Here is a 51,781-nt window from a genome sequence, read left to right as displayed (position 1 = left end):
GACAAATACATTGTGATCATATTTTTAAATTATAATTTCTGAGCTTAAATTAATTATATTAATTACGCTGAGCTGATTTAATTGCCATTCCCAAATTGATAACATGAAAATTCCATCTATTAAATCCTGGAAGATGCGCTCTCGATTTGGCCTCGACAAAATTTTTCGAAGCGATCGACTGAGGCGATCTTTGTCGATACACCGAAGATCTCAGTCCAGCCGGCACGCGAGCATTCCAGCCCCACGGGCTGATCCCGCCGGCGTCGGACACGCCCAGGATCGCATCGCGTACCAGTCGGGGGATCTGTCGAGACTGTCAGCCCGTGTTAGCGCCCGTGGTCGGGTCGCGCGGCTCGTGTCGCTCGTCCGGTAGAACCGACGGCATTTCAAACGGCCCGGGGGCCGATGAGAGTCCCTGATCGCTGTCCGGACGCCCCTGTTCGTCCCCTATTCGGTTCACCAAACGGCGGCTCGACGTGATCCGCAAGCATCGGCTGAACCAGAGGAATTTGTCGCGTCCGCCCGCCGAGGGACGACAGGGCGCCTGTAAAATCCAATTAACAGGTTCGCGGCGCTAGCGCCAAATCCGCGGCGTCAGCGGCTCAGGCGGCCTGCTCGCTCCGGCCGTCCCGACCGTGCGCCTGATCCATGATCTCGCCGATCCGCTCGCCGACGGCGACGGCGATCTCGACCGAGGCGGCCCCCTCGGACCCCTGGCGGCAGATCCGGGTGAGGACGTCGGTCACCCGCTGCTCCATGACGCCGAGGATCGCAGCCGCCGCCTGCGGCTGCGCGCCGCGCAGCACCGCGGCGAGGTCGCAATAGGCATCATGAAGGAGCTGAAGCGTCAGGCGCTCGACAGCCTGCTCATCCTCCGCCGACAGGGCTCGCATAACGCCTCTCGCAAGATCGCCACGCGCAACGTTGCCCGGATCCGTTAACAAGACATGAACGGGCCGGCAGATGCGCAGGATCCCGCTAACCAGTCCGCGCGACACGTGGACCGCCGACCGCGCCAGCGATGCGACACCGACAGGCGGGAACCCGGCAGCCCCGCGACAGGTCGACCCGACACGACCCTTCAGCGCGAGAGCATCCCCATGCGCCACCTCGTCCTCTCCGGCCTCTGCCTGGCCGCATTCGCCGCGACTCCCGCCCGGGCTCAGGTGCAGCAGACCAACCCCAACGCCGCCAACCGGTCCATGGAAACCAACGGCCAGATGCGCGCCCTGCGTCAGGAGCAGACGACCCGGAGCGATACGCTCCGGATGGACATCCAGCGCAATCAGGCTGCGACGCCCGCCCCGAACACCGGACCGAACGCAATCGGCCCGACCGGCGGCACCGGCGTCATCGGCCGCTGAGGGACGGTAGCGCCGGCCCTACACGTCCGGCAGGGGGCGTCCCTTCACGACCACCCGCGGCCACCGGTCCAGGCCGATCGGCATCAGGACGGCGATCTGGGGCGGCACCGCGGCGTCGCCGAGAAGACTCTCGAGGGAGATCCGGCAGGCTTCCTCGAGTTCGGCCCGCGTGCGCGCGCCGGACGTCTTGATGTCGGCGATCAGGAGCGCCGCGATCTCATGGGCAAAGGCTTCGCCGTCCAGCATGCCGGACTCCTGTTCCGATCGGGATCACCATAGTCTTTTTCGATGCTTGTGAGCAGCGGGCCAGAATTGCGTATCCCCATACCGATTGTGGATACGATTCCGGCGCAGCAGATGGCGGGGCCACGCGCTCACGCATCGGTCGTCGCCCGTCGCCGTGCCCCGGCCGGGCGCGGGGTCGCGGGCACGGGCCTCCCGCGGAAGGGCAGGCGCAGGCCCGCGACCACGGGATAGACGGCCGGCAGCACCACCAGGGTGAGCAGCGTCGCGGAGATCAGGCCGCCGATCACCACGGTGGCTAGCGGCCGCTGCACCTCCGCGCCGGCGCTCGTCGAGAGCGCCATCGGCAGGAAGCCCAACGCCGCCACCAGGGCGGTCATCATCACCGGGCGCAGTCGCATCTCGGCCGCCTGCGTCGCCGCCTCCCGGGGGTCCAGGCCGGTCGCCTCCAGGTCGCGGATGTAGCTCGTCAGCACCACGCCGTTCAAGATCGCGATGCCGAAGGTCGCGATGAAGCCGATCGCCGCCGAGATCGAGAACGGCATCCCGCGAAGCGTCAGCGCCAGGATGCCGCCGGTGGCGGCCACCGGCACGTTGAGGAAGATCAGCCCGGCGAGGCGGATGTCGCCGAACATCACCACCAGCAGGACCAGGATCGCCGCGAGGGCCGCGGGCACCACGACGGTGAGCCGGGCGGTCGCCTCCTGGAGGTTCTGGAACTGCCCGCTCCAGACCAGCGCGTAGCGTGGCGGCAGCGTCACCTGCTGGGCGACGGCGGCCTTGGCGGCGTCCACGAAGCTCTGGACGTCGCGACCGCGGACATTCGCCTGCACGGAGATCCGACGCTGCAGGCGCTCGCGGCTGATCTGCGCCGGGCCGGAGGCGACGTCCACGCTGGCGACCATCGCCAGCGGCACCATCATCCGGCTGCCCGCCTCCCGGCCGGGATCGCCGGTGCCGGGACGGCTGACCGGCAGGGCGCGGATCCGCTCGATGTCGCTGCGGTCGGCCGGGTCCAGTCGGACAACGATCTCGGTGATCGAATTGTCGTCGCCGTAGACGACGCCGCTGGTGCGGCCGCCGATGCTCTCGACCATGTCGAGCACGTCCGAGACGTTGATGCCGTAGCGGGCCGCCTTGGCGCGGTCGACCTGGATCGTGAGCGCCGGCATGCCGGCCTGCGCCTCGGCCTTCACATCCGCCGCCCCGTCGATCCCGGAGACCGTGCGCACGAGGGCGTCGGCCGTGTCCTTGAGGACCTTCAGGTCGTCGCCGTAGAGGCTGATCGCCACGTCGCCGCGCACGCCCTCCAGCAGGTCGTCCATGCGCATCTGGATCGGCTGGGAGAAGGTATAGGCCACCCCCGGCACCTCCTCCTTGAGGCGCTTGTCGAAGGCCGCCACGAGGCCCTCCTGCGTGTCGGCGGTCTTCCAGGTGGCGGGGTCGGTGAGGGTGATGAAGCTGTCGGTCGATTCGACGCCCATCGGATCGGTCGGGATCTCGGCGCTGCCGGTGAGCGAGACCACGCGCTTCACCTCCGGGAACGACTTCAGCACCCGCTCGATGCGGGTCACCGTGGCGAGCGAGGCGGAGAGATCGATGCCGGGCAGCTTCTCGGAGGTGATGACGATCGAGCCCTCCGACAGCTTCGGCAGGAACTCGCCGCCGAGCCTCGTCGCCAGGACGCAGGAGGCCGCGAAGAGGGCAAGCGTCGCCAGCACGGTCATGAGGGCGTGGCGCTCGGCGGCCCGCAGCATCGGCGTGTAGGCGGCCCGCATCCAGTGGACGAGGCGCGTCTCGCGCTCGCCGACGCCGCGTCCGGCGAGGAAGATCGCGGCGAGCGCCGGCATCAGCGTCATGGTGACGACGAGCGAGCCCGACAGGGCCAGGATGACCGTCAGCGCCATCGGCACGAACATCTTGCCGGCCACGCCCTCCAGCGCGAGGATCGGCACGTAGACCAGGATGATGATCGCCACCGCGAACATCACGGGCTTGGCCACCTCGGCGGCGGCGGCGCGGATCAGGTCCGCGGGCGGCCGGTCCGGATGCTCGCCGCGGGCGCGCAGGACGTTCTCGACCATCACCACCGCGCCGTCGACGATCAGGCCGAAATCGATGGCGCCGAGGCTCATCAGGTTGCCCGACAGACCGAGCAGCCGCATGCCCGCGAAGGCCATCAGCATCGCGAGCGGGATCGCGGCCGCCACGATCAGCCCGGCGCGGAGGTTGCCGAGGAGCAGCAGCAGGACGACGATGACGAGGACCGCGCCCTCGAGGAGGTTGTGCTCCACGGTGTGGATCGTGCGCTCCACCAGGGCGCTGCGGTCGTAATAGGGCACGATCTCCATGCCCGGCGGCAGTTGCGGGCGCAGGTCGTCGATGGTCTTCTTGACCTTCTCGACCACCGCGCTGGCATTCTCCCCGAGCTGCATCATCGCGATACCCACGACCGTCTCGCCCTGCGCGTCGTGCGTCACGGCCCCGAGCCGGACCTTCGGCGCCTCGACCACTTGGCCGAGCGTCCCGAGCGTCACCGGCACGCCGCCCGGCCCGGTGGCGACCACGATGTTGGCGATGTCCTCCGGCCCCTTGGCGAGGCCGAGGCCGCGGATCGTCTCCTGCTGGTCGTTGTGCTCGATATAGGCGCCCCCGCGGGCGGCGTTGTTGTCGGGCAGCGCCGTGAAGACCTGGGCGAGGCCGACGCCGTAGCGGCGGAGGGCATCGGCCGAGACCCGGACCTCGTAGGTCGGCATCTGGCCGCCGTAGATGTTCACGTCGGCGATGCCGGGGGTGAGCTTCAGCTTCGGCGCGATCGTCCATTGCAGGGTGCGGCGGAGCTGCATCGGCGTGTAGGCCGGCCCGCGCAGCTCGAATTGGTAGATCTCGCCGAGACCCGTCGCCATGGGACCCATCTGCGGGTCCCCGACGCCCGCCGGCATCATGCCCTTGGCCGCCGGCAGGCGCTGGAAGACCTGACTGCGCGCCTCGGTGATCGGCACGCCGTCCGCGAAGGTGACGTAGACCGCCGACACCCCGGCCCGCGAGGTCGAGCGGATCCCGGTGAGGCTCGGCGCCCCCGCCATGGCGTTCTCGACTGGGAAGGTGACGAGCCGCTCGACCTCGAGCGCCCCGAGCCCCGGCGACAGGGTTAGGATCATCACCTGCTTGGGCGAGATGTCCGGCACCGCGTCGATCGACAGGCCTTCGAGGTTGGCCACGCCCCCCGCCGCCGCCGCGAGCGCGATCATCAGGACCAGGAACCGGCGGCGGACCAGGAGGGCGAACCACGACCGCATCGGGGGCCTCAATCCGTCGAGCCGAGCAGGCTGCGCAGCAGGATCGCCTTGAGCCCGAAGCTGCCCTTCGTCGCCACGGTGTCGCCGGCCGCGACACCGCTCTTCACCTCGACCCAGTCGGAGCGCTGGATCCCGAGCGTCAGGGCGCGCCGCTCGAACCGGTCCTCGGCCACGCGCACGAAGGCGATCGGCCCCTGCTCGGTCTGCTGGATCGCGGCCGCCGGGACCGTGACGCCGTCGCGGCCGAGATCCGCCGCGATCGTCACGGAGACGAACATGTTGGCGCGCAGAAGATCGCCGGGGTTGTCGAGCTCGATCCGGGCGGGGGCCGTGTTGGTGGCCGGATCCAGGGCGGCGTTCACCGTGCGGACGCGTCCCTCGAAGGGATCGTGACCCGGAACCGGGCTCTCCACGGAGGCGCTGTCGCCCCCCTTCACCCGGGCGGTATCCGGTCCGTAGAGATTGGCCAGCACGAGGATGCGGGTCGGATCGGCGACCGTGAAGGCGTCGCGGGTGGTGTCGACGACCTCGCCCAGGGTCACGCCGACGCTGGTCACGACCCCGGCGATCGGGGTCACGATGGCGCTGGTCCCCGGGGCGGCCCCCTCGGTCGGGGCGAGGCGCTGGTACTGCGCCCGGTACATCTCGGTATTGGCCTGGGCCGACTTCACCGCCGCCTGCGCCTTGGCGAGATCGACCTGCCGCCGCTCCACCTCGGCCTGGGCGACGCCGCCGAACTTGAGCTGCTCCTGGCCGCGCTTGAGCTGCAGCGCCGCCACCGCCTCGGAGGCCTGCGCCTCGCCGAGGGAGGCCTGTGCGGCGAGGTAGCCGTTACGCGCGTCGAGGAGGCCGGCGGCGTCGAGGGTCGCCAGGGTCTCGCCCGCCTGGACCCGGTCGCCGGGCTGGACCGCGAGGCTCAGCACCCGTCCTTGCGTGCGCGGCTTGAGGTGCGTCACCCGCCGCTCGTCGAAGGCGACCGTGCCGGGGACGCGCACCGGCAGCACGATCCGGCGCGTCTCCGCCGTCCCGACCGCGAGGCCGATCCGCTTCTGGCCGGCTTCGTCGAGGGTGACGAGGTCGGACTGAGCCGGCGCGTCCGCGGCCTTCGTTTCGGGCGTGCCCGATTCGGGTGCGGCCGGTGCCAGACCCAGCCGCGCGAGAAGCGGATCCCGGTAATACCAACCGGCTGCCGCGAGAACGGCGAGGATCACCACGAGCCACACGCGCCAGCCGCGCCGGGCCGGCTCTGTGCTCGCCTCGGCCCGCGCCGTCCCGCGCTCAGGCTTCGCCGCCGGCTCGTCGGACGGGAACCGGTCGTCGGCCCGGATCTGGTCGTCGGCCTCGGCGTGACGGGCGGCGGCCGATGTCTCGGCGGTCAGCGCCATGAGGGGCACCGTCGGGCTGAAGGGCACCGGCAGAGGTTCGGCCGGCCGCGACCGGCCGCCGCGGCCCGCAGATCGCGGATCCTCATGCGTCGAGGCCTGGCCGGAGCACGTCTTCCGTCACGAAACGCCCCGTCTCGACCTCACGGACCACGACCTCGAAACCCTCGCCGCGCAGGTCCTTGAGCCGGTCGAGGGTCACATAGGTCCCGGTCTCGACATCGTACAGGCGACACTTCGCGTAGCGGTTGATCAGGCGCCGCGGGCGCCGCTTCCTAGGCATGACCCACCATCCTCCGGCCGCGCGGGACGGCCCGGAACGGGCAGGGGAGGCGAGACCAAGTCCGCATCGGTGGAATCCGGAAGGCGCACCAGCCGGCGCGCACGGGCTGCGGCGGAACGTGCTAGAGTCATTCCAATAAGGGGGCCAACCCGATGCCGTGCCATTAAATTCGGGTTCACAGTGGCGCCCCCGGGGCGATTTGCGTGGCGAAGTCCGGCACAAGGGATGCGGGCCGGGAATGCGCCGGGGCGTGCGAACCGGAGCGGGGGCAGACGTGGCGAAGCTTCTGCTGATCGAGGATGACGCGGAGACCGCGGGGGACGTGCTCGACGACCTACGCGGTCGCGGCCACGAGGTCGCCTGGGCCGCGACTGGCCCGGACGGAGCCGAGGCCGCCCGGGACGGCGTCTGGGGCGCGATCATCCTCGACCGGATGCTCCCCGGCCGGGACGGCCTGAGCGTCCTCCAGGATCTCCGCCGCGAAGGGGACCGGACGCCGGCCCTGGTCCTCAGCGCCCTGGGCGATGTCGACGAGCGGATCCGGGGCCTGCGCGCCGGCGGCGACGACTACCTCGCCAAGCCGTTCGCGCTGGGCGAACTCGCGGCGCGCATCGAGGCGCTGCTGCGCCGACCGGTCGACAGCCGCGAGACCGTCCTGCACGTGGGCAGCCTCGCGGTCGACCTGATCGCCGGCACGGGCCGGCGCGGCACCCGCGAGCTGGATCTGCTGCCGCGGGAACTCAAGCTCCTCGAATACCTGATGCGCCGCCCTGGGCAGATCGTGACCCGGGCGATGCTGTTCGAGGAGGTCTGGAACTACCGGTTCACGCCCAAATCCAACCTGATCGACGTCCATGTCGGGCGCCTGCGCCGGAAACTGGAGGCGGGCGGCGAGCCCCCCCTGATCCACAGCGTGCGCGGCACCGGGTTCACGCTGGCGCCCGATGGTTGATCTGCTCCGCCCGGCCGACCTGTTCCGGTCCACCGCGATCCGCTGGGCGCTCGGCATCGCCCTGTGGTCGGCCCTGCTCGCCCTGGCGATGTTCGCCTTCGTCTACTGGCAGACCGCCGACTACCTGCGCGAGGAACTCGCCGAGACGCTCCGGCTGGAGGTCCGGACCGCCGCCGCCGACGCGGCCGACGCGGCGGCCCGCGTCGACACCTGGATCGCCATGGATGTCCACGCCACCCATTACGGCGGCCTGTTCGCGCCGGACGGGACGCGCCGGGCGGGCAATCTCGGTGCGCTGCCGGCGCGTCTGCCGCGGGACGGCGATGCGTACCGGGTGAGCGCGACGGTCGACCTCGCCGGGCGCAGCCTGCAGGACGAGACCTGGGCGGCCGCGCTGGCCCTCGCCGACGGCAGCACCGTGGTGATGGCGCACGACACCGACGAGATCGACCGCGTGAAGGCCACGACCCTGCGCGCCCTCGGGCTCGGGCTGGTGCCGACGCTGGCGCTCTCGGCCCTGGGCGGGCTTCTGCTCACGAGCCGGGCGCGCCGCCGCCTCGCCGCCACGGAGGCCGCCGTGGCCGAGGTGATGCGCGGCGACCTGGGCAAGCGCCTGCCGGTCGGTCCCCACGACGACGAGTTCGACCGGCTGACCCGGACCGTGAACCGGATGCTCGACGAGATCGAGCGGCTGCTCGGCGAGGTGCGCAGCGTCGGCGACGCCGTCGCCCACGATCTGCGCACGCCGCTCACCCGCCTGCGCGCCCGGCTGGAGCGCAGCCGGTCCCAGGCCCGGACCGTCGGGGAGTTCCGCGAGGCGATCGACCAGGGGCTCGTGTGGATCGACCAGACACTCGCCATGGTCACCGCCGTGCTGCGGATCGGCGAGATGGAGGACGGGCGGCGCCGCGGCGCGTTCACGCAGGTCGATCTCGGCGAGGTGGCCGCCGTCGCGGTGGAGTTCCACGCCCCCCTGGCCGAGGAGAAGGACATCCACCTCACGCTCTCGGTGCCCGCCGGGCCTTACCGCGTCCACGGTGACCGCGACCTGTGCTTCGAGGCCGTCTCGAACCTGCTCGACAACGCCCTGAAGTTCACGCCGCCCGGCGGCCGCGTGCGCGCCGCCCTGCAGCGCGCCGACGACGGGATCGCGGTGACGATCGCCGACTCGGGACCCGGCCTGCCGCCCGGGGAGCGCACCCAGGTGTTCCACCGCTTCTACCGCGCCGAGGCAGCCCGCCAGACGCCCGGCCACGGCCTGGGCCTGAGCCTCGTGGCGGCGATCGCAGAGCTGCACGGCGCCTCCGTGGCGATCCGCGACGCGGCGGGCGGCGGCTGCCATGTCGAGCTGCGCTTCCCGCACGGGGAGCCGGACGCGGCCCGTCAGGCGGCCCGGTGAGCGACATCCCTCACCCGTGGCCCCTCATCCCCGGAATTCACCCGCGACAATCTCGGCCGGGCCGGCGCGAAAGCCGCGGTTAATGCGTGGCATGCCAATGCCCCGCCACGAAACGACGCCTGTGTGGGGCCGATGAACCTGTTGCGGCGCGCCGGTTCCTTTCTCCGTTCGGCCCGTACCTGGATCGCGCTCGGCGTCCTGGCCCCGTTGGGCATGGTCCTGACGTCCGGCCTGATGCTGTCCGACCTGCGCCGGGACGCCTGGGACAGGGCCGGACAGACATCCCGGAACCTCCTGCAGGTCCTCGAACGCGATATCGCGCGCAACGTCGAGATGTACGATCTCTCGATCCAGGGCGCCGTCGACAATCTGAAGGCCCCTGGCCTCGCGGACGCCGATCCGCGCCTGCGCCAGCTGATCCTGTTCGACCGCGCCGCGACCGCCCGCGACATGGGCGTGATGCTGGTCATCGATGAGCACGGCGACGTCGTCGACGACATCGGCGCCGTGCCGCCGCGCAAGGGCAACTACGCGGATCGCGAGTATTTTCAGATCCATCGGGCGAACGGCCGACTGGGCCTTCATGTCGGTCGCCCGATCGTGTCGCGGCTGGACGGCGAGCGGATGCTCCCGTTCAGCCGCCGCATCGACAAGTCCGACGGCAGCTTCGGCGGCGTGGTCCTGGGCACCGTCAAGCTGTCCTACTTCACGCATCTGTTCAGCGAGATCGACCTCGGTCCGGACGGCGCCATCAACCTGTACCTGACCGACGGCACCCGCCTGATGCGCTACCCCTACGCGGAGGCCGATCTCGGGGCGAACATCGCGCAGGCTCCGATCTTCAAGCGGTTCCTGCGCGAGGGGCGCGGCAGCTTCGTCAGCACCTCCGTGCGCGACGGCGTCGAGCGGAACTACACCTTCTCGCGGGTCGCCGGCCTGCCGCTGATCCTGAACGTCGCCCTGTCCACCCAGGACGTGGAGGCGGACTGGTGGGGTCGGGCGACCGTCATCGGGAGCATCGTGCTCGTGCTGTGCGGTCTCACGATCGCCCTGTCGCTCCTGTTCGGGCGGGAGTTGCGCCGCCGGGAGGCGCTGCGGGCCGAGATGGCGGCTCTGTCGCGCACCGACGCCCTGACCGGCCTGCCGAACCGCCGCTGCTTCGAGGACCTGTACCGGCAGGCCCTGGATGCGGCCCGGCGCGACGGCCAGCCCGTGTCGCTGCTCATCGTGGATGCGGACCATTTCAAGCGCTACAACGACCGGTACGGCCATCCGGTGGGCGACGCGATCCTGCAGGCCCTGGCGCGCTGTCTGTCGGCGAGCGTGCACCGCCCGCAGGATCTCGTCAGCCGCATCGGCGGAGAGGAATTCGCCCTGCTGCTGCCGGAGACGGACGCGGCCGGCGCCCTGCGCGTCGCCGACAAGGTCCATGCCGAGGTCGCGACGCTGGCGGTCCCGTCGGCCGGGATCGGCGCGGGCGCCGTGACCGTGAGCATCGGGCTCGCCGCCGCGGTGCCGGGCGGCGAACGGCACGCGCCCCTGCCGGACCTGTACCGCTTGGCGGACGGCGCCCTGTACGAGGCCAAGAATGGCGGTCGCAATCAGACCCGCAGCGCGACCGCGCCGGCGCCACCGCTCCAGCGGGGCGGCCTGCAACTGGTGAAAACGTCCTGACGGCGCCCGGCGGCGATCGGCGTCCGATGTCTTGACGGAATCGACACCAACTCCGTGATCTGATCGCGCCCCGACGACGGGTGGACACCGCGACCCGTCCGTCGGTTCAGCGACGCGCGTGTGGATTTCGCGTGGACTCCGGCCCCGCAAGCCAAGGGTAACGAGGATGGACGACAGACGTGCGGCGCCCCGCAGACGAACGCTGCTCGAGGGGCACATCGAGCTCGCCGGCGGCGGTGCGATCGACTGCACGGTCCGCAACGTCTCGGAGGGCGGCGCCCGCCTGCGCGTGGTCAGCGTGATCGGCGTTCCGGACGCCTTCGTGTTGACCTACGGCATCGCCAGTCAGCGGCGGCCGGTACGGGTCACGTGGCGCAGCGAGACCGAACTCGGCGTGGCGTTCGGCGACCCCTGACGGGGGCCATGGGCCGAGCCCCGGGAGCAGAGCCGCGGGGCCGAGCCCGGGGCTTCCACGCCCACCCGTGTTGAGGGGCGGATCGGATGGGCGTGGAAGGCCAGCGTCCGGCTGGTGTCGCACCGTTGACGCGACAGGGTTAACGCTTCCTTACCGGCGACCAGAGGTGGGGACCGGCGCTGCCCGGTCAGGCGATGCCGGAAGCGGGCTCGGCGCGCCGAGCCCGCAGCGTCTCGGCGATGACCACGCCGGTCCGCAACACGTGGCGATGGGCGATGGCCCCGGCCGCGGCGGCGTCCCGCGCGTCGAGGGCCGCGAACAGGTCGCGGTGCTCCCGGGCGGATTCCTCCCAGCGGCTGCCGCTGGAGAGCGCGCGCAGACGTGCCCATTGAGCGCGCGCCTGGAGGGGCGCGTGCACCTCCGCCAGGGGACGGTTGTGGGCGGCGGTGACGATCGTCCGGTGGATCTCCTGGTTGAGGGCGAAATAGGCGTCGAGGACCTTGTCCCGATGCATGCGGTCGAGCTGGGCCTGCTTCCCACGCAAATCGTCCATCAGGGCGTCGGAGATCCGCGGGGCCGCGAGTTCCGCGGTCAGCCGCTCGATGCCGGCCAGGGCCTCGAACAGCTCCAGGATCTCCTCGGGCGTCCAGTCCGGGACGCGCGCGCTGCGGTTCGGGTGCAGTTCGACCAGCCCTTCGGCGGCCAGCAGCTTGAGGGCCTCCCGCAGGGGAGTCCGCGAGACCCCGAGCGCGGCCGACAGGTCGGTCTCGACGAGGGTCGCGCCCGCCGGCAGCACGCCGCGGACGATCATGTCCTTGAGCCGGGCCGCAGCCTGCTCGTGCAGGCCGGCCCGCGGCAGCTGCGTGGTCGGGACGACCAGGGCCTTGCGGGGCCGACCCCGGCCACGTGCGACGACGTCCATCGATCCTCCCGCTCCCCGCGCCAGCCTAGCGCGTCCGACACGCCGGCCGGTGACCTATTTCTCGCCCTCTTACGCTGACTTATCATGCAGTTGCGCAAATTGCATGCACCATGCAGAAAATACCTTGTTCCCCGTCCGGACCTGTCGGATGCTCCGGCCGTCGGGGATGGATCTGATGCAGCGATCGAACGGCACGACGCGTCTGGGCATGCTGACGCCCTCGTCGAACAGCGTCCTTGAGCCGGCCACCGCCCATCTGCTCGCCGGGTGCGCCGGCGTGAGCGCGCATTTCGCCCGCTTCCGCGTGACGGAGATCGGCCTGTCGGCGGCGGCGCTGGACCAGTTCGACCCCGAGCCGATCCTGATCGCGGCCGAGCTGCTCGCCGACGCCCGGGTCGCCGCGATCCTGTGGAACGGCACCTCCGGCGCGTGGCTCGGCTTCGACGCCGACGAGCGCCTCAGCGCCGCGATCACGGACCGGACGGGCTGCCCCGCCTCCACCTCGGCCCTCGCCTTCCGCGACCTGTTCCGCGCCCGGGGCTACCGGCGGATCGGTCTGGTCACGCCCTATACCGGCGACGTCCAGCGCCGGATCCAGGCCAACTGGGGCGCGGCCGGCTTCGACTGCACCGCCGAGCGCCATCTCGGCCTGTCGGAGAACTTTGCCTTCGCGGAGGTCGGTCCGGAGGCCATCGCCGGCATGGTCCGGGCGGTGGCGGCCGCGGGCGTCGATGCGGTGGCGATCGTCTGCACCAACCTCGCGGGCGCCGCGCTCGCCCCGGCCCTGGAGGCCGAACTCGGCGTACCGGTGCTCGATTCGGTGGCGGTCACCCTGTGGAAGGGCCTCGAGCTCGCCGGTCGCCCGGCGGCGGACCTCGCCGCGCACGGCAGCGTGTTCGCGGCGGACGGGGAGGGGCGGCCGTGAGCGCCGGAGCCGGCACCGCCCTGATCCTCGACGGGATCACCCAGCGCTACGGGGCGGCGCTCGCCGTCGACACCGTGACCCTCGACATCAAGGGCGGCGAGCTCGTCGCGCTCCTCGGGCCTTCGGGCTGCGGCAAGACCACCCTGCTGCGGGCGGTGGCGGGCTTCCTGAAGCCGACGGAGGGGCGCGTGATCATCGGCGGCCACGGGGTCGACCACCTGCCGCCGAACCGCCGCACCGTCGGCATCGTGTTCCAGAACTACGCCCTGTTCCCCCACATGAGCGTCGCCGACAACGTCGCCTACGGCCTCGCTGCCCGGGGCGTCGGGCGGGCCGAGCAGAAGGCCCGGGTGGCCGAGATGCTGGCGCTGGTGCGCCTGGAGCACCTCGCCGGGCGCTTCCCGCGGGAGATGTCGGGCGGCCAGCAGCAGCGCGTGGCCCTCGCCCGGGCGCTCGCCGTGCGGCCCTCGATCCTGCTCCTCGACGAGCCCTTCGCGGCCCTCGACAAGAACCTGCGCCTCGACATGCAGATCGAGATCAAGCGCATCCAGCGCAGCGCCGGCACCACCACGCTGATCGTCACCCACGACCAGGAGGAGGCCCTGTCGATGGCCGACCGGGTCGCGGTGCTCAATGCCGGCCGCCTGGAGCAGTTCGCGGCCCCGACCGAGGTCTACGACCGCCCCGGGACGCTGTTCGTCAACACCTTCGTGGGCACGGCCAACGTCCTGCACGGGCGGCTCGCCACGGAGCCGGGGGGCGACCGCGTGGTCGCGCTCGAGGCGGGGGGCCTGCTCCCCGCGCGCACCGCGCTGCCGGACGGGACCCGGGTGGCCGCCTGCCTGCGGCCCGAGCACGTCGTCTTCGCGACGGACGGGGAGGGGCTCGGCGGCACCGTCGAGATCGGCCTGCCGCTCGGCTCCACGCTGGTCCACGAGATCCGCCTGGACGGCGGCGCCCGCCTGAAGACCGCCGAGGCCCGGGCCGCGGGCGCCGGACCCCGGCCGCCCGGTACCCGCGTCTCCCTACGGCCGACCGCGCCCGAGCGGGTCGGCGTCTTCCCCGATCCCCGCTCCTGAAGCCGAGCCGCCCGGAGACCCGACCATGCCCCTGCACCGCCGCAGCCTCCTCGCCGGCGCCCTGACCCTCGGCGCCGCGCAGGCCTTCCCCGGCCTGTCCCGCGCCCAGGCGCGCAAGCTCGTCTTCGCGACCTTCACGGGCAGCTGGGAGGAGGCCCACCGGGCCGTGCTGGTGCCGGCCTTCCGCAAGAGTTCGGGCGGGGACGTGATCCTCGATCCGATGCTCTCGGTCGACCAGATCGCCAAGGTCCAGGCGGCCCGCGCCAACCCGCCGATCGACGTGATGCTGCACGATCCGGGTCCCGCCCTCACGGCGATCGCCCAGGACCTCGTCGAGCCCTATCCGGTGGCGCAATCCGCGCATTACGGCGACCTGATCGCGGACGCGCAGGAGCCGATGGGTCCGGCGCCGTTCTTCCAGATCGTCGGGCTGACCTACAACCCCGAGAAGGTGAAGACGCCGCCGACCTCCTGGGCAGACCTGTGGAAGCCCGAATTCAAGGGCCGGGTCGGCATCACCAACCTCAACTCGACGCTGGGCACCGGCTTCCTCGTGGAGATCGCTCGGATGCACGGCGGATCGGAGACGAATGTCGAGCCCGGCTTCAAGGCTCTGGAGGCGCTCAAACCGAACCTCGCCGCGGTCGCGGCCAATCCGGGGGCGCTCGCGGCCCTCTACCAGCAAGAGCAGGTCGACATCGGGCCGGGCAATTTCAACGCGATCCAGATCCTCAAGGCCCGGGGCGTCCCGGTGGAGTTCGCAGCGCCCAAGGAGGGCATCATCGCCTTCAAGACGACGATCCACATCGTCAAGAACACGCCGGTGAAGGAGCTGGCCTTCAAGCTGATCGAGGCCGCCCTCTCGCCGGAGGTGCAGGCCAAGCTGATGCAGAGCCCCTACCTGATCGTGCCGACCAACCGGAAGGTGGCGATGGACGGTGAGGTCGCGAAGGTCCTGGCCAAGGACGCCGACGAGCTGAAGCGCAAGTCGGTGTTCCAGGACTGGGCCGCGATCAACCGCAGCCGGTCGGCCTGGATCGAGCGCTTCAACCGGGAGATCCGGGTGTGACCGCCGACCCGGCCCTGGCGGCGACCGGCTCGGTCGCGGCGACCGGCCCGGTCGCGGCGCCCCTCCGTCCGGGCCGCGCCTGGACGGCGGCCTACGACATCCGACTCGCGCTGCCGCTCGGGGCGTTCTTCCTCGTCTTCTTCCTGGCGCCGCTGGCGCTCCTCGTGCTGGTGAGCTTCTACGCCGATCCGGGCATGTCCCGGTTCGGCCTCGACCAGTACGCCCGGTTCCTGCTCGACCCGTTCTCCTTGAGGGTGCTCGGGGCGACCCTGTGGCTCGGCGTCGAGGTCACGGCGCTCACGCTCCTCCTCGGCCTGCCGCTGGCGCTGCTCCTGACCTGGGCGCCCGGCAGGCTGCGCGGCCTGCTGACCCTGATCGTGCTGCTGCCGCTGCTCACGAGCGTCGTGGTGCGGACCTTCGCGTGGATCGTGATCCTCGGGCGCCAGGGCATCGTCAACGCCGGACTGCTGGCGCTCGGCCTCACCGACACGCCGCTGAAGCTGCTCTACACCGAGGGCGGCCTCGTCCTGGCGCTGGCGCAGGTGCAGATGCCGCTGATGGTGCTGCCGCTGGTCACCGCCCTGGCGCGGATCGACCCGAACCTGGCCGATGCCTCGGCGGCGTTGGGGGCGGGGGCGTGGCGCACGTTCGTCCGGGTGACGCTGCCGCTCTGCCTGCCCGGCATCGTCGCGGGCTGCCTGCTCACCTTCGCGGCCGCGATCACCGCCTTCATCACCCAGTCGCTGATCGGCGGCGGGCAGATGCTGTTCATGCCCATGTACCTGTACCAGCAGGCCTCCTCGCTCAACAACTGGCCCTTCGCGGCGGCGATCGCGATCGTCTTCCTCGTGGCGGTGCTCGCCTGCGTGACCGTCTTCAACCTCGTGGGCCGCCTGTCGCGCGGCTACGCACAAGCCTGAGGGGCGCCGATGAGGACCAGCCTGCGTCGCGACCTCGACTGGTTCAGCTTCCATGGCGCCGTGCTGCTGCTCGCCGGGCTGTGCCTCGTCCTGCTGGCGGCCCCGACCGTGATCGTCGTGGTAGTCTCGTTCACCAGCGGCTTCTCCCTGCGCTTCCCCCCGCCGGGCTATTCCCTGCGCTGGTACGCGGCCCTGGCGGACGCCGAGCAGCTCCGGGCCGCCGCCTGGAACAGCCTCGTGGTGGCGGGCTGGACAACCCTCCTGTCGGTGGTGCTCGGCACCGCCGCCGCGCTCGCCATCGCCCGGTCGCCGCGCCTGTCCGCGCGGCTCCTCGACAGCCTGTTCCTGTCGCCCCTCGTCCTGCCGGCCCTGGCCTTCGGGCTCGCCGCCCTGATGCTGTTCAGCCTCGCCGGCATCCCGGTCTCGCCGCTGACCCTGATCCTCGGCCATACCGTGGTCTGCGTGCCCTTCGTGGTCCGCACCACCGTGGCGTCCCTGTCGCAGATGGATCCGGTGCTGCTGGAGAGTTCGACCTCGCTCGGCGCCTCGCGCCTCTACACGTTCCGCAGGGTGACCCTGCCGCTGATCCGGCCCGGCATCCTGGCCGGCGGCTTCATCGCCTTCATGGCGAGCTTCGACAACGTTCCGGTCTCGCTGTTCCTGCGCGACGCCGCCACCGACATGCTGCCGATCCGGATGTGGCAGGACCTGGAGGTCCGCCTCGACGTCACGGTGGCGGCGGCCTCCAGCTTGCTGATCCTGGTGACCGTGGTGCTGGCGGTAGTGATGGAGCGGGCCGCCGGGCTGTCCCGCCGGCTCGCCGGCTGAGACCTCCGATGCGGATCCTGCTCCTCAACCCCAACACCTCCGCGGCGATGACGGCACGCATGGCGCGGGCGGCCGAGGCGGCGCTGGCCCCCGATGCGAAGATCACCGCGCTCACGGCGGCGACCGGCCTGCCCTACATCGCGAGCCGGGCCGAGGCGCAGCTCGCCGGCGCGGCCGTGCTGGAGACGCTGGCCGCGCACCAGGCCGGACACGACGCCGCGGTCATCGCGGCCTACGGCGATCCCGGGCTGATCGCGGCGCGCGAACTGTTCGACCTGCCGGTGGTCGGCATGGCCGAGGCCGCGATGCTGAGTGCCTGCCAGCTCGGGGCGCGGTTCGCGGTCGTCACCTTCGCGCCCGCGCTGCTGCCCTGGTACGAGGATGCGGTCGCCCTGGCCGGCCTGTCGGGGCGCTGCGCCGGCCTCTACGCGGTGCGCCGGCCGTTCCAGGCGGTGAGCGAGGTGCAGGACGAGTTGCGGCCAGAGATCCTGGCCCTGGCCGAGAGGGCGGTCGGGGAGGGGGCCGACGCGGTGATCCTGGCGGGCGCGCCGCTCGCCGGCCTCGCCACTAGCCTGCGGGACGCGGTGCCGGTGCCGCTGGTCGACCCCCTGGCGGCGGCCCTCGGCCAAGCGCAGGCTCTGGTGCGGCTCGGGACGCGGCCGCCGCGCGCCGGACGCTTCGCCCGGCCGCCCGCGAAGCCGGCTACGGGCCTGAGCGGGCCGCTCGCCCGCTGGATCGCGCATCGCGCGGAGGAATCATGACGCGGACCGACCGAACCGACGCGGCAGACCCGCTCTGGACCCTCTCGGCCGCCACCCTGGGACGCCGCTACGCGGCCGGGACGGCGAGCCCGGTGGCGGCCGCCCGCGCCTGCCTGGACCGGGCGGAGGCCGTGAACCCCGTGCTCAACGCCCTGGTCGCGATCGATCCCGAGGGCGCGGAGCGTGCCGCCGCGGCGAGCGCGGAGCGCTGGCGGGCCGGCCGCCCGCTCGGGCCGCTGGACGGCGTGCCGGTGACCATCAAGGACAGCCTCAACGTCGCCGGGTTCGCGACCGCCTGGGGGAGCCGGCTCTATGCGGGGCGGGGGGCGGACCGGGACGAGACGCCCGTGGCCCGCCTGCGCGCGGCCGGCGCGGTGATCCTGGGCAAGACCAACGTCCCGGAACTGACCGTCCAGGGCTATACCGGCAACCCGGTCCACGGCGTCACCCGCAACCCGTGGGATCCGGCGCTGACGCCGGGAGGCTCCAGCGGCGGCGCGGTGGCGGCGGTGGCCTCCGGGATCGCGCCCCTGGCGCTCGGCACCGACGCGGGCGGCTCGATCCGCCGCCCCGCCTCTCATACCGGCCTCGTCGGCCTGAAACCCACAGCCGGCCGGGTGCCGCGGCGTGGCGGGCTGCCCCCGATGATGCTCGACCTGGAGGTGGTCGGGCCGATGGCGCGCACGGTCGACGATCTCGCGGCGGCGATGCGGATCCTCGGGGCGGCCGATCCGGATTCCGTCGCGCCGCACGGCTTCGGCCCGTTCGGGACGGCGTCGGTGCCGGACCGGCCGCTGCGCATCCTCGCCGTCCCGGCCTTCGGGTCGGCCCCGGTCGATCCTGAGATCGCCGCCAGCGTCGCCGAGGCGGCCGGCCGCCTCGAAGGCCTCGGCAACCGGGTCGAGACCGGCCGCTTCGACGCGGCGACCGCCCTCACGGAGGCGTGGCCGGTCCTCGGCCAGGCCGGCATCGCCTGGCTGATGCGGGCGCATCCGGGCCGGCTCGACGCCCTCGGCCCCGACATCCGCGCCCTGGCGGAGGCCGGGGCGGCCCTCTCGGCGGCCGACCTGTTCGACGTGCAGCGGATGGCGCTGGCCCTGCGCGAGGACCTCGCCGCCCTGTTCGCCGGTCACGACCTCCTGATGACCCCGACCGCGGCGGCGCTGCCCTGGCGGGCGGAGGACACCCATCCGGAGCGCATCGCCGGGGTGCCGGTGGGTCCCCGCGGCTCGGCGACCTTCACGGGCTTCGTCAACGCCGCGGGCTGCCCGGGAATCTCGATCCCCTGCCGCCCGTCGGGCGCGGGTCTGCCGATCGGGTTCCAGCTCGTGGCGCCCTGGGGCCGCGACGAGACCCTGGTGGCGGTGGCGGGGGCCTACGAGGCCGCCCATCCCTGGCGAATGGCCTGGGAGGGCCGGGCGCCGTGACCGGCCTGTCGATCCACGCCGTCGACGCCGCCACGGGCCGGCCGGCCGCGGGAATGCGCGTGCGGGTCCTGTCCGTGGGAGCCGCGCCGCGGTTGATCGCGGAGGGCGCCCTCGGCGCCGACGGGACGCTCGCCCATCCGATCGTGCGGACGCGGCTCGCCCCCGGCCTCTACGAGGTCGCCTTCGCGATCGGGGATTTCGTCGGGGCGGCCGGGACGGGGTTCCTGGAGGAAGCCTCGATCCGCTTCCGGATCGGCGATCCCGACGAGCACTGCCATCTGCCGCTGAAATTCACGGCCTTCGGCGTCGCGCTGTTCCGCGGCTGCTGAGCCGGGCGGGCAAGCGTCTCCGGGCACGGGCCGGCCGCCGCGGCCGCGACGTCGCGGTCCGGCCGCTCCCGCACCGGGCGGGGTGACCGGCGCCACCGGGACGCCTAGACTCGCCGCCGATCGGCGAGGCGAAGGCGGGAGGACACCGATGCGGATCCAGGCGATGACGGCCCCGGCGGCGGTGATCGGACGCCCGGCGCGCGGCGCGAATCCGGCCCGGCGGCTCCTGGCCGTGCTGACCGTCCTCGCCCTTCCGGTGGCCTGGGTCGCGGCCGGGCGGCAACCGGCAGCGGGCATCGACCCCGATCTCGTACGGGTGATCCGCTTCATGGCGGTGATCAAGGGCGGCTTCGCCCTGGCGGCTGTCGCGGGCTGCTACTGGCGCCTCGGGCACCCGGCGGCCGCGTGGCGGATCCCGGTCTACGTGATCGGGCCGCCGCTCATGGCGATCGGCGCGGCCGGCCTGTGGTCCCTGCGCGATCCCGGCCTCGCCGCGCTCGGCGTGCATCTCGGCCTGTTCGCGATCCTCGCGGCGGCGCTCACCGACCGCGATGCCCTGCCCGACCTGCCGGTCCGCCGGCGGCGCTGACCGCCGAGACGCCGTGCCGGGATGCGCCGGTCAGATCGTCTCGTAGGCGAACAGGACCGCGATCATCGTCAGGCCGGTCAGCCCGATGACGAAGCAGATGTCGGCGCAGCGCTCCAGGCGCACCGCGAGGTCGCTCGCCTCCCCCAGGCGGATCGACAGGTAGGACGCGACCGCGCTGACCAGGAACAGGATCGCCGTGAGGGCCGCGGCCTCGTCGACATGGCTCGGGCCGATCCAGTCCTCGGCGATCTTCACGAGGCCGATCAGAGTGGTGCAGACGCCGACCATCGTCCCGGCCGTGGGGAGGATATGGCGCGACAGGCCGTCTTCGCCGGATCCGCTGGCCCTCCGCCTTTCGGCCATGCGCTACTCCTACAGCTCTGCGGCGGCTGATCGGCCCCCGCCATACCGCGCCCGTGGAGGTTCGTCATGAAGCGACCGCTGACCACCAACTTCTCCGCACCGCCGCCGACCGAGGTCCAGCCGCCCGAGCCGGAGCCGTCGGCGGCCTCCTGGCGCGACGTCGCTCCGTTCGCGGCCGCCCTGATCGCCACCCTGGAGGCGATCGAGGCCGGGCCGAAGGCGGGGCCGGCGATGCGCGCGCACCGCTCCGCCATGCGCCGCCAGGGGGAGGGGGCCGCCGCGCTCGGCGGATCCGAGGCGTTGGCGGCCGTCCTGCATCAGGTCGCCGATGCCGACGCGGCGCGGGCCGCGCCGCGTCTCGCGCTCATCCGCGAGGCCTGGGCGGGGCTGCCCGAGGACCATGCCTGACGCCCCGGGCAGGCGCTCCCGGTCCGACGGCAGATCGGGGGCGCAGCACGCCGTCGATGGTCCCATGGGCCGGACAGGGATCTTGGAGTGCGCGCGACCGGAGCCACGGGACGATCGGCACCTGGGGTCGTAAAACCGCACCCCGCGCCCCCTGTCGTACCGATCCTGAACCCTCTCGACGGGCAGGGCGTTACGGGGACCGGAATCATGGGGATGGCCACGCATGCGACACGTCAAGTACAGGCTGATCGAGCCGGGCCTGCGCCCCCGGCGCACGCGCCTCGAGATCCCCGGCTGGGCGGGCAACCCCGAACCCCGCATCGACGGATCGCAGGAATATGCGTGGCACTGCCTCCCGTTCTCCGAGGCGGCCAAGGCGGGGATCGAGCTGTTCTATCCCTACGAGACCGAGCTGCGCGTCGGCACGCGCGACGGCGCGCTCGTCTTCGAGGGCGATTTCGGCCCGCCGCCGGAGCCCGGCATGCAATGGCCGCCGTTCCGGAGCTTCGGGGAGGCCTACTACACCTACCAGATCCTCCTGGACCTGAAGGTGGAGGAGGGCTGGGCGATCAAGACCGAGACCCATCCGCGCTTCTACACCGACCGGACCGGGACCGTTCCGATCGCGGTGCCCGCGCTCCTGCGGCACTGGTGGCCGATGATGTACTTCATGGTCTTCAAGGCCCCCGACGAGGGGGGAACCCACGTGTTCCGGCCCGGCGAGCCGTTCATGCAGGTCACCGTGGTGCCGGCCGAGAATGATTTCGAGCTCGTGCCCATGCCCGAGGACGAAGCCGCCGAGCGCGAACTGCAGTCCCGGCGCATCTATGCCAGCCGGTCGACGCTGGCGTCGGATTCGCAGTGGACCTCGGCGACCAACACCGTGTTCGACGGGACCTACCGGCGGATCCTGGGGGCGGCGAAGAGCCCCCGGTGACGGAGTGCGGAGAGGGACGCCCCCTCTCCGCGTCAGGCGGCTCAGTAGCCGTAGGGCCGGAAGTAGCCGTGGTGATGGTGGTGATGGTGGTGGAACCGCCGGAAGTAGCCGTGATGGTGGTGATGGTGATGATAGAACCGCCGGTAGAAGCGGTGATGATGGTGATGATGGTGATGATAGTAGTATTGGGCTTCCTGGACGGTCGCCTCGCCCTCGGCGGCAGGCGCGAGCAGTTCGGCCTTCGCCTGGTCCGCATCGGACTCCTTGAGGAGCGCCACCGCGTCGGGGATCGGCTTCAGTAGGTCGGCGTAACTCTCGACCTGCATGGCCGCCTTCAGGCCGGTCGCGGCCGGCATGGCGGCCTGGGCCGGGTCGGCAGCGGCCAGGAGCGTGACGGCCCCGATCAGGCCAGCGACTGTCTTATCCATTGACGAGATCCTTTCAGGAACAACGCCGGCGGCCGCCCTCGAAAGGGCCACCGGGACGCGGTCTGAAACACCAAGGGGAAACGGACCGTTCCGGTTTCGCGGCCTCAGGGAAAGTCAATTTCCCGGCATGTGCGGCGATCGCGTTCCACCGGGCCGGCAAAAGGCGCCGGGCTGGAGAATGAAACCGAATTTAATGGACTTCGGCGAAATGAACGCGCGCTGAATTGCTTCAGCGGATGGCGGCCCGGCTCCGGAAGGTCTGTGAGCCGATCGGCTGACCTTGGACCCCGCCGGCGGCACACGGCGTGTGCTGGACGGTTAACCAGGACCCGTCCGGAATCGACGAGCCCGAGCCGCCCCTCTCTGACCGGGTCTGGTGCCAGGTCTCGGAGTGGAGGGTGGAGCGCGCCGTGCGCGACCTGGTGCATGCCTGCCCTGGTGCGATCCCGCCTTTCACGCGACATCGACGACACCGAGCGCGACGTTGGCGCCGCTGTGCCCCTTCCGGCGTCGTGCTCTCCGGCGGATCATCCGAGGGTGGGGACAACAACCGCCGGCTGTCGGATCCGGCGCAAAGGGTCGTGCCGGTGCGCCACGAAGCGGAGGCAGCGTTAATCCGTTCGGCCGCGCGGCGGGCGTCAATTTGTCTGCGCGTTGCATTTGCAGTGACCCAATTCGTACAATTTGTAGAAATCGTCCTGCATTCATCACGGCGACAGCTTGACGTCTCGTTCCGTCTAAAGGAAATCAGCCGGCCAGAGTGCCACGCTGAAGGGCATGCCGCGCGAGCGGAATCTTGGAGAGGAAACGATGGTCTTCGCAGGTCGCGCGGCAGCTGCGTTGCTGCTGGTCACCATGGTGTCGGCCCCGGCGCGGGCCGCGGACCCGATCAAGATCGGGCTGAGCGGCCCCTTTACGGGGGGCTCGTCTTCGATGGGCGTTTCGATGCGGGACGGCGCCAAGCTCGCCGCGGCCGAGATCAACAAGGCCGGCGGCGTCCTCGGCCGGCCGATCCAGCTGATCGAGCGCGACGACGAGGCCAAGAACGAAGTCGGCGCGCAGGTCGCGCAGGAACTGATCAACAAGGAGAAGGTGGTCGCCACCGTCGGATTCATCAACACCGGCGTCGCGCTGGCCGCCCAGCGCTTCTATCAGGAAGCCGAGATCCCGGTGTTCAACAACGTCGCCACCGGGACGATCATCACCAACCAGTTCAAGGAGCCGGATTACGACGCGAACTACGTCTTCCGGAACTCCGCCTACGACGTGCTCCAGGCCGGCCTGATGGTCGACGAGGCCCTCGCGCAGGGCCACAAGAAGATCGCGGTCCTCGCCGACTCGACCAATTACGGCCAGCTGGGCCGCGAGGACATCGAGAAGTACCTGGCGACTAAGAACGTGAAGCCCGTCGCGGTCGAGAAGTTCAACATCAAGGACGTCGACATGACGGCCCAGCTGCTCAAGGCGCAGCAGGCCGGCGCCGAAGTGATCCTCGCCTACGGAATCGGGCCGGAGCTGGCCCAGATCGCCAACGGCATGTCCAAGCTCGGCTGGAAGGTGCCGATGATCACCAGCTGGCCGTCCTCGATGCAGAGCTTCATCGACATCGCTGGCGCGAACGGCAACGGCGTGATCATGCCCCAGACCTTCATCGAGGATGGGACCCTGCCGAAGCGCAAGGCGTTCCTGGAGAACTACTACAAGACCTACGGCGTGACGAAGATCCCGACCCCCGTGGCCGGTGCCCAGGCCTACGACTCGGTCTACCTCCTCGCCGCGGCGATCAAGCAGGCCGGCGGCACCGACGGCCCGAAGATCCGTGCCGCCCTCGAGAACCTGAACGAGAAGGTCGAGGGCGTGGTCACCACCTACGACAAGCCCTTCACCGCCAAGGACCATAACGCGATCTCGCGCAACATGGTCGTGTTCGGGAAGGTTCAGGACGGCAAGATCGTCTACGACAAGGCCGAGGACGCCAAGAACGCCGGCGTCGTCCGCCTCAAGGAGAAGTCCTCGAACTGAGGGTCCGGACGCCGCGGCCGTCAGGGTCGCGGCGTCCCCTTCCGAGTCGGCGGCGTCTCGTCTGCCGGCGCTGCGCAGAGCGGTCCCGCGGTACCCGCCGGGCGACCGCACGCTCCTCCGGTGACAGCGATCCCATGGAAATCCTACTCCAGCTCATCGCCTCCGGCGTCGCGGTCGGCATGATCTACGCCGCCATCGCGTTCGGCTATCAGCTCACCTTCGCGACCTCGAAGACGCTCAATTTCGGACAGGGCGAGGCGCTGGCCCTCGGAGCCCTGTTCGGCCTCACTCTGGTGCCGTTCGTCGGCTACTGGCTGATGATCCCGCTGGTCCTGGTCTTCGGCTTCGCCCTCGGGGCCGTGGTCGAGCGGCTCGGCGTGCGCCCGGCCGTGAAGATCAAGTCCGAGTACGGGTGGATCATGGCGACCATCGCGCTCGGCATCATCTTCAAGAACGTCGCCGAGAATGTCTGGGGCCGCGACGACCTGAAATTCCCCTCGCCGCTCCCCGAGACAGCCCTCCAGGTCGGCGGCGTGCGCATCCTGCCGATGGAGCTGATGATCGTCGCGGGCGCCCTGCTGATGATGCTCGCCGTCGAGATCTTCAATCGCAAGTCGATCTGGGGGAAGGCGGTCGTCGCCACCTCCAACGACATCGACGCCGCCGGCCTGATGGGCATCAACACCCAGAAGGTGATCACCCTGTCGTACTCGATCAGTGCCATGACGGCGGCCTTCGCGGGCGTGCTCGTGGCGCCCGTGACGCTCACCGGCGCCACGATGGGTTCCGTCCTGGCCCTGAAGGCCTTCGCGGTGGCGATCATCGGCGGCCTCGAATCCGGCCTCGGCGTCATCGTCGGCGGCCTGATCCTCGGCGTCGCGGAGACGCTGACCGGCTTCTACATCTCGACCGGCTACAAGGACGTGCCGGGCCTGATCCTGCTCCTCGTCGTCCTCTCCATCCGCCCGGTCGGCCTGTTCGGCAAGGCCGTCATCAAGAAGGTCTGACCGTGACCGCCCGCGCAATCCTCACGGCAGCCTGAGCCATGGCGCAGACCCTCGCCCCCGCCGAAGCGCCCGCCCCGGCGGCCGCCCCCAGCCTGTCGCGCCACATGGGCGTCCTCGGCGCCGTGCTTCTGGTCGTCGGCCTCGCCGTCTTCCCGCATGTGGTCACGAGCTCGTACTACATCCACCTGATGGTGGTGATCGCGATCTACGCGATCCTGATCCTCGGGCTCGACATCGTGGTCGGCTACACCGGGCAGGTGAGCCTCGGCCATGCCGGCCTGTTCGGCGTCGGCGCCTATTCGGCGGCGGTGCTGTTCCTGCACTTCAAGCTCGGCCTGTGGTGGGGCATCCTGGCGGGAATCGGCGTGACCTCGGCTTTCGGGCTGCTGCTCGCCGTGCCGGCCCTGCGGGTCACCGGCCCCTACCTCGCCATGGTGACGCTGGCCTTCGGCACCATCATCCAGATCTTCATCAACGAGCTGACGCCCCTGACGAACGGCCCGCTCGGCATCACGCTGCCGCCGGCCCGCGTCCTCGACTTCTCGCTCCTCGGCCTCCAGGCCCCCTGGGGTGCGGCCGGGCGCAAGCTCGAATTCTATTACGTCGTCTGCCTCGCGCTGCTGGCCACGATCCTGGTGGTCAACCGCGTGGTCCGCTCGCCCTACGGCCGGGCCTTCGAAGCGCTGCGCGACTCGCCGATCGCCTGCGACTGCATGGGCGTCAGCGTCTACCGCTACAAGGTCTACGCCTTCGTGATCTCGGCGGCGCTGGCGGGCCTCGCGGGCGCCCTGTTCGCGTGGTCGGAGCGCTACGTGGCGCCGAACTCCTACGGGTTCGAACTGACCGTGCTGTTCCTGCTCGCCGTCACGATGGGCGGGCGCAAGTCGCGGGCGGGGCCGATCATCGGCTCGGCGATCATCGTGATGATGCCGAACGTGCTCGCCGATATCGGCCTCGTGCGGATCATGGCGGGGATCATCGCGCTGTCCGCGCTGGTCGTGGGCGGCCTCGCCTTCCTGCGCCGCCAGGAGAACCGGTTCGCCCTGCTGGTGCCGGTCGGGCTCTGCCTCGCCTTCCTGCCCGCGACCCTGCTGCTCGAATCCGTCACCGACTTCCGCCTGACGGTGTTCGGCCTGATGATCCTGTTCGTGGTGTACTACCTGCCGGACGGGATCGTGGGCTTCGTCCGCGAGAAGATCCCGGCCCTGCGCCCGGCCCACACCGCCGAGGGCAAGAGCCTCCACGCCGAGGGCGCGGCGCTCAGCGTCCAGAGCGGCGGCCGGGGCGCCGATCCGCTGCTCACGGTCGATCAGGTCCTGATGCAGTTCGGCGGCCTCAAGGCCCTGGCCGGCGTGAACCTCGTGGTCCGGCCGGGCACGATCCACGGGCTGATCGGGCCGAACGGCTCCGGCAAGAGCACGATGATGAACGTGCTCACCGGCATCTACCGGCCGACCGGGGGCAGCGTGACCCTCGCCCGCGGCCAGGGCTCGAAGCGCCTCGACGGGCGCACGCCCTCCGAGATCGCCGCCGCCGGTGTCGCCCGCACCTTCCAGAACGTGCAGCTGTTCCGCGAGATGACGGCGCTCGAGAACGTGCTGGTCGGTCTCCACCACAGCTTCCGCGGCACCCTGTTCGACGCGATCCTCGGGACGCCGCGTCGGCGCCGGGAGGAGCGCGAGCAGCGCGCCCGCGCCATGGCGATGCTCGACTTCGTGGGCCTCGGCGCCCTCGCGCAGGTGGAGGCCCGCAACCTGCCCTACGGCAAGCAGCGGCTCCTCGAGATCGGCCGCGCCCTTGCCCTCGACCCGGTCCTGCTCCTCCTCGACGAGCCCGCCGCGGGCCTCACCGCCCCCGACATCGCCGAGCTGACGGCGATCATCCGCAAGATCCGGGACGCCGGCATCACGGTGATCCTGATCGAGCACCACATGGACGTGGTCATGGGCCTGTGCGACCGCGTCAGCGTCCTCGATTTCGGCCACAAGATCGCGGAGGGCAGCGCCCGCGAGGTGCAGTCGGACCCGAAGGTGGTCGAGGCCTATCTCGGCAGCCCGGTCGCCGACGAGGAGATGACCCATGCTTGAGGTCACCGGACTGTCGGCTGGTTACGGCCAGGTCGAGGTTCTGCACGGCCTCGATTTCGCGGTGCCGAAGGGTCAGGTCGTGGCGCTGATCGGCTCGAACGGAGCCGGCAAGACCACCACGATGCGCGCCCTGTCGGGCATGATCCGCCCGCGTGCGGGCTCGATCCGCCTGAACGGGCGCGAGATCGGCGGCCTCGACAGCCACGACGTCGCCCGGTCCGGCCTCGCCCATTCGCCCGAGGGACGGCGCGTGTTCCCGACGCTCTCGGTCGAGGACAACCTGACGCTCGGTGCGTTCCCCCGCCTGACGGGCTCCCGGCCGAAGGGCGACGTCGCGGCCGACCGCGAGCGGGCCTTCGAGATGTTCCCCCGCCTCAAGGAGCGGCGCACGCAGCTCGCCGGCACGCTGTCGGGCGGCGAGCAGCAGATGCTCGCCATGGGCCGCGCCCTGATGCTGCGGCCCGAGATCCTCCTCCTCGACGAGCCCTCGATGGGGCTCGCCCCGAAGCTGGTGGAGGAGGTCTTCCGGATCATCCGTCTGCTCAAGGCCGAGCAGGTGACGATGCTGCTCGTGGAGCAGTTCGCCATGGCGGCGCTCGGCGTCGCCGACCACGCCTACGTGTTGGAGAACGGTCGGATCCGCTTCCAGGGGCCGGCGCAGCAGATGCGCAACGATCCGGCCGTGCGGGCGGCGTATCTCGGCGGCAGCCATTGATCCACCGCCGGGGCGGCTTACCGTTCCAGGGCACGGCCCACGGCCGATCTGGCCACGCCGCCCGGCAGGCGGCGCGCGCAGCACGGCCTACGACCGCTTCGATCGCTGGTCGTCGGGCGCGGCGCGCTGGACGGTCACGTGCCTGCGGCCGGATGCCTGGATTGCACCGGTCGCAATTTCTCGAACCGCTTCACGAGCCGATCCCGCTTCAGGCGCGACAAGCGGGCGATCCAGAAAACACCGTCGAGTTGATCGATCTCGTGCTGGATGATCGCGGCCGGAAAGCCCTCCGCCTCGGCCGCGTGGGCTGATCCGTCGAGGTCGAGATAGCGGAAACGAATGCGGGCGGCCCGCGTGATCCGTTCTCGCACCCCCGGCATGCTGACGCTGCCCTCGTCATGGGCCGCCGTATCGGGCGATGCCCAGGAAATGGCCGGGTTCACGTAGACGCTCAGGCTCGCCTCCGGCGACATCCTGGCCACCACGAGGCGCGCGGGAACGCCGATATGGGGAGCCGTCAGACCGAGGGCATTGGCGGCCACAAGCGTGTCCCGGACATCGTCGGCAAGGGCTTTGAGGGTTGGCCCAAAGTCGGTGACTGGGGCGGCCGGCAGCGTGAGGCGAGGATCGGGAAACACGAGGAGGGCGCGAGCCGCCATGGTTGGTCTATCCGCCTGCGAGGGTGTGCAATCCCGACCCTCGCTATCGAAGGGAGCCCGCGGGGTGAACCGTCAAGGCGGACGAAGACCGATCCTGAACCGTTCGCCGCCCCCCGGCTCAGCCGACCGCTTCGTGTCGCTTACGGCCGATCGGGCAGTTCCGGCTCCTCCTTCGGCTCGGGCATCGCAGCCCCTCGGCTTGTCTGCCTGGGTCGCGCCACCCGATGACCTTGCCATCCGCATGGAGGAAGGCTTTCTCCAAGGATCGGACCGGACCAGATCCGGAGTTGCATTTTTCTCAATGCCACAATGATCGGGCAGGAAAATTAATATCCTAAGCAATTGAAATCATCATCAGGTCGGCATCGAAGCTGCCAGCTGCCTGCGATGCAATCACGGTGACGCAGCAGGCTGCGAGTGCGATAGATCGATACAGAAATCTTCACTTTTTTACCAAATAGATACTTCACTCGAAGCTAGATCCGCAGCCCGAACGAAACCACCGATATTGAAATTTTGACTTAGAAAAAGGAAGTCGCCGATGGAGCGTCGTCGCCCTCAAAAGTGGCGTTCGCGGCGTGCGTGGGTCCTGCGGAGAAGGCGGCGGGGAACTCGAAGCGCAACGCCAGGAGCGCCGAGCGGATCGCTCCTTTCACCTGTGCGGGCGCACCCCGCACTTCAGCCTCGTCGCGAAGGTGTCGAAGCTCATGCAGGAGGACGGTCCGTTGCGGATCGCCCGGCAGCCCGTAATCGCTCGTCAAGAGGGCCAACAATGCACGGCCGAGCGGGTCCTCGAGCAGCGTCCACATGCCAGCGTCCCTGTTCAGGATGTCGCGCTACACTGAACCGCGATGATCTTGACGCTCAAGCATAGACGCACCGTTGAACACCATAGAACTTAATAGGTATTCGCGTGGCGGCTGCGACTGATGCCCATATGTCGGCCCGGCTGCCTGGAGGGGTAGCCCTGATCGCTTGCCTCGCCGATCCCGGCTGCTGCCCGGGGCCGGCCGATGAGACCGATACCGCTCAGCAATGGGGCGACGGCACGCGCGCTGGAGGGGAGGGCGCAATGTCGCCAGAGGTGAAGCGCGCCGAGCTCGATCGCGCGACGGTGACGGGCAGAGAGGACCTCGAGATCATCACACAGCTGGTGGAGTTCCCGCCCGGCTCCATGTCGCCGCGTCACTTCCATCATGGCGAGGAGACGTTCTTCGTGCTGGAGGGTGGAACGGTTCAGGAAGCGGGTCGGCCGCCGCGTGAGCGCGTCTCAGGCGAGCACGGCGTCATTCCGCGCGGCGTCCACCACTCCGGCTACACCGTGATCGGTCACAGGACGATCAAGGTCCTGTCGGTCTACGTGGTCGACAAGTGGAAGCCCCTGCAGGAGCCCGTGGCGTGACTGACGGGCTACCGGGGCCGGCGCGGGGCCGGCCGAGGATGGGGTGGCTTGCACCCTGTCCGCCCCCGGCCCGTGTCGCGACGGCGATCACCGCCGATCCGGGTGACGTCAGCGGGCCTTGGTCCGGACGCCCCGTGCGCTCGCTGCCCCCCGGTCCATGGCGCAGGGGCTTATTCCTGCCGGCGTCAGCAATCACCGAGCCCGCACAGAACAGTCCGACCTGATCCGCGTTGCCCTAGGAGCCCGAAGATGGGCCGAACCGAGGAAACGCACATGCGCATCAAGACATTCGGCATCGCGGCCGCCCTCGCGGTGGCCCTGACCGGCACCGCCTATGCCCAGCAGCCTGCGGGCGGCGGCAGCGCCACGGGCAACATGAACAACCCCGGCAGCGTGAAGAGCAACGGACAGAAGGCGACCGAGGGAACGGCCGGTGCGACCACCGGCTCGACGACCGGGGCGGCCGGAGCGGCGACAGTGCCGGGGACCGGGACCGCGCGCCCCGGCATAGGCGCTGGCGGCAGCACCGCGGCCCCGACGCGATAGCCAGACCGTCGAAACCGGGGCGCAACGCCCCGGTTTCCGGCCCATGCGTTGGTTGTTCCCACTCAGTCTCGTCCTGATCCTGTTCGTCGTCGCGCTCACCCATTGGTAGGGTCGCGCACAGGCTGCCGGCGACATGACCGGCTCGGCGTCCTCACAGACGCGGGTAGCGCGCTCGAACCCAAGCGGCGACTCTGCAACTCTTACGGGGACGGTGTCACCCAGCGACGGCGGCAGCGCACATGAGCATCGTCGGGGCGCGACCGTTCTGTTGCGTGGAATGGTCGGTCCCTCCTGAACCACGCTGTGAGGGCGGGAGGCACGGGCTCGGTCTTCCGGGCTCATCGCGGTGACCCACCAATTGCAGTCGACGGCTTGACCGCGGACCGGCGAGGATCGCCCTGACCGGAAACCCTCGACCGACTCCGCGCAGACCGGACCCGGATCCTCCTCTGACGAGACCGACTCAGACCGCTTGGCACCGGCGGCCGCGGCTTCTTCGTGCACGTCGGCTGGTCGAGCCAGCGCTTGCGATGGCTCGACCAGCCCGCCCAGGCTTTCCATCCCCGCCGGCAGCCGCCGAGCGAAGCCGCTCCGTCAGCGTGATGCGCGGTCGATCAGCAGCTCAGTCGACGACCTTCCGCCATTCCGACCTTCCGGTAGTGGAACAGGCCGGATTTGACCGCACCGCTGATGACAGCTCTCCGCACATCCGGGTTGCAGCGCAGATATTCCTGCTCATCGAACGCATAGTCGCCGCGTTGGCCGCGCGGAGCCCGATCATAGTCGCGGTCGTAATCGCGGCGGTCACGATCGCCGTAGCCTCGGTCGCGAGACCCGTAGTCCCCACGGTCGTAACCGTAATCGCGACCGCCATAGGGCTGCGCCAAGGCGGGAGCGACACCGCTCAGGAGCGCCAAACCCAGGACAGCTGCCGAACCGATCTTCATACCGTACTCCTCGTCGTAGAGAGCCTTGAACGCTTTCGGCGTCGGGTGGTTCGAAGGCAAGGGTTGGACGCCGCACCTTCAGCCCAGCCAGCCCTGTCGCGCGGGGCCATCCTGCGATCACGGCTGGAGAATTCTCGCTTCAGATTCGGCTGACATCCGACGTTTCGATGCCGGAGCCGAGAAGCCCGCCCCGCTGGGCGTGGGCTTTTTCCACGTTGATGCCGTCGTCAGCTTCGTATCTCTGCTCGAACCCCGACGGAAGGTTTGTGGCCGGCGGTCTAGGCCATCGCGATCGGGACGGCGTGTGCGTCTGCATCCGTCGAGAGCGCATCGTACCGATGGGGCAATCGGCGTGGAGGACGACGTCCGTGCGCCGCGCCTGCAGGCCGGCGTGCCCGATGGATCTCGACCGTCGCGCCGTCGCGCGCGAAGGATCCGAAGGGGAATGCTCGAACTCGTCGTCTTCGTCCCTCGTCCCCGATCCAGTCAGATCCAATCAGATCCTCTTGCCTTGAACACCCAGGCCGACGCGATCGGCCGCAGCGGACGCGCATCCATGCTGGAAAATCGCCTGCTTCAGCGCTTCAACGGCTTGGCAGGCCTCACGCCGCATCTGGCCCAAGAGCCTGTCGCTGGCGCCATCGGGTGACAGGAGAAGCTGTTGCAGGCCATCGACGCACTCTGTCATGTGCGCCTGAGCCTCTTGTATTGTACCGTTCGGCTCTATGAACCGCATCGAGCCATGGATTGTCCGTCGAACAAGTTCAAGCAGATCCCCATCGCTTGCCAGGAAGCCTTGCACACGCGCCAGAGCGCCTCGAAAATCCTGGTCAAGGTCGGATTTAAGCTGGCTCACTGATGACCCTGCACGGACCTGKGATCGGTTGTGCGAAACTTATAATCACTTGGCCTTTAAGGCTTCCTCAATGACGCTGACGATGCCGCCTGTGGGCCGTGCCACCAGCTGTTGCTCCGAACACGGGATGCCGTCCGCGCCAAGGACCGCGACCAGCGCTTGGCAGGCCACCGGCGCGGAAATAAATCGCGGGTGCCGGCAGGTGACGATCCCGTCCTGATCAGCCCCCGGCCGCCGGGGGCCGGCGATCCGTCGGGTCTCGATCTCGACCGTCATGCAGCCGCGAGTGAACCGGCCGGACGACGGAAAGTGTCCAGGGTTGCAGTCGTCGCTCACGGACGGTGAGGCTCAGGAGCCTTTCGCCCCGTCGGGAGACTTCGTCAGGTGCATCGCCACATCCGGGTCCTTTGGCGCAGGTTCGGCCTCCGCGACGCGCCGCGCAATCTCCATCACGAGGTAGGTCACCGACGGCGGCCACGGGACGTCATTGTCCAGAAGCATCCGGGCTGCGCTGACGAGCATCCGGAATTGCTCCGGCGGGATCGTGGCACCAGCCTCGTGCTGCTCCAGGATGCGGTCGGCGATTGCAGCCGCCAGTCCGGCGACCTCAGCCAACTTGTTGGGTGGACCACCGGCTGTCACGTCAGATCCTCTCTCAACCGATCGGAGAGGTACACGGGCTCCCCCCGGCATCCTTCCGGTGCGCCGCCTGGCACCGGCCAGAGAGTCGCACAGTCAGGATGCAACCGCATCGTCGCGGAAGCCACGCGCGTCGAAGATCCTGCGAACGACGCCTGCCCGCTTGGCCTCAGCCATCCAGGCGGTCACGGCGGCGAGGGCGCCCGGACGGCTCTTTGGCACGGCGACGGCGACCTGGGTCTGCTGGAAGCCGCCACTGACGATCCGGGACCCCGGCACCTCCTGCACGACAGGCCGCAGCGTGTCGCGCGATAGGGCGAAGGCATCCGCCTGCCCGTTGCGCATGCCCGCGATCGCCTCGGCGACGGACGAAACGGCGACAGGCTGTGTGTGGATCAGTGTGCGGGCGGAGGCGCGGAAGGTAGTGGTGCCATCGATCGCCAGGACTCGAAGGCCCGGTCGATCCACCTGCGCCACGTCGATGATGTCTGACGCGGCGCTGACCAGATAGGTGCTCTCCAGGTCGTAATAGCCCGGCCCGAAGTCGATCCTCTGCCGTCGGGTCGCGTCGACCGGCATGAAGCTGACGTCGATCGCCTCGGCCTGGAGTGCCGCGGCCGCGGCACCCGAATTCGGGAACAGGGTGAAAGCGAGCGGCAGTCCTGATCGGCGGGCGAGATCCGCGCTCAGATCGGCCGTCACGCCTTCGGGTGTTCCATCGGCCGCACGGTTGACGAAGATCAGTCCGGCGGACGGCGCCTCGATGAGTCCAACCCGAAGCATGCCGCTCGGGGCCAGTTCGGCCGTCATGGCCGCGCCCTGAGCGTGGCTTGGACGCGTCATGCTGGCGAGGCGGGCCGTCGCCGGGGCAGGGGATGAGCGAGCAATTCGAGCCGCCTGCTCCGCTTCCGCGGCGATCTCCCGACTACGGGGGGCAGGCCGCTTAAATCACTGAGGAAACTGGCGCACCCGACACGATTCGAACGTGTGACCTTTGCCTTCGGAGGGCAGATCTCAGGGGTTTTCCGGTGCTTTCGCAAGTTTACTTGGATTGGCTAAATCACCGTCCGTCCATACGTTTTTCGGCGTTTGGTAAATCTGGGAAAGCCCGCAGATATTCCCAAATGCCCGATTTTATGGTGACACTGTGGTGACACCAGCGCGCTAGGGCAAAGGTCGGGAATGCCGAAGCTGACCAAGAAGGCGGTCGACGCCGCGGCCCCACGGGAGGCCAAGTACTTCGTCTGGTGCAGCGAGCTGCCGGGCTTCGGCGTCCGCGTGTTCCCGAGCGGCAAGCGGGTCTACTACGCCGACTACCGGACGAAGGCCGGCACGCGCCGCCGCATGTCCCTCGGCGCCCATGGCAAGATCACCGTCGAGGAGGCGCGCAAGCTCGCGATCGTGACGCTGGGCGACGTGATCCGCGGTGAGGACCCGGCGGAGGAGCGCGCCACCCGGCGCGGCTCGATGACAGTGGCCGAGCTGTGCGACGCCTACCTCGTCGCGGCGGAGAAGGGCCGGGTGATGGGGAAGGGCGGTCAGGCCAAAAAGGCCTCGACCCTCTATACCGACAGGGGCCGGATCGAGCGGCACATCAAGCCGCTGCTGGGCCGGCGCCTGGTCGCCGATCTGACGACGCAGGACGTCCAGCGGTTCGTGTTCGACGTCCAGGCCGGAAAGACCGCCGACGTGGTCAAGACCGGCTTCCGAGGCAAGGCGGTGGTCGAGGGCGGCTCCGGCACCGCGACGCGCACCGCAGGGCTCCTGGGCGGGATCCTGAGCTACGCCGTGACCGAACGCGTCATCACAGCGAACCCGGCTATCGGCGTGAAGCGGCCTGCCGGCAAGAAGCGGAAGCGGCGCCTGACGCCGGACGAGTACGCCGCGCTTGGAAAGGCGCTCGCGGAGGTGGAGGAGGGCGGTCTGGAGCGGTGGCAGGCGGTGGCCGGCGTTCGGCTGCTGGCGCTCACAGGATGCCGGCTCGGCGAGATCATGAAGCTGCGCTGGTCGGAGATCGATCGAGCAGAGCCATGCCTGAGGCTCGAGAACTCCAAGGAGGGCGCCTCGGTCCGGCCGATCAGCAAGGCCGTGCTGCTGATTCTGGACGGCATCGAACGAGCCCCTGGCTCGACCTACGTGCTGCCGACGGCGCGGGGAGGGCAGGGGCCTTTCGCCAGCCTCGACGACGCCCTGGAGCGCATCGTAGCTCGTGCTGGCTTGGAGGGCGTCACGGCGCACACCCTGCGGCACGCGTTCGCCTCAACGGCTGGCGATCTCGGATACAGCGACTCCACGATCGGCGCGATGCTGGGCCACGCCGGGCACGGGGTAACATCTCGCTACATCCACCACCTCGATGCGGTGCTTCTCGCGGCCGCGGACCGGGTCGCGATGCAGATCGCGGGCGCGATAACCCCGAAACAACGTCCCGACCGAGGGTGACGGCAGAATGCGCGCCCTAGTGACTGTCTACGGACCTCATTTCTAGGGCGATGTCCTTCATAATAATTGAGATGGAAGCCCAGTACGACCTTGACCCATAATGATCAAATCTGATCATCGGACCAACAAACCAGTTGCGGTCATAATCTTCAACTAAAGATTTATCAGTAGATGCCGCGTCGTGCATCAAATGGAATGTCACAAAATCCATCTTATCTTTGATGGCTTCGATTTTTCGCAGCTTTCTATCTGCAAATTTCCGAGCCATGAATGACGAGTTGGCTGGCTTGACTCCGTTTTCCGTCATGATTTTCAACGGCTTGACAGCATCTCCTGAAAACATCGCAGTTGCGATGGCCGTATTGCTACAGTTCTCGCGTAGAACAACATCGGAGAAAGGCGACCTAGCCTCACGGTGCGACCGAGCGTACTTCTTTATTTCTAGCAGATCTTCATCGGAAACCTGCTCTGCMAATTTGCCAGAGTATATGTTTCCATAGTATCCGTCGTATTTTTGCGATAGATCCTCATATTCTCGAAATAATCGATCGCTTTGCTTTAAGATTAGATATTCTTCTATTGGCATCAAATTCGGCAGGAAATTCGGCAAATCAGCAAATTCGGGAGACGACGGGTCGCTTTGCTTTAATCCAGCGTCCTTGGCTATAAGCCAAGCATCGTGCAAGATACCTTTACTTGAGTGATTCTTGAACTGCTGCTTGGAATTTTCGATATTTTTTAAAGACAGCCTGAGTTCTTCTACATTTCTAGCGGCACCGACCGCCTCACTCACATAGATTTCTCGACCCTGAAGCTCACTGAGCGCATCATCAAACGCCTGCATTTTGTCTTGAGCTGATTTAACGCAGGCTTGCTTATTGGTGTAGAATGCCCCTCCAACCGTTATAACGACTGCAGTTAGAGACCAAATCAATATTGGACTATTTATATATTTGTATATTTTCGATTCCTTCTTTGATGTCCCCAGACTGTATGATGATCCCTTTTTGCTCAAAAGATCATTATCAATCGGGCTCATTCTGCACCTTCCTATTTTGTATAAAATTGTGTCCTGACCTAGATAATCGGCTAATTGAGTGCAGATCGCACATCCGTGTCCCTGCCAGCATCAAGCACCGATATTTATCTTTTCAGTCGATGAGTATACCAGCTGCGCTGAACAGGCGTCACTCCATGTGCTTGGCTACCCATTCTTCAAACGACAGCCCATTGTCGACGAGCAATCCAGAGTGGCAATCAAGCGCGCGGTCGATCGCCTTGCGGTCCCAACGGGTTGTGCCGCGTATTGCCTTAGGCACGATGCCCCTACGGACCCAATCGTCGAAGGCCGAGACCGAATCGCATCCGCAATACTCCGTGGCCTAATCACGGCTCAGCCCTTGAGGCAGCATGCCGAGGGGGAGCTTCGTCATGCGGGGCTCCGGGGCACGCTCGGATCGGTCTTGCGGAGCCTGACGCCCGGCCCCTCGCCGTTCTCCTGGATGAAGATGACGCCGGCTGCTTCGAGAGCCGCCTGCATAGCAGTCAGCGTTGACTGCTTCGCATCGGCTCCGTTCTCAATGCGTGTGACGGTGTTCGCTGTGACCCCGGCCTTCTCAGCTAATTCGCGGACGCCCCACCCCACTGCAGCACGAGCCATCCGGATCTGAACAGGCGTCATTTGGTTTTTGTCCAAACGCGAGTTGACGCCGTACCAATTGACGGCTTATAGGTACACTGTACCAACGCAGGGCGACAAAGCCAACCCGCGTTGGGTCACAGACCCCCTAGTGCCTTTCAGCCCCGGAGATCCCCGGTCATGGCAACGCCCCCGCTCGCCCCGCGTCCGGCCAAGCGCCGGCTCATCACGCCTCCGCCGACCCGAGCCGACGCCCTGCTCGACCCGGACATGATCGTCCGAGGCTCGGTCATCCGCGCCACGCGGCCGGACACCGCCCACGTCCGCGCGCCTCGCTTCCTGGATGTCGCCGGCGAGCTGCTGACGGCCACGCTCCTCATCGCCGGTGGCGTCTTCGCCTACGGCTTCATCCCGACCGTCTGAGGAGGCTCCTGTGAAGCCAGCACGCCCCTACCAGCCCGCCGGTCTGCGCCAGCGCGCGGCCGCGCTGCGCAACAACGTGACCCGCCGGGTCAAGCCGAAGCCCGCGCCTGCCATGCCGACGCCGGGCACCGTGGCCGCCGCGGTCGAACTCGACGCGCTGTCCGTCCCCGAGCTCGTGGAGCTGCACGACACCGCCTCACTGATCGCCGAGGTTTGTTGCGCCATCACGTGCCAGCCTCGGTGCATCGTGAAGGTTGCAGACGGATCTGAGGAGCCCAACGCCTCCGGCCGCTTGGCAGCCTGGCAGATGGGCCTCTGCACCGCATTGCAGGATCGATGCATCGATCGCCTCGGCGACGTCGCCGAGACCGCCCGCCGCGACGGCGCGGCCGAACTGCTCGCCGCTGCCGCTGAAGCCCTTCGCACGAGGCTTTGAGAGATGAGCAATGTCATCCCGTTTCGCCGCCGTCAGCGGTCGATCATTCCTGACACGCGGACCCGCATAGAGGGCGCCCTCGCGCTGGCTCTCGACGCCGTCGACCACCTCGTGACCGCGCTCGATGAGCTCGATGGCGATCCAGACCTGGAAGACGGAGGCGACGCCGAGCCCAGCCTCGGCGCACCCGAGAACCATCATGGCGCGCAGGTCATATGGCTGCGCGGCGGCGATCGCGATCTGGAGGGCGCCTAGAAGACCGCGGGCGCACTGCTTTTAAGCCGTGCACCCGCAAATTTTCCGCTGGCTTACCTACCGGCGATTGACATTACCTCCGAATCCTCCAAGTTCATTGGCGGATGTTGTGGAGCTAACGGACTTTTCCGGAGCGTACGGACCTCAGCGGAGCTAGCTGGTAGGCCTGTTCGGTTAGTCCTCGGATAATCTTCCCGTCGCACATCCAAACAGCGCCTCCGTTTGATCTGGCCGGCTGCAGACCAGCCCGGCTCTCAGACCTCCGGAGCGACATCTATGAGCGAAAATCACAGTTTCACGGCCGCTGCATGTTTGGAGAAGCCCCCGCTTCGCCGTTGGGAGGCCAGCCGTTATCTCCGCGATCACTTTGGCATCGAACTGACGCCATCAACACTGGCCAAGATCGCGTGTCTCAACAGCGACGGGCCGCCATTTTATAAGGCCGGCCGCACACCGCTTTACCCGGTCCAAGAGCTTGATCAGTGGGCGCTCGCGCGTCTCGGGCCGCTCCGCCGCAATACAAGCGGAGGGCGAGCATGAGCGCCTCCGTTCACACCTTTCCGCGCCGCGTCCGCCCGCGGCCCGATCCGGTCCCGGACGATGCGAAACCCGTTGGCCGGGCGCGTGAGGTCTTGGTCGCCCCGGACAGCGAGTCGACCTGGTGCTGCCTGCTCACGGACGAAGGCGGGGGCTCGGAGCTCGCTGGCGGCGTAACGAAGCGGCAAGCCCTCTACGCGGCGGTCGAGGCGGTGCTGAAGTTCAACGCCGAGATGACCCTGCGCAACGCTTGGCCGACGAGGTAGGCGCATGGGAGAGTCGGCCTACGACATCGCCCGGAGCTACGTGCTCCGGGGCTGGAATCCCGTACCCATCCCGTTCCGGACCAAAGGCCCAAAGGACGCGGGTTGGCAAGACCGCGTCCTCACGGAGGCGACCGTCGGCCGCTTCTTCAACGGCGCCGCTCGGAACATCGGCGTGGTGCTAGGCACGTCGTCCGGCGGCCTCACGGATGTTGACCTCGACTGCCCCGAAGCGATCGCGGCGGCCGACGATCTGCTGCCGGACACGGCGGCCATCTTCGGCCGGCCGTCGAAACCGCGCTCGCACTGGCTGTACCGGACGACGCTGGCCGAGACGGCCGGCAAGGCCAACATCAAATTCACAGACCCGATCGGCAAAGACACGCTGGTCGAGCTGCGGATCGGCGGTGCCAAGGGCGCACAGACCGTGTTCCCGGGCTCGGTGCACGTCGACGGCGAGCGGATCGCCTGGGACCGTGATGGTGAGCCCCAGGAAGTACCGGGCGCGCACCTACAGGCCCGCGTCGCGGCGTTGGCGGCCGCGGCGGTCTTTATTCGACACTGGCCGCCCCCGGGCAGCCGGCACGAAGCTTCCAAGGCTCTTGGCGGGTTCCTGTCCCGGGTCGGTTGGACAGTCGATGACATCACCTGCTTCGTTGAGACGGTGGTCGACGCGGCTGGCGACGACGAACGGGAAGACCGGATCCGCGCTGCCGAGGATGCTGCCCGAGCGCATAAGACCGGGGGCCGGGCCTACGGCATCCCGAAGCTCGACGAGCTCTTCGGCAAGGGGGTAGGGGTCACCGTTGCGGGATGGCTCGGCTACGCACCCAAAAAGGCCGAGAAGGCCAAGGCCGATCCGTCCGACACAGCCTTCAAGATCCGCACCGCGAGAGATCTCGGCGGCACGGAATTCGGCGAGATCCGGTATGTGGTGCCAGGGTACGTGGTCGAGGGGCTCACCCTCTTCGCCGGCAACCCGAAGATCGGGAAATCGTGGTTCTGCCTCGACGTCGGCCTCGCGGTCTCCTTGGGTGGCGAGTGCCTTGGAGGCGTCACCTGCGAGCAAGGGGACGTGTTGTATTTGGCGCTGGAGGATAACGACCGGCGCCTGAACAAGCGCATCGGGATGCTCCTGCCGTTCGTCGACCCGAAAGACTGGCCTGCCGCCTTTCAATACACGACCGTCGCGCCTCGGGGGCAAGCCGCGCTCGACGAACTACGGAAGTGGATCGAGGGGGCTCACAACCCGCGGCTGATCGTCGTTGATGTGCTGCAGATGCTTCGTGAGGGGCGCGGCAACCAGGAGAGCCAGTACGAGGCGGACTACAAGGTGATTAAGGGGCTCCAAGGCCTCGCGCTGGAGTTCAACATCGCGATCATCGTCGTCACACACACTCGTAAGGGCCCCGCCGATTTGGATCCCTTCGAGAAGGTCAGCGGGACGCTCGGCCTCTCGGGCGGTGCCGACACAACCTTGATCCTGGCCCGGGGGGCAACGGGCGCCACGCTCTACGGCCGTGGCCGCGATATCGAGGAGATCGAGACCGCGGTGGAGTTCGAGGCGGGAGCCTGCCGCTGGCGGCTGCTGGGCGATGCGGTCGAGATCCGGCGCAGCGATGAGCGGCGGGCGATCCTGGATGCGCTGAAGGGTGCTGGCCGGCCGCTTGGGCCGAAGGAGATCGCAGACCTCACCGAGCTGAAGGGCGACAACGTGAGGAAGCTCCTCGCCAAGCTCGTGAAGGCCGGCGAGGTCCGTGTGGTCGGATACGGCCGCTATACCCCAGTCACACCGATCACACCGGTCACAGTTTCGGAAAACGAAACGTCTGACCCCTCCTTCATGCACTAGCAAGTGTGACCAGTGTGACCAGTGTGACCACCCACGGGGGGGGGTGAATCTGGTGTTCTGGTAGCCTGGGTGTTGCGATTATCGAAACATCCAGGGCTGCTACGCCAGCTAAAACGACGTCGCGAAGTGTGACCGGCAGTGTGACCGGTCAGCCCAGGCCGGTCACATTTCCGGTCCAGCACCTATCCTGCGGGATCAAACACCGCTCCTAAAGCTGCGCCGCACAGCCCCGGGAGCAAAGCGACACGATCCACCGGGCGATCTCGGTCGCACGCTCCGTGCTCATGGCGCGGGCCGACGCCACGGCGCTGCCCTCGTCGCCCTGTACCAGCGTCTCCTTCAGCTAGCGTGGCGCTTCGGGGCACGTGAAGCAGCGTCGAGTCGCCTCCTCGGCTCACCACTTCTCCTCGCCGATAAGCGTACCGCTCTGATCGAAGGTGCCGCGCCAGCCACTGTTGAGCAGGCGAACGGTCACCCGCGTGTGGCCGGCATCCTCTTTGATCCGGGCATCGACGTAGCCGTGCCGCTCCAGGCGTTTCAGCTCTTCGGCGCTCACACCGAGCCGCGCGGCGAGCTCGCGAGGGTCGACGACCCAATCGCCCTGGTGACCGAGGGTGAGCCGCATGGACCATACCTTCGCCAGTTCGGCAGCCGGTTCGGTCCTGATCTCGGCTGATCAGGCGCCGTTGCTCTTACCCGATCAATAGGCGGATCAGCAGGCAAGCCACTGATGAGCCGGCGAACGCGATGCCGAGCAGGATTGGGCTGTCGAGTTGGTCCGCGCCATCGACGCACTGACCTCGACGGTGGTCCGGATGGTTAGCTGCGGCATTGCTCGCCGAGCTCGTGTTCAGGTCCGGATAGACTGGATAGACAGGCGCGCTCATTGAAATCTCCTGTTGAAAGGAGGCTCGACTCACCCTGATCTGACCATAGTCCTGTCGCCAAACCCGATCAAATCCAGGCCCGCTGATCGCGGTAGCGCTCGCCCTGTGCGGGCACTAAGCCCCCCCAAATATTCGGCGTAGCAAGAACGGGAAAGCTTCGGAAAGAACGGGGAATATTGCCTCCTAAGCCGCAGCAAAACACACTGCTGCTGGATATTCGGAGGCACACATGGACACCGCACGCACCGACATGCTGACCGTCGATGACGTGGTTCGCGAGAGTCGGCTGAGCCGCGCCGGAATCTACAACGCCATGCAGCGCGGCGACCTTGTCGCCCGGAAGTATGGCCGCCGCACCCTGTTCAGCCGTGCCGACTTCGACGCCTTCCTGAATGCCATGCCGCGGCGGGCCGCTCGCCCGGGCATCGCTCGGCGCGAGGCCGCCTGATCCCAGTTCGCCGGGCGGCCCCTCCGTCCGTCTGGCGAGGCACCTGCGGCGCACGGTTTCAGGCCCCGAGCGTCGTGGGTGCCGCCCTTTCAACCAAGCTGCAGGACGTGTTGCCGATGACCGACATCAGCCGCAACGAAGCCGCTCAGATCGCAGCGCTCTGCACCGAGTGCGGCGTCCCGCATCTCGCCGCCGGCTTCCTCGGTCAGGGCTTGGGCCTCGACGAGGTCAAGACCCGCGTCAGCAAGGTCGGCACCGTCATGCAGATGGCGGCCATCGCACGGCGCAAGGAGCCGAGCATCCCGGCCGAACTCGCCACCAACATGCTGGCCGAGGGCTTCGGCATCCAGGAGATCCGAGCCGAGCTGTTCAACCGGATCGTGGTCGAGGAAGAGAAGACCTCGATTTCATCCCACGTCCCGGTCGACAGCGGCAGCGCTGGCCTTGCTGCCTCGCGCCTCTCGATGGAGCGGACGCTGAAGGCCATGGGCGTCACCCCGAAGGACGGGGCCGGCGCATGAACGGGCGTGCTGAGATCGTCCAGGCCATCCAGACCTTGGCCGCGGAGTGGCGGGGCCGCTCCATGTCGGACGAGGCACAGGCTCAGTTCGACGACCTGACCCGGAGCCTGGACGCCTACGACGAGGGGGCCGTGGCCCTCGAACAGGCGGCGCGGCAGTCGAAGGTACCCGTTCCCCTCGCGGAGAGGTTCACCCGCAGGCGCGTCATCGCCAGCGCAGGCGACCGCGCCGTCGCTGTGCAGGACATGCAGGCGCTGGCCGCAGAGTATCGTGCTCGCTCCATGCCGTTCGAAGCGCAGTCTGCCTTTGATAGGATCGTGGCCGCCATTGAGGACTACGACGCGCGGTGCAAGGCCATCGCGTCCGCTCCACCCGATCCGAGGGACAGCGTGCTCGCCGCGATGCGGGTGGCCGCTCGTGGAGGGTCGCCCTGGTGATGGGATTGTGTATCCCTTCCGCAACATTGCGACCCTCCTGCCACAGGCCGAGGGACCCTGCCGGTCCGACGGAAAGACGGGCTGTAGAGGCGCGGCCCCTTCCTAGCGCTGAGGGTCGAAAACCCGGTAACGCCCGTGAACAGTTCACGGGTAACGCGACGAAATTCAAGCAATCACAGCTACTTAGCCGTTACCCAGACCGTTCACGGTGGGGGTAACCGGTAACAGGTAACGCCAGACCCGTGAACGGTGAACGCTCCGGGTGAACGCACAGCAGGAGCCGGCCCGTGAAGACACCCAGCCAGAAGACCGCCAAGCCCGCCACCGACCTCGTGGCGCTGAGCCGTACCGGCACCGACCTCGACGCCCTGGACGCCGGGCTCGCCGAGGCCCGCGGCCAGATCGCGGCCGCCACCCGAGACCGGGATGCCGCCGAGGCCAGCTATCGGGAGCAGATCCTCGACGCATCGCCCGCGGAGTTGGCGAAGATCCAGGAGACCAAGGCCCGGGCGGTCGTCGACCTGGACCGCGCCGAGGCCCTCGTGGCGGCGCTCACCCGCCGCATCGCCAGCGTCCGGGACGACCGGGAGCGGGACGCCCGCCGCGTCCAGCACGCCGATGCCGTGGCGAAATGCGACGCCATCCGCGCGCGGCTCCCGGCCGAGTACCGCCGGCATGCCCTGGCCCTGCGGATCCTGCTCCGGGATCTCGCCGAAGCTGAGGTGGCCCGTGAGCAAGCCTCCCCCCTGCAGGAAGAGTTCGGCTGGATCCCGCCCGTCGAGGACGAGTTGCGCCGCCTCGCCCGCACACCGGAGGAGATCCTCAGCCGGGAGGAGGTCCTGCTCTGGACGATCAATGGCCGGGGAGAGCCGGTGCCGGACGCTCAGCAGGCGGAAGTGCAGCCCCAGGCGGGCGGCAATAAGGGGCTTCTTTACCCGGGCAACCCGGGGAGGGTCGCCGGTCGCGGTGTCCCGTTCGAGTGCACCCGTCGCCGCTACACCCGCACCCGCTACCGCGCCGCGATCGAAGCGCCATGGAACGGCTCATCGCTCCTGAACGCCGTGAACCTACCGGCCTTCGACGCTCACCACGAGGACTTCGTGACCGCCGAGCGGTTCCGCAGCGTCGACACCGCCCTCGCTCACCTGAGCCGCGAATTGCCGGAGCCCGGCGATGACGCCCGCCCGGTGCGGGAGCGGTTCGAGATGCTGGACGACACCCCGCACGACGGCGGCCCCGCCCAGGTCGCGCAGCGCCTGCGGAGCGTGGCGTGACTCTGGCCGAGCTCGATCGCCTCGACGCGGCGGACTGCGCGGAGGCCCACCGCCTCCGCCGGGACACCCGGATCAGCGCGATCATGGATGCTCCGGAGGCCGCGGCCGAGGAGCGCCGCCTCGTCGCCTTCGCGTTGGCGTTGCGCTTCGACCTGTCACCCGACGGGGCGGTGCTGCTGCTCCGCCAAGCGCCGGAGCTGCGCTCAGTCGATGCGGTGTCCTCGTGGGTGGCCCTGATCCCGATCCTGCTTGACGAGGAGACGCGACATTGAGCGCCGCGCTCCTCGAAAACCCTGACTGCTCGCACGTGGCGCTGCTGCGGCAGATCGCGGCTCGCCTGGAGGCGATCGGCACCGATGTCGCCACGGACCTTCTGGTCAGGCTGTCTGAGTCCACCGAGGCGCACATCGCCGTCGTCGAGACCACCATCGCCGCAGTCGAGGCGCTCGAAGCCTCGGCTCCGATCCACTGACCCGCACCGATCCCGGAGGAAACCAGTGCCCGCTCAGCATACCGTGAAGCTCGAAGCCGCCTTGGTCGGCCACGAGGTGTCCCGCGAACTGGTGTTTCGGGAGCCGAAGTGGTCCGACTTCATGAAGCTCGGCCCTTGCTACCGCTGGGTGCCCCGCGGCGACGGCAACCTCGTGGCTGTGCCCGACAACGGTGTGGTCGAGCAGTACGCCGAGGCCTGTCTTCTAAAGCCGGACGACCCCCTCGCGCTCGTACAGCTGGGCCTCGCCGACGCGCACAAGGTGGTCGACCTGTTCGTGGGTTTTGGCCTTGCCGCGGAGGGGGTCGCCGCGGCATCGAAGACGTCGTCAAAGACCTCATCCGAGACTTCGAATGGCGACCTAGCGACCTCAGGGACCTGAGCGCGCGTGAAATCCTCTGGTACTACAGAGAACTGATCGCCCCACCCGAGAAGCGTTAACGCAGCAGATCAGGGGTCTACTCGAATGGCCAAGACCATCGAAGCGAAACTCATCATCACCGGTGAGGATCGCGCGTCCCAGATCTTCGACAAGGTGTCCAAGGCGGCCAAGTCCTTCGCCAAGGAGGCGGACATCTCCGAGAGCATGCGTAAGCTCTCGGGCGAGGCCGCGAAGACGGAGGCGGCGTTCAACGCCGTCAACAAGGCCTTGGCCGGCCGCGGGGGCTTCGCCAAGGCGCAGGCCGAAGCCAAGGCGGCCGAGGCGAGCCTGGAGCAGTACACGAAGGCGCTCGGTGCCGCCCGGCAGGCGAAGGCCGCCTTCGGCAATGTGAAGCCTGCGGCCGGCACGGACGAGGCCGCTCGGTATACGGCCGCTACGAAGGCGCTGCGCGAGGTCACGGTGGCGCACCAGCGCGCCGAGCGCGAGGTGACGAAGACCGCCACCGCCATGCGGGCCGAGGCCGCGGCGATGAAGGAGGCGGACAGCGCCGCCGCCCGCCTCGGGGCGGACCTGTCGAACCTGGAAGGTCACCAGCGCCGGCTGAAGACCGCGTTTGAGGCGACCACCGCCGCCCTCGGGCGTGAGGTTCAGATGCAGGACCGGGCCGCTGCGTCGGCCCGGCGCCACGCGCACGAGCAGGCCGAGCATGCCCGCCACGTCCGGCAGCACGGGGTCGTCAACCTCGCCGCCACCGCCGCAGCCGGCTACGTCGGTGCGCATGGGGTGATCCACACCGCCGAGCGTGCCGCGCATGCGGGCGCCGAGGTGCAACGCGAGCGGGTCAAGCTGGAGGCGGCCGGCGTCCCGGCGGCCGAGCGCCAGCACATCACGGACGAGAGCCTGAAGCTCGCGGTGGAGATGAAGAACGTGACCCAGTCCTCCGTGATGGAGCTCTGGAAGGAGATGCGGTCCGTGATGACCGACCCGCACGAGGTGGACCACATCATCCGCCCGATGGTTCAGGCGAAATCGATCCTCGACGCCAACGATTCCACCGGCACCGCCAGCCACGGCCTCGGGCTGCTCATCAAGGGCGCCGAGGCGATCGGCGCGGCCAAGGACCCGGAGCGGTTCACCAAGCTCCTCGATGGCTACGTGAAGGCCATGCAGGTGATGGGTAAGATCATCACCCCCGAGGGCATCTACGAGATGCAGAAGTACTCGAAGGCCGCGGGCGCGCGGTGGTCGGACCGCTTCATCATGACCACGATGCAGTCGCTCGGTCAGGAGATGGGCGGCTCGACCGCCGGTAACTCCGTCCAGATGGCGCAGAAGCAGATCGTCGGCGGGATGCAGAACCTGCATTCCAAGGCCAAGGAGTTCGCTCGCATCGGCCTGATCGACGAGAAGAACCTCGACTACCTGAAGACGGGTGAGGTGAAGGGCGTCAAGGCCGGCGTGAAGCACGCGGTGAAGGGCGACGACCTCGCAGCCACGGACTTCGACCAGTGGGTCTACACGATCCTGCTGCCGCACCTGCGTAAGGCCGGCATCAAGGCGGAGAGCGATCAGCTCGCCTGGATCCAGAAGAACTTCACCTCGACGGCCGCCGACGTGGTGTCGAAGCTGGTGACGCAGCGCGAGAGCTTCGAAGCCCACGCTCGAGGATACGGCGCCGCCTCGGGCACGGCCGGCCAGGCGCTGAACCGAGATGACGCTCTGACGGGCGTGCAGTCGATTTCCAAGAGCTTGGAGACCTTCGCGGGGGTCGTTACGGCCCCGGTGATGAAGGACGCCGCACACGGGCTCGACGCTATTGCCGGGCGGATCGGCGCGTTCTCGACCAGCCTGGAGGCCTTTAACAAGGCGCACCCGGACATCGCGAAATACGAGGCCGGGGCAGCGCTCGGCGTGGGCTTCGCGGGTGCGGGCGCCGCGTCGGCGGCGGTGTGGAAGCTGATGAGCGGCGGCTTCGGTCTGAAGGGCTCGGCTGTCGCGCTCGACGGCTCGGCCGCAGCCTTGTCGGCCGCAGCGGTGAAGCTTGGAGGTGGCAGCCTTGGCGGCTTGCCGGGCGCCCCAGGCGGGGCTGCAAGCAAGGGCGGCAAGCTGAAGGGCGCACTGAGCTTCGGCCTGAACGCCTTCGGCGCCCTCGCGCTGGAACCGTTGGCCGAGAAGGCGCAGCAGCATCACATCTTCGAGCTGCCGAACCTCGAACAGGATGGTTGGTTGCGGTCGGGCCTGAACTTCCTCGACCCGAACGCCGGCAACGCCATCCTGGGCGACCGCTCGAAGGCCATCCCGAGCATGACGCTGAAGCAGGGCGACGTGCCCTACAGCCTCGGCGGGTCCGGCCTGAATAGCTTCGGTCTCAGTGGCGCACAGAGCCCGGAGGCTTTGGCGAAGCGTGATGCCGATCGCTACGCCCGCGGCCTGGCCGACGCCCGGAAGAACGCGGCCCCGCTCAACCCCGGCGACGAGCTGCCGGGCCTCGGCCCCGAGATGGCCACCAAGGCGCAGGAGAAAGGCACCGAGGCCGGCAAGAAGGCCGGTGACGGCATCAAGCAGGGGCTGTCCGACAAGGCGCCGGAGGTGCAGGAGCAGGGGCTCGGCATCATGCAGCGCCTGCAGCAGCTGTTCTCCGCCGGCGTCTTCATCCCGATCAATTTTGCCCCCGGCGCTGGCTCAAGCGGCGTGGGCGGGGGCTCTGGCGTTCAGACCGCCAGCTTCGGCGGAGGCGGTGGCCTCGGCAGCATGATCCAGCGCACCGGCTTCGGCGGCGGTGGTGTTGGTGTTGGTAGCGGGATCGGGATGGGCGGCGGAGGGGGCGGTGGTCTCAGCTTCCGAGGCGGCGGTTCGGGTGGCAGTGGGGCAAGCGGGGATGGCGCGATACCCGGCATCCCCGCCTCAGTCGAGATGACGGATGCCGAGCGCAACATGCTCGGCTTGATCCAGCTGCACGAGAGCCACGGTCGGAACACCCTGAACTACGTGGGTACCCGCCAGGGCCTCGATCCGATGACGGCCCGAGGCGCCACCGCTCAGGGCTATTTCCAGATCCTCAACTCCAACTGGCGGCGGCTCGCGCCCGGTCTCGGGATCAAGACGCGGAACGCGATGTCCTCCACCCTGGAGGAGCAAACGCGCGTCGCGCTGGCGCTTCTGCGGAGCAGGGGTGGACGGCCTCAGGATTGGGCTCCGTTCAATCCGTCGCTCCGTGCGGCCATTCGCCGGGGCGATCGCGCGCCGTTGGGCAGCAACCTGTCCGGCGTGAAGGACGCGGCGGCCGCCGAGCTTCGGCTCGTGAAGGGCCTCGACGGCATCGAGGGCTTGGATCTCGGCGACGGCACCATGCGCATGCCGAACGGGTCGATCCGGTCGATCACCGGCGGCGGGCCTCAGGTCCCAGATGCACCGGCAGCCGGCGCGGGCGCTCGCGGGATGGGAGATCTCAGGGAGCACATCGCCGAGCTTGGACGGCATGTCGATCGGTTCGGCCAGTCCGGCTTCTACGGCCAGATCGAGCTGACGGGCCTGCGTCGCAGCGGAGTCCGGGCGACCTCGGTGCGGGTGAAGAGCCGCGGCGGTCTCACCGCCGACATGGGCATCTCGGAGCCCGGGGCGAAGGAAGACCTGAGCGACTGGAGTTGAGCGAGCGTCGCCGCAGTTACAGTCTAGAAATGTCGCATGAAATCCGCAGATATTTGACGCAATCTGCCGAAAATCCCGAAACTCCTCTTGACTAATGCGCACATTGGCCTCGTTCGTTTTGCACGCAAAATGAGGAGATGCAAATGGACGAGAGCACTCAAGTTTCAGGAGCGGAGCACTTCGATTTTATCGATCTCACTGCCACCGTTGTCGCCGCCTACGTTTCGAACAACTCGRTGCGGCCGGCCGACCTCCCGGCTCTTCTGAGCGAAGTTCACGCTGCGGTCGCCGGGCTTAACAGTGCCCCTGCTTCCACCGAGACGAAGGTCGAGAAGCTGACGCCCTCGCAGATCCGCAAGTCGATCACGCCGGACGCGCTGATCAGCTTCATCGACGGCAAGCCGTACAAGACGCTGAAGCGGCACCTGAAAGGCGCTGGGCTGACGATCGAGGAGTACCGCGAGCGCTTCGGCCTTCCGCGCGACTACCCATCCACCGCAGCCAACTACTCGGCCCAGCGCTCAGCGCTCGCCAAGAGCCTGGGCCTTGGCCTTGGCAACCAGCGCCGGAACGCGGCCCCGAAGGCTGCTGCCGCCGACGAGACGGTTGCGGAGGCGCCCAAGGCCCGTGGTCGAAAGAAGGCTGCGGAACCGGCCGCCGCGCCGACTGAGAAGCCAGCCCGGGGCCGAAAGAAGGTCGCTGTCGCGGCTGAGTGAGCTACCTGCATAGTAAGGATTCATGCAGCCCCGCCGGCACCGCCGCGCGGGGCTTTTTCACGCTTGCGCTTAGACCGTCACGGCCTCTGCCGACATGTCTGACCGAACAGCATCCGGCATCTCTGCGAAAGCACGGTAGCCGGCCGCCTGGGCCGCGACGTCGAGCGCCCGATCCGCGCTCTCGGCCTGACCCGTCCAGAGCACCGCGCGAGTGCTGTTCTGCCTCACCTGGAAAATCGTCATGGATTCCTCCCGTGTCGCCGATCGTTCGTCGACTGACAAATGGCAAGGTTCCCTCAGACGATCCGGGACGCAATAGGCTGCCGCCTCATCCGATAGGACGGCGGCTTGCCTATGTCAGAGCCAGGGCGAGCCGCCTTATTCGGCGAAGTACGACCGATGTATTCGCGCCTAGGCCCAAAGCTATGACCAAAGGTTCGTGGTAGCCGCTCAACAACCTGACTTCAGGGTTAACCCTGAACGGATCCGCCCGCATCCATCAACCAGAATGGCTCCCTAGATTAGGGGCGGCATACTGGCGATAGAGCATTGCATGCCGCCGCGCCGCTTCTGAACACATAAAAGTGATGGGCGCCGGGCAATGATTGCTGAGAGATGTCTTGTCTTCGCTCGGATTACATAGGTTAAGCGGAGTCGCTCGGCATATTCGATCGAGCGCCAAAAAATGGGGGGAAGAGAGTGATAAACGAAAGCATCGGGCATGCTCCCGAATTGACCGAGGTGTCTGTCGCGATTGTCGCCGCTTACGTGTCGAACAATCCCGTCCCCGCCTCCGAGCTTCCTACCCTGATCCGGAACATTCATGGCGTAGTCGCGGGCTTAGCCTCCGGCGCCACCCCTGGGACGGCCGCCTCCGCAGGCCAGGTCGAGAAGCCTTCGGCCGCGCAGATCCGCAAGTCGGTGCAGCACGACGGGATCGTCAGCTTCATCGACGGCAAGACCTACAAGACGCTCAAGCGCCATCTTTCCAGCCACGGTCTCGATGCGAGGTCCTACCGCGAGCGCTACGGTCTACCGGTCGACTACCCGATGGTCGCGCCGGGCTACGCCGCCCTGCGCTCGGCGCTCGCGAAGGCAATCGCCTTTGGCCAACCCGGTGGCATGGCCAGGCGCAAACGCTTGGGGACCGAGGCTGCCTGAAAGTCCGTGATGCCGGCACGAGCACTTTGCCGCGCGTCCGACGGTGCCATTGTGATGAAATCTGCGGGGACGTTACCCTGCCCGCATCGGACGCTTGTCTGATTTGCGATACTCTAAGCCCGCCCGGCTCGCCGGCGCGGGCTTTTTTATAATCGCGCCGATAAGGCAACGTTGACTCTGTGAAAAGCACGCATGAAACCGCGAGGCGTGGCCGTAGTTTCTGCGACCATGGAAGGCTTCGCGCGATCACCAGTTGGTTGCCTCATGCCTGGTTCGGGGGCACTCGCGCGCATGCCGCTCGCCGACTTCGTCGCGCGCTGGCGGGTCATCACGGGAGAGCCGCCGGCGGTAATGCTGGACGACCGGTTCCGGATGTTGGCGCTCTTGGTCGAAAGCTTTCCTGCGGCGCCACTCAGACCGAAGGCACCGATCCAACTCCATGACCCCATCCAACGCGATGCCCGCTTGGATGCGCTCTCGTCTACCGAGCTGCCATCGAACGTTTTGAGGTTTCGCCCCCGAGCCACTCGCTCCCCCGCCCGTGAGCAGATAGGCGCGGGGCCGAGCGGCCAAGAACCATCAGCCGCGCGCCGCCCGCCAGCCTGCCGCCTTCRCCTGATCCTCGCTGCAGAACATCCGCTCGCCGGAGCTCGCGTCGATCACGGTCAGGTCGTAGTCCCGGGTCCCGGGCAGGTGGTAGATCTTGTCGCCCTTGCGCGAGATGTTGCCCTTGATCGCGCCGGYGGCCTGTACGGGTGCCGGCGTGGCCTCTGGGGGCATCCCCATCTCCGGCCTGGTCTTGACGCCGCGTTGAGATAAAAATGGTGTTGTGGTCGGATGGAAGAAGCCGTGATGCTCGCTGCTGCGAATCGAGCAGCACCGCGTATCAAGGCATTTACCGTAGATAAAGCACGCAAATTAGGTATCATTACGCGGCGCTGATCAGAGACCGTTTGGGTCGAAGCAAATATCCGTAACTAAGCAGCGCATACCCGTTGCAAAAGCTTTCAATCTTGAATTCGAATTGTTCACCATTGGCATCAGTCAAAACGTCTACACAATCAATAATTGTGCCCCGCCTTGACCACGAAGAG

General features: G+C 68.4%; 60 protein-coding genes and 1 tRNA gene. 40 read left to right on the top strand and 21 right to left on the bottom strand.

Annotated elements, in window-relative coordinates:
• Positions 1-602: 602 nt before the first annotated feature.
• On the bottom strand, positions 603-893 hold the full coding sequence (locus ACXJKQ_RS18440) for a hypothetical protein (RefSeq protein ID WP_457107180.1): 291 nt from the start codon (positions 891-893) through the stop codon (positions 603-605).
• A 207-nt stretch (positions 894-1,100) separates the two neighbouring features.
• Here ACXJKQ_RS18440 and ACXJKQ_RS18435 point away from each other — a divergent pair, with 207 nt between their 5' ends.
• Positions 1,101-1,364 carry a hypothetical protein gene (locus tag ACXJKQ_RS18435; RefSeq protein ID WP_457107179.1) on the top strand — a complete coding sequence of 88 codons (264 nt, stop codon included), beginning with the start codon at positions 1,101-1,103 and terminating at the stop codon, positions 1,362-1,364.
• 18 nt (positions 1,365-1,382) lie between these two features.
• Here ACXJKQ_RS18435 and ACXJKQ_RS18430 read toward each other — a convergent pair whose 3' ends face one another.
• From ACXJKQ_RS18430 to ACXJKQ_RS18415, 4 genes are all read right to left on the bottom strand, one after another.
• Positions 1,383-1,610, bottom strand: a complete 228-nt coding sequence (locus ACXJKQ_RS18430; RefSeq protein ID WP_457107178.1) for a hypothetical protein — start codon at positions 1,608-1,610, stop codon at positions 1,383-1,385.
• A gap of 128 nt (positions 1,611-1,738) precedes the next feature.
• Positions 1,739-4,906, bottom strand: coding sequence for an efflux RND transporter permease subunit (locus tag ACXJKQ_RS18425; RefSeq protein ID WP_457107177.1), 3,168 nt, complete (start codon positions 4,904-4,906; stop codon positions 1,739-1,741).
• An 8-nt stretch (positions 4,907-4,914) separates the two neighbouring features.
• Positions 4,915-6,318: an efflux RND transporter periplasmic adaptor subunit gene (locus ACXJKQ_RS18420; protein WP_457107176.1), complete on the bottom strand. Its 1,404-nt coding sequence runs from the start codon at positions 6,316-6,318 to the stop codon at positions 4,915-4,917.
• 55 nt (positions 6,319-6,373) lie between these two features.
• Positions 6,374-6,571 carry a polyhydroxyalkanoate synthesis regulator DNA-binding domain-containing protein gene (locus ACXJKQ_RS18415; protein WP_457107175.1) on the bottom strand — a complete coding sequence of 66 codons (198 nt, stop codon included), beginning with the start codon at positions 6,569-6,571 and terminating at the stop codon, positions 6,374-6,376.
• A gap of 274 nt (positions 6,572-6,845) precedes the next feature.
• Between ACXJKQ_RS18415 and ACXJKQ_RS18410 the strand changes: the two genes are divergently transcribed.
• From ACXJKQ_RS18410 to ACXJKQ_RS18395, 4 genes are all read left to right on the top strand, one after another.
• On the top strand, positions 6,846-7,523 hold the full coding sequence (locus ACXJKQ_RS18410) for a response regulator transcription factor (RefSeq protein ID WP_457107174.1): 678 nt from the start codon (positions 6,846-6,848) through the stop codon (positions 7,521-7,523).
• The gene (locus ACXJKQ_RS18405) at positions 7,516-8,922 is read left to right on the top strand and encodes an ATP-binding protein (RefSeq protein WP_457107173.1); all 1,407 of its coding nucleotides are present in this window, start codon (positions 7,516-7,518) and stop codon (positions 8,920-8,922) included. Before ACXJKQ_RS18410 ends, ACXJKQ_RS18405 begins: the two co-directional genes overlap by 8 nt.
• Before the next feature lie 132 nt (positions 8,923-9,054).
• Positions 9,055-10,596 (top strand): diguanylate cyclase, encoded by a 1,542-nt coding sequence (locus ACXJKQ_RS18400; RefSeq protein WP_457107172.1) that lies wholly within the window; start codon positions 9,055-9,057, stop codon positions 10,594-10,596.
• Positions 10,597-10,762: 166 nt separating this feature from the next.
• Complete coding sequence (locus ACXJKQ_RS18395) at positions 10,763-11,011, top strand: PilZ domain-containing protein (RefSeq protein WP_457107171.1); 249 nt, start codon at positions 10,763-10,765, stop codon at positions 11,009-11,011.
• Between the two features lie 187 nt (positions 11,012-11,198).
• Here ACXJKQ_RS18395 and ACXJKQ_RS18390 read toward each other — a convergent pair whose 3' ends face one another.
• Entirely contained in the window at positions 11,199-11,933 is a 735-nt protein-coding gene (locus ACXJKQ_RS18390; protein WP_457107170.1) for a GntR family transcriptional regulator, read from the bottom strand.
• A 175-nt stretch (positions 11,934-12,108) separates the two neighbouring features.
• Here ACXJKQ_RS18390 and ACXJKQ_RS18385 point away from each other — a divergent pair, with 175 nt between their 5' ends.
• The 9 genes from ACXJKQ_RS18385 (at position 12,109) to ACXJKQ_RS18345 (ending at position 19,860) form a co-directional block, all read left to right on the top strand.
• Positions 12,109-12,858 carry a maleate cis-trans isomerase family protein gene (locus ACXJKQ_RS18385; RefSeq protein ID WP_457107169.1) on the top strand — a complete coding sequence of 250 codons (750 nt, stop codon included), beginning with the start codon at positions 12,109-12,111 and terminating at the stop codon, positions 12,856-12,858.
• Positions 12,855-13,937 carry an ABC transporter ATP-binding protein gene (locus ACXJKQ_RS18380; protein WP_457107168.1) on the top strand — a complete coding sequence of 361 codons (1,083 nt, stop codon included), beginning with the start codon at positions 12,855-12,857 and terminating at the stop codon, positions 13,935-13,937. The genes ACXJKQ_RS18385 and ACXJKQ_RS18380 overlap by 4 nt, the downstream gene beginning before the upstream one ends.
• Positions 13,938-13,962: 25 nt before the next feature.
• Positions 13,963-15,006: an ABC transporter substrate-binding protein gene (locus ACXJKQ_RS18375; protein WP_457107167.1), complete on the top strand. Its 1,044-nt coding sequence runs from the start codon at positions 13,963-13,965 to the stop codon at positions 15,004-15,006.
• A gap of 98 nt (positions 15,007-15,104) precedes the next feature.
• Positions 15,105-15,926 carry an ABC transporter permease gene (locus ACXJKQ_RS18370; protein ID WP_457107182.1) on the top strand — a complete coding sequence of 274 codons (822 nt, stop codon included), beginning with the start codon at positions 15,105-15,107 and terminating at the stop codon, positions 15,924-15,926.
• A gap of 9 nt (positions 15,927-15,935) precedes the next feature.
• The gene (locus ACXJKQ_RS18365) at positions 15,936-16,754 is read left to right on the top strand and encodes an ABC transporter permease (RefSeq protein WP_457107166.1); all 819 of its coding nucleotides are present in this window, start codon (positions 15,936-15,938) and stop codon (positions 16,752-16,754) included.
• A gap of 8 nt (positions 16,755-16,762) precedes the next feature.
• Positions 16,763-17,515 (top strand): aspartate/glutamate racemase family protein, encoded by a 753-nt coding sequence (locus tag ACXJKQ_RS18360; RefSeq protein ID WP_457107165.1) that lies wholly within the window; start codon positions 16,763-16,765, stop codon positions 17,513-17,515.
• Positions 17,512-18,942, top strand: coding sequence for an amidase (locus ACXJKQ_RS18355; RefSeq protein ID WP_457107164.1), 1,431 nt, complete (start codon positions 17,512-17,514; stop codon positions 18,940-18,942). Before ACXJKQ_RS18360 ends, ACXJKQ_RS18355 begins: the two co-directional genes overlap by 4 nt.
• Positions 18,939-19,271, top strand: a complete 333-nt coding sequence (locus ACXJKQ_RS18350) for a hydroxyisourate hydrolase (protein WP_457107163.1) — start codon at positions 18,939-18,941, stop codon at positions 19,269-19,271. The genes ACXJKQ_RS18355 and ACXJKQ_RS18350 overlap by 4 nt, the downstream gene beginning before the upstream one ends.
• Before the next feature lie 148 nt (positions 19,272-19,419).
• A complete protein-coding gene (locus tag ACXJKQ_RS18345; protein WP_457107162.1) occupies positions 19,420-19,860 on the top strand; it encodes a hypothetical protein in 441 nt (146 codons plus the stop codon).
• Between the two features lie 30 nt (positions 19,861-19,890).
• Here ACXJKQ_RS18345 and ACXJKQ_RS18340 read toward each other — a convergent pair whose 3' ends face one another.
• The gene (locus ACXJKQ_RS18340; protein ID WP_457107161.1) at positions 19,891-20,223 is read right to left on the bottom strand and encodes a hypothetical protein; all 333 of its coding nucleotides are present in this window, start codon (positions 20,221-20,223) and stop codon (positions 19,891-19,893) included.
• Positions 20,224-20,289: 66 nt separating this feature from the next.
• Between ACXJKQ_RS18340 and ACXJKQ_RS18335 the strand changes: the two genes are divergently transcribed.
• A complete protein-coding gene (locus ACXJKQ_RS18335) occupies positions 20,290-20,631 on the top strand; it encodes a hypothetical protein (RefSeq protein WP_457107160.1) in 342 nt (113 codons plus the stop codon).
• Positions 20,632-20,854: 223 nt separating this feature from the next.
• Complete coding sequence (locus tag ACXJKQ_RS18330) at positions 20,855-21,568, top strand: hypothetical protein (RefSeq protein WP_457107159.1); 714 nt, start codon at positions 20,855-20,857, stop codon at positions 21,566-21,568.
• A 41-nt stretch (positions 21,569-21,609) separates the two neighbouring features.
• On the opposite strand, the gene ACXJKQ_RS18325 is transcribed toward ACXJKQ_RS18330, so the two are convergent.
• Complete coding sequence (locus ACXJKQ_RS18325; protein ID WP_457107158.1) at positions 21,610-21,996, bottom strand: hypothetical protein; 387 nt, start codon at positions 21,994-21,996, stop codon at positions 21,610-21,612.
• An 810-nt stretch (positions 21,997-22,806) separates the two neighbouring features.
• On the opposite strand from ACXJKQ_RS18325, the gene ACXJKQ_RS18320 reads away from it, so the two are divergent.
• The 4 genes from ACXJKQ_RS18320 (at position 22,807) to ACXJKQ_RS18305 (ending at position 27,827) form a co-directional block, all read left to right on the top strand.
• The gene (locus tag ACXJKQ_RS18320) at positions 22,807-24,018 is read left to right on the top strand and encodes an ABC transporter substrate-binding protein (protein WP_457107157.1); all 1,212 of its coding nucleotides are present in this window, start codon (positions 22,807-22,809) and stop codon (positions 24,016-24,018) included.
• 134 nt (positions 24,019-24,152) lie between these two features.
• Entirely contained in the window at positions 24,153-25,025 is an 873-nt protein-coding gene (locus ACXJKQ_RS18315) for a branched-chain amino acid ABC transporter permease (protein WP_457107156.1), read from the top strand.
• A gap of 38 nt (positions 25,026-25,063) precedes the next feature.
• Positions 25,064-27,112: a branched-chain amino acid ABC transporter ATP-binding protein/permease gene (locus tag ACXJKQ_RS18310; RefSeq protein ID WP_457107155.1), complete on the top strand. Its 2,049-nt coding sequence runs from the start codon at positions 25,064-25,066 to the stop codon at positions 27,110-27,112.
• Positions 27,105-27,827 carry an ABC transporter ATP-binding protein gene (locus ACXJKQ_RS18305; protein ID WP_457107154.1) on the top strand — a complete coding sequence of 241 codons (723 nt, stop codon included), beginning with the start codon at positions 27,105-27,107 and terminating at the stop codon, positions 27,825-27,827. The genes ACXJKQ_RS18310 and ACXJKQ_RS18305 overlap by 8 nt, the downstream gene beginning before the upstream one ends.
• A gap of 134 nt (positions 27,828-27,961) precedes the next feature.
• Here ACXJKQ_RS18305 and ACXJKQ_RS18300 read toward each other — a convergent pair whose 3' ends face one another.
• Positions 27,962-28,486, bottom strand: a complete 525-nt coding sequence (locus ACXJKQ_RS18300) for a peptide deformylase (protein ID WP_457107153.1) — start codon at positions 28,484-28,486, stop codon at positions 27,962-27,964.
• Positions 28,487-29,007: 521 nt separating this feature from the next.
• Positions 29,008-29,295, bottom strand: a complete 288-nt coding sequence (locus ACXJKQ_RS18295) for a hypothetical protein (protein ID WP_457107152.1) — start codon at positions 29,293-29,295, stop codon at positions 29,008-29,010.
• A gap of 128 nt (positions 29,296-29,423) precedes the next feature.
• On the opposite strand from ACXJKQ_RS18295, the gene ACXJKQ_RS18290 reads away from it, so the two are divergent.
• A complete protein-coding gene (locus ACXJKQ_RS18290; RefSeq protein WP_457107151.1) occupies positions 29,424-29,888 on the top strand; it encodes a cupin domain-containing protein in 465 nt (154 codons plus the stop codon).
• Positions 29,889-30,161: 273 nt separating this feature from the next.
• Complete coding sequence (locus ACXJKQ_RS18285) at positions 30,162-30,434, top strand: hypothetical protein (RefSeq protein WP_457107150.1); 273 nt, start codon at positions 30,162-30,164, stop codon at positions 30,432-30,434.
• Between the two features lie 614 nt (positions 30,435-31,048).
• On the opposite strand, the gene ACXJKQ_RS18280 is transcribed toward ACXJKQ_RS18285, so the two are convergent.
• Positions 31,049-31,381: a hypothetical protein gene (locus ACXJKQ_RS18280; protein WP_457107149.1), complete on the bottom strand. Its 333-nt coding sequence runs from the start codon at positions 31,379-31,381 to the stop codon at positions 31,049-31,051.
• 445 nt (positions 31,382-31,826) lie between these two features.
• Between ACXJKQ_RS18280 and ACXJKQ_RS18275 the strand changes: the two genes are divergently transcribed.
• Together ACXJKQ_RS18275 and ACXJKQ_RS18270 are read left to right on the top strand one after the other, a co-directional pair.
• Entirely contained in the window at positions 31,827-32,030 is a 204-nt protein-coding gene (locus ACXJKQ_RS18275; protein WP_457107148.1) for a hypothetical protein, read from the top strand.
• 12 nt (positions 32,031-32,042) lie between these two features.
• Positions 32,043-32,240, top strand: coding sequence for a hypothetical protein (locus ACXJKQ_RS18270; RefSeq protein ID WP_457107147.1), 198 nt, complete (start codon positions 32,043-32,045; stop codon positions 32,238-32,240).
• A gap of 42 nt (positions 32,241-32,282) precedes the next feature.
• On the opposite strand, the gene ACXJKQ_RS18265 is transcribed toward ACXJKQ_RS18270, so the two are convergent.
• The 4 genes from ACXJKQ_RS18265 to ACXJKQ_RS18250 all read right to left on the bottom strand — a co-directional run bounded on the left by ACXJKQ_RS18265 (position 32,283) and on the right by ACXJKQ_RS18250 (position 33,922).
• Positions 32,283-32,513, bottom strand: coding sequence for a hypothetical protein (locus tag ACXJKQ_RS18265; RefSeq protein ID WP_457107146.1), 231 nt, complete (start codon positions 32,511-32,513; stop codon positions 32,283-32,285).
• A 72-nt stretch (positions 32,514-32,585) separates the two neighbouring features.
• Positions 32,586-32,852 carry a hypothetical protein gene (locus tag ACXJKQ_RS18260; protein WP_457107145.1) on the bottom strand — a complete coding sequence of 89 codons (267 nt, stop codon included), beginning with the start codon at positions 32,850-32,852 and terminating at the stop codon, positions 32,586-32,588.
• A 120-nt stretch (positions 32,853-32,972) separates the two neighbouring features.
• Entirely contained in the window at positions 32,973-33,686 is a 714-nt protein-coding gene (locus ACXJKQ_RS18255) for a transporter substrate-binding domain-containing protein (RefSeq protein WP_457107144.1), read from the bottom strand.
• 151 nt (positions 33,687-33,837) lie between these two features.
• Positions 33,838-33,922, bottom strand: a tRNA-OTHER gene (locus ACXJKQ_RS18250).
• 136 nt (positions 33,923-34,058) lie between these two features.
• On the opposite strand from ACXJKQ_RS18250, the gene ACXJKQ_RS18245 reads away from it, so the two are divergent.
• On the top strand, positions 34,059-35,318 hold the full coding sequence (locus ACXJKQ_RS18245) for a tyrosine-type recombinase/integrase (protein ID WP_457107143.1): 1,260 nt from the start codon (positions 34,059-34,061) through the stop codon (positions 35,316-35,318).
• Between the two features lie 16 nt (positions 35,319-35,334).
• Here the strand turns inward: ACXJKQ_RS18245 and ACXJKQ_RS18240 are convergent, their stop codons facing one another.
• A complete protein-coding gene (locus ACXJKQ_RS18240) occupies positions 35,335-36,357 on the bottom strand; it encodes a hypothetical protein (RefSeq protein ID WP_457107142.1) in 1,023 nt (340 codons plus the stop codon).
• Between the two features lie 390 nt (positions 36,358-36,747).
• On the bottom strand, positions 36,748-36,978 hold the full coding sequence (locus ACXJKQ_RS18235) for a helix-turn-helix domain-containing protein (protein WP_457107181.1): 231 nt from the start codon (positions 36,976-36,978) through the stop codon (positions 36,748-36,750).
• Positions 36,979-37,137: 159 nt separating this feature from the next.
• Between ACXJKQ_RS18235 and ACXJKQ_RS18230 the strand changes: the two genes are divergently transcribed.
• The 5 genes from ACXJKQ_RS18230 (at position 37,138) to ACXJKQ_RS18210 (ending at position 40,723) form a co-directional block, all read left to right on the top strand.
• Positions 37,138-37,380 carry a hypothetical protein gene (locus ACXJKQ_RS18230; RefSeq protein ID WP_457107141.1) on the top strand — a complete coding sequence of 81 codons (243 nt, stop codon included), beginning with the start codon at positions 37,138-37,140 and terminating at the stop codon, positions 37,378-37,380.
• A 10-nt stretch (positions 37,381-37,390) separates the two neighbouring features.
• The gene (locus ACXJKQ_RS18225) at positions 37,391-37,816 is read left to right on the top strand and encodes a hypothetical protein (protein WP_457107140.1); all 426 of its coding nucleotides are present in this window, start codon (positions 37,391-37,393) and stop codon (positions 37,814-37,816) included.
• A gap of 3 nt (positions 37,817-37,819) precedes the next feature.
• Entirely contained in the window at positions 37,820-38,071 is a 252-nt protein-coding gene (locus ACXJKQ_RS18220; RefSeq protein WP_457107139.1) for a hypothetical protein, read from the top strand.
• A 536-nt stretch (positions 38,072-38,607) separates the two neighbouring features.
• Positions 38,608-38,874: a hypothetical protein gene (locus ACXJKQ_RS18215; protein WP_457107138.1), complete on the top strand. Its 267-nt coding sequence runs from the start codon at positions 38,608-38,610 to the stop codon at positions 38,872-38,874.
• A gap of 4 nt (positions 38,875-38,878) precedes the next feature.
• Positions 38,879-40,723 (top strand): AAA family ATPase, encoded by a 1,845-nt coding sequence (locus tag ACXJKQ_RS18210; RefSeq protein ID WP_457107137.1) that lies wholly within the window; start codon positions 38,879-38,881, stop codon positions 40,721-40,723.
• A gap of 394 nt (positions 40,724-41,117) precedes the next feature.
• Here ACXJKQ_RS18210 and ACXJKQ_RS18205 read toward each other — a convergent pair whose 3' ends face one another.
• Together ACXJKQ_RS18205 and ACXJKQ_RS18200 are read right to left on the bottom strand one after the other, a co-directional pair.
• A complete protein-coding gene (locus tag ACXJKQ_RS18205) occupies positions 41,118-41,348 on the bottom strand; it encodes a DUF6522 family protein (protein ID WP_457107136.1) in 231 nt (76 codons plus the stop codon).
• A 67-nt stretch (positions 41,349-41,415) separates the two neighbouring features.
• Complete coding sequence (locus ACXJKQ_RS18200; RefSeq protein ID WP_457107135.1) at positions 41,416-41,610, bottom strand: hypothetical protein; 195 nt, start codon at positions 41,608-41,610, stop codon at positions 41,416-41,418.
• Positions 41,611-41,839: 229 nt separating this feature from the next.
• On the opposite strand from ACXJKQ_RS18200, the gene ACXJKQ_RS18195 reads away from it, so the two are divergent.
• From ACXJKQ_RS18195 to ACXJKQ_RS18155, 9 genes are all read left to right on the top strand, one after another.
• Positions 41,840-42,058, top strand: coding sequence for a helix-turn-helix domain-containing protein (locus ACXJKQ_RS18195; RefSeq protein WP_457107134.1), 219 nt, complete (start codon positions 41,840-41,842; stop codon positions 42,056-42,058).
• A 116-nt stretch (positions 42,059-42,174) separates the two neighbouring features.
• Positions 42,175-42,579 carry a hypothetical protein gene (locus tag ACXJKQ_RS18190; RefSeq protein WP_457107133.1) on the top strand — a complete coding sequence of 135 codons (405 nt, stop codon included), beginning with the start codon at positions 42,175-42,177 and terminating at the stop codon, positions 42,577-42,579.
• On the top strand, positions 42,576-43,016 hold the full coding sequence (locus ACXJKQ_RS18185) for a hypothetical protein (protein ID WP_457107132.1): 441 nt from the start codon (positions 42,576-42,578) through the stop codon (positions 43,014-43,016). The genes ACXJKQ_RS18190 and ACXJKQ_RS18185 overlap by 4 nt, the downstream gene beginning before the upstream one ends.
• Positions 43,017-43,303: 287 nt before the next feature.
• On the top strand, positions 43,304-44,290 hold the full coding sequence (locus tag ACXJKQ_RS18180; RefSeq protein ID WP_457107131.1) for a hypothetical protein: 987 nt from the start codon (positions 43,304-43,306) through the stop codon (positions 44,288-44,290).
• Positions 44,287-44,562: a hypothetical protein gene (locus ACXJKQ_RS18175; RefSeq protein ID WP_457107130.1), complete on the top strand. Its 276-nt coding sequence runs from the start codon at positions 44,287-44,289 to the stop codon at positions 44,560-44,562. Before ACXJKQ_RS18180 ends, ACXJKQ_RS18175 begins: the two co-directional genes overlap by 4 nt.
• Positions 44,559-44,762 carry a hypothetical protein gene (locus ACXJKQ_RS18170; RefSeq protein ID WP_457107129.1) on the top strand — a complete coding sequence of 68 codons (204 nt, stop codon included), beginning with the start codon at positions 44,559-44,561 and terminating at the stop codon, positions 44,760-44,762. Before ACXJKQ_RS18175 ends, ACXJKQ_RS18170 begins: the two co-directional genes overlap by 4 nt.
• 43 nt (positions 44,763-44,805) lie before the next feature.
• The gene (locus ACXJKQ_RS18165) at positions 44,806-45,162 is read left to right on the top strand and encodes a hypothetical protein (protein ID WP_457107128.1); all 357 of its coding nucleotides are present in this window, start codon (positions 44,806-44,808) and stop codon (positions 45,160-45,162) included.
• 84 nt (positions 45,163-45,246) lie between these two features.
• Positions 45,247-48,810: a hypothetical protein gene (locus tag ACXJKQ_RS18160; RefSeq protein WP_457107127.1), complete on the top strand. Its 3,564-nt coding sequence runs from the start codon at positions 45,247-45,249 to the stop codon at positions 48,808-48,810.
• 143 nt (positions 48,811-48,953) lie between these two features.
• On the top strand, positions 48,954-49,526 hold the full coding sequence (locus tag ACXJKQ_RS18155) for a MucR family transcriptional regulator (protein WP_457107126.1): 573 nt from the start codon (positions 48,954-48,956) through the stop codon (positions 49,524-49,526).
• Between the two features lie 69 nt (positions 49,527-49,595).
• On the opposite strand, the gene ACXJKQ_RS18150 is transcribed toward ACXJKQ_RS18155, so the two are convergent.
• A complete protein-coding gene (locus ACXJKQ_RS18150) occupies positions 49,596-49,769 on the bottom strand; it encodes a hypothetical protein (RefSeq protein WP_457107125.1) in 174 nt (57 codons plus the stop codon).
• Between the two features lie 456 nt (positions 49,770-50,225).
• Between ACXJKQ_RS18150 and ACXJKQ_RS18145 the strand changes: the two genes are divergently transcribed.
• On the top strand, positions 50,226-50,687 hold the full coding sequence (locus tag ACXJKQ_RS18145; RefSeq protein ID WP_457107124.1) for a MucR family transcriptional regulator: 462 nt from the start codon (positions 50,226-50,228) through the stop codon (positions 50,685-50,687).
• Between the two features lie 579 nt (positions 50,688-51,266).
• Here ACXJKQ_RS18145 and ACXJKQ_RS18140 read toward each other — a convergent pair.
• Entirely contained in the window at positions 51,267-51,467 is a 201-nt protein-coding gene (locus tag ACXJKQ_RS18140; protein ID WP_457107123.1) for a sunset domain-containing protein, read from the bottom strand.
• Positions 51,468-51,781 lie beyond the last annotated feature (314 nt).

This window comes from Methylobacterium sp. P5_C11 (assembly GCF_054049775.1).
This window is presented reverse-complemented; position numbering and strand designations above follow the sequence as displayed.

Excerpts from the sequence above, each read along its gene's own strand:
- ACXJKQ_RS18300 (WP_457107153.1), bottom strand. The coding sequence starts at position 28,486 with ATGGCGGCTCGCGCCCTCCTCGTGTTTCCCGATCCTCGCCTCACGCTG.
- ACXJKQ_RS18235 (WP_457107181.1), bottom strand. The coding sequence starts at position 36,978 with ATGGCTCGTGCTGCAGTGGGGTGGGGCGTCCGCGAATTAGCTGAGAAG.
- ACXJKQ_RS18375 (WP_457107167.1), top strand. The coding sequence starts at position 13,963 with ATGCCCCTGCACCGCCGCAGCCTCCTCGCCGGCGCCCTGACCCTCGGC.
- ACXJKQ_RS18355 (WP_457107164.1), top strand. The coding sequence starts at position 17,512 with ATGACGCGGACCGACCGAACCGACGCGGCAGACCCGCTCTGGACCCTC.
- ACXJKQ_RS18330 (WP_457107159.1), top strand. The coding sequence starts at position 20,855 with ATGCGACACGTCAAGTACAGGCTGATCGAGCCGGGCCTGCGCCCCCGG.
- ACXJKQ_RS18325 (WP_457107158.1), bottom strand. The coding sequence starts at position 21,996 with ATGGATAAGACAGTCGCTGGCCTGATCGGGGCCGTCACGCTCCTGGCC.
- ACXJKQ_RS18150 (WP_457107125.1), bottom strand. The coding sequence starts at position 49,769 with ATGACGATTTTCCAGGTGAGGCAGAACAGCACTCGCGCGGTGCTCTGG.
- ACXJKQ_RS18220 (WP_457107139.1), top strand. The coding sequence starts at position 37,820 with ATGAGCAATGTCATCCCGTTTCGCCGCCGTCAGCGGTCGATCATTCCT.
- ACXJKQ_RS18365 (WP_457107166.1), top strand. The coding sequence starts at position 15,936 with ATGAGGACCAGCCTGCGTCGCGACCTCGACTGGTTCAGCTTCCATGGC.
- ACXJKQ_RS18400 (WP_457107172.1), top strand. The coding sequence starts at position 9,055 with ATGAACCTGTTGCGGCGCGCCGGTTCCTTTCTCCGTTCGGCCCGTACC.
- ACXJKQ_RS18290 (WP_457107151.1), top strand. The coding sequence starts at position 29,424 with ATGTCGGCCCGGCTGCCTGGAGGGGTAGCCCTGATCGCTTGCCTCGCC.
- ACXJKQ_RS18405 (WP_457107173.1), top strand. The coding sequence starts at position 7,516 with ATGGTTGATCTGCTCCGCCCGGCCGACCTGTTCCGGTCCACCGCGATC.
- ACXJKQ_RS18215 (WP_457107138.1), top strand. The coding sequence starts at position 38,608 with ATGAGCGCCTCCGTTCACACCTTTCCGCGCCGCGTCCGCCCGCGGCCC.
- ACXJKQ_RS18210 (WP_457107137.1), top strand. The coding sequence starts at position 38,879 with ATGGGAGAGTCGGCCTACGACATCGCCCGGAGCTACGTGCTCCGGGGC.
- ACXJKQ_RS18315 (WP_457107156.1), top strand. The coding sequence starts at position 24,153 with ATGGAAATCCTACTCCAGCTCATCGCCTCCGGCGTCGCGGTCGGCATG.
- ACXJKQ_RS18335 (WP_457107160.1), top strand. The coding sequence starts at position 20,290 with ATGAAGCGACCGCTGACCACCAACTTCTCCGCACCGCCGCCGACCGAG.
- ACXJKQ_RS18415 (WP_457107175.1), bottom strand. The coding sequence starts at position 6,571 with ATGCCTAGGAAGCGGCGCCCGCGGCGCCTGATCAACCGCTACGCGAAG.
- ACXJKQ_RS18195 (WP_457107134.1), top strand. The coding sequence starts at position 41,840 with ATGGACACCGCACGCACCGACATGCTGACCGTCGATGACGTGGTTCGC.
- ACXJKQ_RS18440 (WP_457107180.1), bottom strand. The coding sequence starts at position 893 with ATGCGAGCCCTGTCGGCGGAGGATGAGCAGGCTGTCGAGCGCCTGACG.
- ACXJKQ_RS18360 (WP_457107165.1), top strand. The coding sequence starts at position 16,763 with ATGCGGATCCTGCTCCTCAACCCCAACACCTCCGCGGCGATGACGGCA.
- ACXJKQ_RS18435 (WP_457107179.1), top strand. The coding sequence starts at position 1,101 with ATGCGCCACCTCGTCCTCTCCGGCCTCTGCCTGGCCGCATTCGCCGCG.
- ACXJKQ_RS18245 (WP_457107143.1), top strand. The coding sequence starts at position 34,059 with ATGCCGAAGCTGACCAAGAAGGCGGTCGACGCCGCGGCCCCACGGGAG.
- ACXJKQ_RS18295 (WP_457107152.1), bottom strand. The coding sequence starts at position 29,295 with ATGTGGACGCTGCTCGAGGACCCGCTCGGCCGTGCATTGTTGGCCCTC.
- ACXJKQ_RS18310 (WP_457107155.1), top strand. The coding sequence starts at position 25,064 with ATGGCGCAGACCCTCGCCCCCGCCGAAGCGCCCGCCCCGGCGGCCGCC.
- ACXJKQ_RS18190 (WP_457107133.1), top strand. The coding sequence starts at position 42,175 with ATGACCGACATCAGCCGCAACGAAGCCGCTCAGATCGCAGCGCTCTGC.
- ACXJKQ_RS18280 (WP_457107149.1), bottom strand. The coding sequence starts at position 31,381 with ATGAAGATCGGTTCGGCAGCTGTCCTGGGTTTGGCGCTCCTGAGCGGT.
- ACXJKQ_RS18255 (WP_457107144.1), bottom strand. The coding sequence starts at position 33,686 with ATGACGGCCGAACTGGCCCCGAGCGGCATGCTTCGGGTTGGACTCATC.
- ACXJKQ_RS18425 (WP_457107177.1), bottom strand. The coding sequence starts at position 4,906 with ATGCGGTCGTGGTTCGCCCTCCTGGTCCGCCGCCGGTTCCTGGTCCTG.
- ACXJKQ_RS18285 (WP_457107150.1), top strand. The coding sequence starts at position 30,162 with ATGCGCATCAAGACATTCGGCATCGCGGCCGCCCTCGCGGTGGCCCTG.
- ACXJKQ_RS18395 (WP_457107171.1), top strand. The coding sequence starts at position 10,763 with ATGGACGACAGACGTGCGGCGCCCCGCAGACGAACGCTGCTCGAGGGG.
- ACXJKQ_RS18275 (WP_457107148.1), top strand. The coding sequence starts at position 31,827 with ATGCTCGAACTCGTCGTCTTCGTCCCTCGTCCCCGATCCAGTCAGATC.
- ACXJKQ_RS18305 (WP_457107154.1), top strand. The coding sequence starts at position 27,105 with ATGCTTGAGGTCACCGGACTGTCGGCTGGTTACGGCCAGGTCGAGGTT.
- ACXJKQ_RS18200 (WP_457107135.1), bottom strand. The coding sequence starts at position 41,610 with ATGAGCGCGCCTGTCTATCCAGTCTATCCGGACCTGAACACGAGCTCG.
- ACXJKQ_RS18390 (WP_457107170.1), bottom strand. The coding sequence starts at position 11,933 with ATGGACGTCGTCGCACGTGGCCGGGGTCGGCCCCGCAAGGCCCTGGTC.
- ACXJKQ_RS18340 (WP_457107161.1), bottom strand. The coding sequence starts at position 20,223 with ATGGCCGAAAGGCGGAGGGCCAGCGGATCCGGCGAAGACGGCCTGTCG.
- ACXJKQ_RS18265 (WP_457107146.1), bottom strand. The coding sequence starts at position 32,513 with ATGACGGTCGAGATCGAGACCCGACGGATCGCCGGCCCCCGGCGGCCG.
- ACXJKQ_RS18345 (WP_457107162.1), top strand. The coding sequence starts at position 19,420 with ATGCGGATCCAGGCGATGACGGCCCCGGCGGCGGTGATCGGACGCCCG.
- ACXJKQ_RS18205 (WP_457107136.1), bottom strand. The coding sequence starts at position 41,348 with ATGCGGCTCACCCTCGGTCACCAGGGCGATTGGGTCGTCGACCCTCGC.
- ACXJKQ_RS18160 (WP_457107127.1), top strand. The coding sequence starts at position 45,247 with ATGGCCAAGACCATCGAAGCGAAACTCATCATCACCGGTGAGGATCGC.
- ACXJKQ_RS18385 (WP_457107169.1), top strand. The coding sequence starts at position 12,109 with ATGCAGCGATCGAACGGCACGACGCGTCTGGGCATGCTGACGCCCTCG.
- ACXJKQ_RS18430 (WP_457107178.1), bottom strand. The coding sequence starts at position 1,610 with ATGCTGGACGGCGAAGCCTTTGCCCATGAGATCGCGGCGCTCCTGATC.
- ACXJKQ_RS18320 (WP_457107157.1), top strand. The coding sequence starts at position 22,807 with ATGGTCTTCGCAGGTCGCGCGGCAGCTGCGTTGCTGCTGGTCACCATG.
- ACXJKQ_RS18230 (WP_457107141.1), top strand. The coding sequence starts at position 37,138 with ATGGCAACGCCCCCGCTCGCCCCGCGTCCGGCCAAGCGCCGGCTCATC.
- ACXJKQ_RS18185 (WP_457107132.1), top strand. The coding sequence starts at position 42,576 with ATGAACGGGCGTGCTGAGATCGTCCAGGCCATCCAGACCTTGGCCGCG.